Source organism: Candidatus Pantoea multigeneris, from assembly GCF_011752615.1.
In the GTDB taxonomy this organism is placed as follows: Bacteria; Pseudomonadota; Gammaproteobacteria; order Enterobacterales; family Enterobacteriaceae; genus Pantoea; species Pantoea multigeneris.
Window position 1 is genome coordinate 57,349 of record NZ_VWXF01000015.1, and the last position, 51,903, is coordinate 109,251.

Annotated in this window: 47 protein-coding genes (1 of these 47 only partly in view); 16 read left to right on the forward strand and 31 right to left on the reverse strand. The window is 52.3% G+C overall.

Annotated elements, in window-relative coordinates; translation table 11 throughout:
• From gyrB to dnaA, 4 genes are all read right to left on the reverse strand, one after another.
• Positions 1-1,937, reverse strand: partial view of a DNA topoisomerase (ATP-hydrolyzing) subunit B gene (gyrB, locus tag F3J40_RS23065; RefSeq protein WP_167018391.1) — the 5' portion only. 469 nt of this gene lie to the left of the window's left edge; 1,937 of the gene's 2,406 nt are visible here — the first part of the coding sequence; its start codon is at positions 1,935-1,937; its stop codon lies off the left edge, out of view.
• A gap of 17 nt (positions 1,938-1,954) precedes the next feature.
• Entirely contained in the window at positions 1,955-3,040 is a 1,086-nt protein-coding gene (gene recF, locus F3J40_RS23070) for a DNA replication/repair protein RecF (protein ID WP_017349342.1), read from the reverse strand.
• A 393-nt stretch (positions 3,041-3,433) separates the two neighbouring features.
• On the reverse strand, positions 3,434-4,534 hold the full coding sequence (dnaN, locus tag F3J40_RS23075; protein WP_017349344.1) for a DNA polymerase III subunit beta: 1,101 nt from the start codon (positions 4,532-4,534) through the stop codon (positions 3,434-3,436).
• 4 nt (positions 4,535-4,538) lie between these two features.
• The gene (gene dnaA / locus F3J40_RS23080) at positions 4,539-5,939 is read right to left on the reverse strand and encodes a chromosomal replication initiator protein DnaA (RefSeq protein WP_167018393.1); all 1,401 of its coding nucleotides are present in this window, start codon (positions 5,937-5,939) and stop codon (positions 4,539-4,541) included.
• Between the two features lie 581 nt (positions 5,940-6,520).
• Between dnaA and rpmH the strand changes: the two genes are divergently transcribed.
• The 5 genes from rpmH to mnmE all read left to right on the forward strand — a co-directional run bounded on the left by rpmH (position 6,521) and on the right by mnmE (position 10,339).
• Positions 6,521-6,661, forward strand: a complete 141-nt coding sequence (rpmH, locus tag F3J40_RS23085; protein ID WP_000831330.1) for a 50S ribosomal protein L34 — start codon at positions 6,521-6,523, stop codon at positions 6,659-6,661.
• Positions 6,662-6,676: 15 nt separating this feature from the next.
• Positions 6,677-7,036 (forward strand): ribonuclease P protein component, encoded by a 360-nt coding sequence (gene rnpA, locus F3J40_RS23090; RefSeq protein WP_036646554.1) that lies wholly within the window; start codon positions 6,677-6,679, stop codon positions 7,034-7,036.
• Positions 7,000-7,257, forward strand: a complete 258-nt coding sequence (gene yidD / locus F3J40_RS23095; protein ID WP_071524427.1) for a membrane protein insertion efficiency factor YidD — start codon at positions 7,000-7,002, stop codon at positions 7,255-7,257. Before rnpA ends, yidD begins: the two co-directional genes overlap by 37 nt.
• Positions 7,258-7,259: 2 nt before the next feature.
• Positions 7,260-8,906, forward strand: coding sequence for a membrane protein insertase YidC (yidC, locus tag F3J40_RS23100; RefSeq protein ID WP_167018395.1), 1,647 nt, complete (start codon positions 7,260-7,262; stop codon positions 8,904-8,906).
• A gap of 68 nt (positions 8,907-8,974) precedes the next feature.
• Entirely contained in the window at positions 8,975-10,339 is a 1,365-nt protein-coding gene (mnmE, locus tag F3J40_RS23105; protein ID WP_017349349.1) for a tRNA uridine-5-carboxymethylaminomethyl(34) synthesis GTPase MnmE, read from the forward strand.
• A 42-nt stretch (positions 10,340-10,381) separates the two neighbouring features.
• Here mnmE and F3J40_RS23110 read toward each other — a convergent pair whose 3' ends face one another.
• A complete protein-coding gene (locus F3J40_RS23110) occupies positions 10,382-11,716 on the reverse strand; it encodes a type II toxin-antitoxin system HipA family toxin (RefSeq protein ID WP_369410965.1) in 1,335 nt (444 codons plus the stop codon).
• Positions 11,713-11,970, reverse strand: a complete 258-nt coding sequence (gene hipB, locus F3J40_RS23115) for a type II toxin-antitoxin system antitoxin HipB (RefSeq protein ID WP_167018397.1) — start codon at positions 11,968-11,970, stop codon at positions 11,713-11,715. The genes F3J40_RS23110 and hipB overlap by 4 nt, the downstream gene beginning before the upstream one ends.
• A 308-nt stretch (positions 11,971-12,278) precedes the next feature.
• Here hipB and F3J40_RS23120 point away from each other — a divergent pair, with 308 nt between their 5' ends.
• Complete coding sequence (locus F3J40_RS23120) at positions 12,279-12,869, forward strand: malonic semialdehyde reductase (RefSeq protein ID WP_167018399.1); 591 nt, start codon at positions 12,279-12,281, stop codon at positions 12,867-12,869.
• A 79-nt stretch (positions 12,870-12,948) separates the two neighbouring features.
• Here the strand turns inward: F3J40_RS23120 and F3J40_RS23125 are convergent, their stop codons facing one another.
• Entirely contained in the window at positions 12,949-13,461 is a 513-nt protein-coding gene (locus F3J40_RS23125; RefSeq protein WP_167018401.1) for a flavin reductase family protein, read from the reverse strand.
• A 258-nt stretch (positions 13,462-13,719) separates the two neighbouring features.
• Between F3J40_RS23125 and F3J40_RS23130 the strand changes: the two genes are divergently transcribed.
• A complete protein-coding gene (locus F3J40_RS23130; RefSeq protein WP_167018403.1) occupies positions 13,720-14,451 on the forward strand; it encodes a 4'-phosphopantetheinyl transferase family protein in 732 nt (243 codons plus the stop codon).
• Between the two features lie 4 nt (positions 14,452-14,455).
• Here F3J40_RS23130 and F3J40_RS23135 read toward each other — a convergent pair whose 3' ends face one another.
• A complete protein-coding gene (locus F3J40_RS23135; protein ID WP_167018405.1) occupies positions 14,456-15,772 on the reverse strand; it encodes an NCS2 family permease in 1,317 nt (438 codons plus the stop codon).
• Between the two features lie 151 nt (positions 15,773-15,923).
• Here F3J40_RS23135 and yieH point away from each other — a divergent pair, with 151 nt between their 5' ends.
• Positions 15,924-16,583, forward strand: coding sequence for a 6-phosphogluconate phosphatase (yieH, locus tag F3J40_RS23140; protein ID WP_167018407.1), 660 nt, complete (start codon positions 15,924-15,926; stop codon positions 16,581-16,583).
• A gap of 35 nt (positions 16,584-16,618) precedes the next feature.
• On the opposite strand, the gene phoU is transcribed toward yieH, so the two are convergent.
• From phoU to pstS, 5 genes are all read right to left on the reverse strand, one after another.
• Positions 16,619-17,353, reverse strand: coding sequence for a phosphate signaling complex protein PhoU (gene phoU, locus F3J40_RS23145; RefSeq protein ID WP_017349357.1), 735 nt, complete (start codon positions 17,351-17,353; stop codon positions 16,619-16,621).
• Positions 17,354-17,370: 17 nt separating this feature from the next.
• Entirely contained in the window at positions 17,371-18,138 is a 768-nt protein-coding gene (pstB, locus tag F3J40_RS23150; protein WP_017349358.1) for a phosphate ABC transporter ATP-binding protein PstB, read from the reverse strand.
• 52 nt (positions 18,139-18,190) lie between these two features.
• On the reverse strand, positions 18,191-19,078 hold the full coding sequence (pstA, locus tag F3J40_RS23155; RefSeq protein WP_017349359.1) for a phosphate ABC transporter permease PstA: 888 nt from the start codon (positions 19,076-19,078) through the stop codon (positions 18,191-18,193).
• Positions 19,075-20,037: a phosphate ABC transporter permease PstC gene (gene pstC / locus F3J40_RS23160; RefSeq protein WP_167018409.1), complete on the reverse strand. Its 963-nt coding sequence runs from the start codon at positions 20,035-20,037 to the stop codon at positions 19,075-19,077. The genes pstA and pstC overlap by 4 nt, the downstream gene beginning before the upstream one ends.
• Before the next feature lie 83 nt (positions 20,038-20,120).
• Positions 20,121-21,164 (reverse strand): phosphate ABC transporter substrate-binding protein PstS, encoded by a 1,044-nt coding sequence (pstS, locus tag F3J40_RS23165; RefSeq protein WP_167018411.1) that lies wholly within the window; start codon positions 21,162-21,164, stop codon positions 20,121-20,123.
• Between the two features lie 1,018 nt (positions 21,165-22,182).
• Here pstS and F3J40_RS23170 point away from each other — a divergent pair.
• Positions 22,183-23,661: a PhoPQ-activated protein PqaA family protein gene (locus F3J40_RS23170; RefSeq protein ID WP_167018415.1), complete on the forward strand. Its 1,479-nt coding sequence runs from the start codon at positions 22,183-22,185 to the stop codon at positions 23,659-23,661.
• Positions 23,662-23,707: 46 nt separating this feature from the next.
• Here F3J40_RS23170 and glmS read toward each other — a convergent pair whose 3' ends face one another.
• From glmS to ravA, 17 genes are all read right to left on the reverse strand, one after another.
• Entirely contained in the window at positions 23,708-25,537 is a 1,830-nt protein-coding gene (gene glmS / locus F3J40_RS23175) for a glutamine--fructose-6-phosphate transaminase (isomerizing) (RefSeq protein WP_167018417.1), read from the reverse strand.
• A 127-nt stretch (positions 25,538-25,664) separates the two neighbouring features.
• Entirely contained in the window at positions 25,665-27,035 is a 1,371-nt protein-coding gene (gene glmU / locus F3J40_RS23180) for a bifunctional UDP-N-acetylglucosamine diphosphorylase/glucosamine-1-phosphate N-acetyltransferase GlmU (RefSeq protein WP_167018419.1), read from the reverse strand.
• 162 nt (positions 27,036-27,197) lie between these two features.
• The gene (locus tag F3J40_RS23185) at positions 27,198-27,617 is read right to left on the reverse strand and encodes a F0F1 ATP synthase subunit epsilon (protein ID WP_017349366.1); all 420 of its coding nucleotides are present in this window, start codon (positions 27,615-27,617) and stop codon (positions 27,198-27,200) included.
• A 24-nt stretch (positions 27,618-27,641) separates the two neighbouring features.
• A complete protein-coding gene (gene atpD / locus F3J40_RS23190; protein ID WP_167018421.1) occupies positions 27,642-29,039 on the reverse strand; it encodes a F0F1 ATP synthase subunit beta in 1,398 nt (465 codons plus the stop codon).
• Positions 29,040-29,069: 30 nt separating this feature from the next.
• A complete protein-coding gene (atpG, locus tag F3J40_RS23195; RefSeq protein ID WP_017349368.1) occupies positions 29,070-29,936 on the reverse strand; it encodes a F0F1 ATP synthase subunit gamma in 867 nt (288 codons plus the stop codon).
• A gap of 52 nt (positions 29,937-29,988) precedes the next feature.
• Positions 29,989-31,530 (reverse strand): F0F1 ATP synthase subunit alpha, encoded by a 1,542-nt coding sequence (atpA, locus tag F3J40_RS23200; protein ID WP_017349369.1) that lies wholly within the window; start codon positions 31,528-31,530, stop codon positions 29,989-29,991.
• A 14-nt stretch (positions 31,531-31,544) separates the two neighbouring features.
• Positions 31,545-32,078, reverse strand: coding sequence for a F0F1 ATP synthase subunit delta (gene atpH, locus F3J40_RS23205; RefSeq protein WP_017349370.1), 534 nt, complete (start codon positions 32,076-32,078; stop codon positions 31,545-31,547).
• A gap of 14 nt (positions 32,079-32,092) precedes the next feature.
• On the reverse strand, positions 32,093-32,563 hold the full coding sequence (gene atpF / locus F3J40_RS23210; protein WP_017349371.1) for a F0F1 ATP synthase subunit B: 471 nt from the start codon (positions 32,561-32,563) through the stop codon (positions 32,093-32,095).
• Positions 32,564-32,679: 116 nt separating this feature from the next.
• On the reverse strand, positions 32,680-32,919 hold the full coding sequence (gene atpE, locus F3J40_RS23215) for a F0F1 ATP synthase subunit C (RefSeq protein ID WP_003849523.1): 240 nt from the start codon (positions 32,917-32,919) through the stop codon (positions 32,680-32,682).
• Between the two features lie 49 nt (positions 32,920-32,968).
• Positions 32,969-33,787, reverse strand: coding sequence for a F0F1 ATP synthase subunit A (atpB, locus tag F3J40_RS23220; protein ID WP_036646557.1), 819 nt, complete (start codon positions 33,785-33,787; stop codon positions 32,969-32,971).
• A gap of 8 nt (positions 33,788-33,795) precedes the next feature.
• The gene (gene atpI / locus F3J40_RS23225; protein ID WP_017349373.1) at positions 33,796-34,176 is read right to left on the reverse strand and encodes a F0F1 ATP synthase subunit I; all 381 of its coding nucleotides are present in this window, start codon (positions 34,174-34,176) and stop codon (positions 33,796-33,798) included.
• Between the two features lie 634 nt (positions 34,177-34,810).
• Complete coding sequence (rsmG, locus tag F3J40_RS23230) at positions 34,811-35,428, reverse strand: 16S rRNA (guanine(527)-N(7))-methyltransferase RsmG (RefSeq protein ID WP_167018445.1); 618 nt, start codon at positions 35,426-35,428, stop codon at positions 34,811-34,813.
• Between the two features lie 47 nt (positions 35,429-35,475).
• Positions 35,476-37,365 carry a tRNA uridine-5-carboxymethylaminomethyl(34) synthesis enzyme MnmG gene (gene mnmG, locus F3J40_RS23235; RefSeq protein ID WP_017349375.1) on the reverse strand — a complete coding sequence of 630 codons (1,890 nt, stop codon included), beginning with the start codon at positions 37,363-37,365 and terminating at the stop codon, positions 35,476-35,478.
• 445 nt (positions 37,366-37,810) lie between these two features.
• On the reverse strand, positions 37,811-38,251 hold the full coding sequence (mioC, locus tag F3J40_RS23240; RefSeq protein WP_017349377.1) for an FMN-binding protein MioC: 441 nt from the start codon (positions 38,249-38,251) through the stop codon (positions 37,811-37,813).
• Between the two features lie 152 nt (positions 38,252-38,403).
• Positions 38,404-38,865, reverse strand: a complete 462-nt coding sequence (gene asnC, locus F3J40_RS23245; protein WP_017349378.1) for a transcriptional regulator AsnC — start codon at positions 38,863-38,865, stop codon at positions 38,404-38,406.
• Positions 38,866-38,947: 82 nt separating this feature from the next.
• Entirely contained in the window at positions 38,948-40,408 is a 1,461-nt protein-coding gene (gene viaA, locus F3J40_RS23250; RefSeq protein ID WP_167018423.1) for an ATPase RavA stimulator ViaA, read from the reverse strand.
• Complete coding sequence (gene ravA / locus F3J40_RS23255; protein ID WP_167018447.1) at positions 40,405-41,901, reverse strand: ATPase RavA; 1,497 nt, start codon at positions 41,899-41,901, stop codon at positions 40,405-40,407. Before ravA ends, viaA begins: the two co-directional genes overlap by 4 nt.
• A gap of 290 nt (positions 41,902-42,191) precedes the next feature.
• Here ravA and kup point away from each other — a divergent pair, with 290 nt between their 5' ends.
• The 7 genes from kup to rbsR all read left to right on the forward strand — a co-directional run bounded on the left by kup (position 42,192) and on the right by rbsR (position 50,070).
• Complete coding sequence (gene kup, locus F3J40_RS23260; RefSeq protein WP_167018425.1) at positions 42,192-44,060, forward strand: low affinity potassium transporter Kup; 1,869 nt, start codon at positions 42,192-42,194, stop codon at positions 44,058-44,060.
• Between the two features lie 214 nt (positions 44,061-44,274).
• Positions 44,275-44,694, forward strand: coding sequence for a D-ribose pyranase (gene rbsD / locus F3J40_RS23265; RefSeq protein WP_017349385.1), 420 nt, complete (start codon positions 44,275-44,277; stop codon positions 44,692-44,694).
• An 8-nt stretch (positions 44,695-44,702) separates the two neighbouring features.
• Entirely contained in the window at positions 44,703-46,211 is a 1,509-nt protein-coding gene (gene rbsA / locus F3J40_RS23270) for a ribose ABC transporter ATP-binding protein RbsA (RefSeq protein WP_167018427.1), read from the forward strand.
• Positions 46,208-47,179 carry a ribose ABC transporter permease gene (gene rbsC / locus F3J40_RS23275; RefSeq protein WP_167018429.1) on the forward strand — a complete coding sequence of 324 codons (972 nt, stop codon included), beginning with the start codon at positions 46,208-46,210 and terminating at the stop codon, positions 47,177-47,179. Before rbsA ends, rbsC begins: the two co-directional genes overlap by 4 nt.
• Before the next feature lie 26 nt (positions 47,180-47,205).
• Positions 47,206-48,081, forward strand: a complete 876-nt coding sequence (rbsB, locus tag F3J40_RS23280; RefSeq protein ID WP_017349388.1) for a ribose ABC transporter substrate-binding protein RbsB — start codon at positions 47,206-47,208, stop codon at positions 48,079-48,081.
• 58 nt (positions 48,082-48,139) lie between these two features.
• The gene (rbsK, locus tag F3J40_RS23285; RefSeq protein ID WP_167018431.1) at positions 48,140-49,069 is read left to right on the forward strand and encodes a ribokinase; all 930 of its coding nucleotides are present in this window, start codon (positions 48,140-48,142) and stop codon (positions 49,067-49,069) included.
• Positions 49,070-49,074: 5 nt separating this feature from the next.
• Positions 49,075-50,070 (forward strand): ribose operon transcriptional repressor RbsR, encoded by a 996-nt coding sequence (rbsR, locus tag F3J40_RS23290; RefSeq protein ID WP_369410968.1) that lies wholly within the window; start codon positions 49,075-49,077, stop codon positions 50,068-50,070.
• Here the strand turns inward: rbsR and mdtD are convergent.
• Entirely contained in the window at positions 50,067-51,467 is a 1,401-nt protein-coding gene (gene mdtD, locus F3J40_RS23295) for a multidrug transporter subunit MdtD (RefSeq protein ID WP_167018433.1), read from the reverse strand. The two genes, rbsR and mdtD, sit on opposite strands and share 4 nt — an antisense overlap.
• Positions 51,468-51,903: the final 436 nt, after the last annotated feature.

Consider the following 51,903-nt stretch of genomic DNA (forward strand, 5'->3'; position numbering starts at 1 on the left):
GAGTAGGTGCTGCCGTGGACTTCGCGCTCGTTCAGATAAGCAACCAGGCCATCAATCCACGTCTGTACTGCGCTGTTATCGGTAAGATCGACCAGCGTTGGGTGGTAGATCAAGGCACGCAGTAGCGCAGAAGGATAGCGACGCTCCATGCGTTTGATCATCCGCTGGGTGCTGTTGAAGTTCGACACCAGATTTTCCAGCGGCTCGCCTGCAATTGCAGGTGCGCCCGCTGTGGTATGCAGCGTTGCGCCATCCAGTGCGATGGCGATCTGATACTGGTCCATCGCTTCATCATCTTTGATGTACTGCTCTTGTTTGCCTTTTTTCACTTTGTACAGCGGCGGCTGAGCAATATACACATGACCACGTTCGATAATTTCTGGCATCTGACGATAGAAGAAGGTCAGTAGCAGTGTGCGGATGTGTGAACCATCCACATCGGCATCGGTCATGATGATGATGCTGTGATAGCGCAGTTTGTCCGGGTTGTATTCGTCACGGCCAATGCCGCAGCCCAACGCAGTGATCAGCGTAGCGACTTCCTGTGAACCCAGCATTTTGTCAAAACGCGCTTTCTCAACGTTGAGGATTTTACCCTTCAGCGGCAGAATCGCCTGGTTTTTACGGTTACGCCCCTGCTTAGCGGAGCCGCCCGCAGAGTCCCCTTCCACCAGGTAAATTTCAGACAGCGCCGGGTCACGTTCCTGACAGTCAGCCAGCTTGCCCGGCAGGCCGCCAAGATCCAGCGCGCCTTTACGACGGGTCATTTCACGGGCGCGACGTGCTGCTTCACGCGCACGTGCGGCATCAATAATTTTGCCAACAACGGTTTTAGCATCACCTGGGTTTTCCAGCAGGTATTCGCTCAGCAGCTCGTTCATCTGCTGTTCAACCGCTGATTTCACCTCAGAAGAGACCAGTTTATCTTTGGTCTGTGAAGAGAATTTCGGATCCGGCACTTTAACCGACACAACAGCCACCAGGCCTTCACGGGCATCATCACCGGTCGCGCTGACTTTGGCTTTCTTGCTGTAACCCTCTTTATCCATGTAGGCATTCAGGGTGCGCGTCATTGCTGCACGGAAGCCAGCAAGGTGGGTACCACCATCGCGCTGAGGGATGTTGTTGGTGAAGCAGTAGATGTTTTCCTGGAAACCATCGTTCCACTGCAGCGCCACTTCCACACCAATGCCATCTTTTTCATTCGAGAAATAGAACACGGTTGGGTGAATAGGCGTTTTGTTCTTGTTGAGGTACTCAACAAACGCTTTGATACCACCTTCGTAGTGGTAGTGATCGCTTTTGCCATCGCGCTTGTCTTCCAGGCGGATGGAAACACCCGAGTTCAGGAATGACAGCTCACGCAGGCGCTTCGCCAGAATTTCGTATTCGAATTCGATAACGTTGGTGAAGGTTGCGGTGCTTGGCCAGAAGCGGACACGGGTACCGGTTGCATCGGTATCTCCGGTCACGTTCAGCGGAGCCTGCGGCACACCGTGCTCATAGGTCTGCTGGTGCACTTTGCCTTCGCGACGAATGGTCAGTTCCAGCTTAGATGACAGGGCGTTAACCACAGAAACACCTACGCCGTGCAGGCCGCCAGAGACTTTATAGGAGTTATCATCGAATTTACCCCCGGCGTGCAGCACGGTCATGATGACTTCTGCTGCTGAAACACCCTCTTCCGGGTGAATACCGGTCGGGATACCGCGCCCGTCATCCACTACGGAAACCGAGTTGTCGGCATGGATTGTCACTAAAATATCACTACAGTGACCTGCGAGCGCTTCGTCGATTGCGTTATCCACGACCTCGAATACCATGTGATGCAGACCGGTGCCGTCATCCGTATCGCCGATATACATACCAGGGCGTTTGCGTACTGCATCAAGCCCTTTCAGAACTTTGATACTTGAGGAGTCATAAGAATTCGACATCAACGTTTCTCGCTCATTTAATCTTCAGGTTGAACCGCTATTTTACCTTGTTCCACGCGGAACATCTTGCCCTTTTCGTCAGCCATGTCGATTACATGATCGGCGCTTATCGCACTGACAAAAACCTGCGCCTGGGTGGCTTTAAGCCTTTCAGCTAACAGGCGGCGGCGACTTTCATCCAGCTCGGAAGCAAAGTCATCAATAAGGTAAAGACAGCGGCGTCCGGTGTGGCGAGTCAGGAACTCGCCTTGCGCCAGGCGCAGTGCACACATCAGGAGTTTTAACTGCCCACGTGACAGCAGATCTTCTACTGGCGTGCCTTCAGCGCGAATACGGAAATCGGCTTTGTGCGGGCCGCTGGCGGTATACGTCAGGGCGCGATCGCGTTCAAAGTTACGTTCGAGCAGCTCCGCGTAGTCACTCTCTTTATCCCAGCCGCGCTGGAAAGAGAATTGCAGCGCGAACTCCGGCAAAAACTGGGCGCAGGTGGCGGTGATATCATCACTAATGGCGGCGCTGTACTCCGCTCGCCACTGGCTAATTTGCTCAGCCAGCGGGATCAGTTCCTGATCCCACGGCCTGATCTGGCTGTAGCGCGAGACCTGACGTAGCGCGGCGTTGCGCTGTTTCATCAGGCGGCGTAAGTTGCTCCAGGCAAGGAAAAAGCCCGGTGTATTGTGGAAGCATCCCCAGTCTACGTAGGCTCTACGGTATTTGGGGCCACCATTGAGTAAAGTAAAGCCCTCCGGCGTAATGAGCTGCATCGGTAGCAACTGCGCCAGCTCAGCGACCTTATGCCCGTCACTGCCATCAATACGAACTTTACTTTCACCCGCACGATTTTTTGTCAGCCCAACCGCCTGCTCACGTTCGCTGCCTTCAATCCGACCATGCAGCACAAACGCCGCCTGATCGTGGCGAATCACACGGCCCGCCTGCAAGCTGCGAAACGCGCGCCCGTGGCCAAGCGTATACACCGCTTCCAGCACGCTGGTCTTCCCGCTGCCATTTGCCCCCACCAGGAAGTTGAATCCCGGCGCAAGGTTCAAATCAGCGTTTTCAATGTTACGGAAGTCTTTAATTAACAGGCGGGTTAAAGCCATATCAGCAGGCAATCCTGGAGGTTAACTTCATGATATTTCTCATTTACCACCGCTTCCGCCTTCGGCTCACGGCTTAACGCTATCTTGCCCAACGAGGGTGGCTGCCCAGGTTTTGCCCCAGACCTTCCCCACAGTCCCTGTCCAACGAGAATTATGCCCGAGTTTTTCCCTAAACCTTTCTCACAGCCCCTGCCCAACGAGAATTATGCCACGGTTTTTCCCTGGACCTTTCTCACAGACCCTGCCCAACGAGGGCGTCGGCGGCGCAGGCAGTTCGGTGCCAATGTGGTCGCGGGGCCTGGGAGCATACTCAAGTATGTGACCAGGGCCTGCGACCACATTGGTGCCGAAATGGCAAGTAAGCCAGGCCGCTCAGTCGTCATGCCATGCGCTTTACAAGCGCATGGGCATTACGACATAAGATGCGGATTGGCTGGCTGCGTCTTCTATTTGCACACTTGATACTGAGTCCGTTAGTAACAGCCTTACGTTCTCGCACTTCAGCGCATTCAGCACATCCAGCACATAACTCACGTTAAAGCCGATCTCCAGTTCGCTGCCATCATAGGCCACGTCCAGCATCTCTTCGGCTTCTTCCTGTTCTGGGTTGTTTGCCGTAATTTTCAGCTGATTTTCAGTGATATAGATACGAACACCACGGAATTTCTCATTCGAGAGAATAGCTGCACGGGCAAAAGCCTGTTTCAGCAGATCGCAACCGGCTTCCAGTGTTTTATCAGGATTTTTCGGTAATACGCGGCGATAATCCGGGAAACGGCCATCAACCAGCTTGGAAGTGAAGATAAAATCACCCACGTGCGCACGAATGTTGCTGCTACCAATCTGCACTTGCAGGGGTGTTTCACCGCCATCCAACAGGCGTACCAACTCAATCACGCCTTTACGCGGCACGATCACCGAATGGCTCGGTAATGACTGACCAATAGGCAACGAGCACACTGCCAGACGGTGTCCGTCAGTAGCTACCGTACGCAGCTCTTCACCCTCGGTTTCGAACAACATACCGTTAAGGTAATAACGCACATCCTGATGCGCCATCGAGAACTGGGTGGCTTCGATCAGGCGTTTTAACGTCGCCTGCGGCAAAGTAAATTCGACCTCGCTCTGCCAGTCATCCAGATTTGGGAAGTCACTGGCAGGCAGCGTGGAAAGTGAAAAACGACTGCGGCCTGAACGCACCAGCATCCGTTCGCCTTCCAGCGTTACACTGATCTCTGCCCCATCCGGCAAGCCCCGGCAAATATCCAGAAACTTGCGCGCCGGTACAGTAGTCGCACCAGGCTCATGTGCCTGCGTCAATGCGACCCGTGCCACCATCTCCATTTCGAGATCGGTTCCGGTTAGCGACAGGCTGCCTTCGTTAACCTGCAACAGCAGGTTACCGAGAATCGGAAGGGTTGGGCGACCACCCAACGGGCCGCTCACCTGTTGCAGCGGCTTTAGCAACTGCTCACGTTCTACAATAAATTTCATAGCGTCAGGAAGATAATGTCCGAATGAGATTAGAGAAATCTTCTTTGATATCATGGCTCTCTTCACGCAGTTGCTCGATTTTACGGCAAGCGTGAAGCACCGTGGTATGGTCGCGACCACCAAATGCATCGCCAATTTCTGGCAGGCTATGGTTGGTCAACTCTTTAGCCATCGCCATCGCCATCTGACGGGGTCTTGCAACCGAGCGTGAACGGCGTTTAGACAGCAAATCCGCCACTTTGATTTTGTAATACTCAGCGACGGTTTTTTGAATATTGTCGATAGTGACCAGCTTCTCCTGTAACGCCAGCAGATCGCGCAGCGCTTCGCGCACGAAATCAATAGTGATGGCGCGGCCAGTAAAGTTGGCATTCGCGATGACACGGTTCAGTGCGCCTTCAAGCTCACGGACGTTTGAACGCAGGCGCTTAGCAATAAAGAAGGCCACTTCTCCCGGCAGACGAATGTCATTTTCATCGGCTTTTTTCATCAGGATCGCGACGCGGGTTTCCAGCTCCGGCGGCTCAATAGCAACCGTCAGTCCCCAACCGAAACGCGATTTAAGGCGATCTTCTACGCCGTTGATCTCTTTCGGATAGCGATCCGATGTCAGGATGATCTGTTGATTGCCTTCCAACAGCGCGTTGAAGGTGTGGAAAAACTCTTCCTGAGAACGCTCTTTGTTGGCAAAGAACTGAATATCATCGATCAATAAGGCATCCACCGAGCGGTAGTAGCGCTTAAACTCTTCAATGGCGTTATTTTGCAGCGCTTTAACCATGTCCTGCACAAATCGCTCAGAGTGCATATAAACGATTTTGGCATTCGGCTTACGGGCAATAATGCCATTGCCTACTGCGTGCAGCAGGTGCGTTTTGCCCAGACCGGTGCCGCCATACAGGAACAGCGGGTTGTAAGCACCACCAGGGTTATCAGCCACCTGACGCGCCGCAGCACGGGCGAGCTGGTTTGATTTACCCTCAACGAAGTTGTCGAAATTATGGCGGCCATTCACATTCGAACGGTAGGTCACATCTGCTGGCGCGGGCACGTTATCCCAACTCGGGCGCAGGTTTTGCGCAGGAGCTGGGCGAACTTCTGCTACCGCAGGTGCAGCCACACTCGCCAGCACCGGGGTCGCGGCAGCCACCTGGCTTACCGGACGCGTGCCTACTTCAAAACGCAACAGCGGCACATCTGGCCCGCAGAATTCATTAAGCAGGCCATTGATACTATTCAGGTATTTATCACGAACCCAGTCCAGTACAAACCGATTTGGTGCATACAACGCCAGCGTGTTGTCGTTTAACTCAGCCTGCAGTGGACGAATCCACATACTGAATTCGGTGGCAGGTAGCTCATCCTGCAAACGGGCAAGACACTGTTGCCAAAGCGTAAGTGACACGGCGGACTCCACTCGTACGAAATCGATAAGAAACGGGCGCAAAATTAGAAGCGTTCATTTTTGATACAGACGCAAGAGCACGCCTGCGACCGCCGTTATGGTTATCCTGTGCCTGTGAACAAAGGCAGGATCATCAGCGGAATGGCGGATCATAACGCAAAGCGCGCCAGAGATCTTCACTTTCTACACAGTTTTGATCCATTTTATCCACAGGCCTATTCCGCGCTGTTTAGTTTACGCACAGCCAGAAAAAAACCCTCGTGATTCCGTAAAATTAGTCTGATTTTCCGGCGCGGCTCGCATGCTGTGCAAAATGATCACAATAAGATCCCGCGCGATCCTTGCGCTTTACCCCCAAGCCCGTATAATTCTCCCCCCGGCGTTGTCGCATCTGCCCAATGCCCGGATGTAACGGGCTGTGGACGGTTTTGCGTCAGCGTAAGCTGCGAAGTAAATTGACTCTGGACTGTACAATTATTACAATCCCGCCTCTTTATTTATGACTCATTGAGGCGTTGGTCGGTTTACTGGCTCAAAAACGCGTCACCCAGTGAAATTTTCAAGTTTAGGTAGAAATCGCCATGAAACGCACTTTTCAACCGTCCGTACTGAAGCGCAACCGTTCACACGGTTTCCGTGCTCGTATGGCAACTAAAAATGGTCGCCAGGTTCTGGCACGTCGTCGCGCTAAAGGCCGCGCACGTCTGACCGTTTCTAAGTAATAAAAGCTAACCCTAGTGGTTAAGCTCGCATTTCCCAGGGAGTTACGTTTGTTAACTCCCACTCATTTCACTTTCGTCTTCCAGCAGCCACAACGGGCTGGCACGCCGCAAATTACCATCCTCGGCCGCCTTAATTCGCTGGGGCATCCCCGCATCGGTCTTACCGTCGCAAAAAAACATGTGAAACGTGCTCATGAGCGTAATCGGATCAAGCGATTGACCCGAGAAAGCTTTCGTCTGCGTCAACATGAATTGCCAGCGATGGATTTTGTCGTGCTGGTGAAGAAAGGGGTTGCCGATCTCGATAACCGTACGTTGACGGAAGCGTTGGAGAAATTATGGCGTCGTCACTGTCGCCTGGCGCGCGGCTCCTGATCGTCCTGATTCGCGTCTATCAACGCGCCATCAGCCCCTTACTGGGACCTCATTGTCGGTTTCAGCCTACCTGTTCTCATTATGGTATTGAGGCATTACGCAGGTTTGGGGTGATAAAAGGCAGTTGGTTGACGGTGAAACGCGTATTAAAATGCCACCCTTTGAACCCGGGTGGCGACGATCCTGTACCGCCAAAAACATTTGATACCAGAGAACATTAACGATGGATTCGCAACGTAATCTCTTTCTCATCGCTTTTCTGTTCGTGTCTTTCATGATCTGGCAAGCCTGGCAGACGGACCACAATCCGCAGCCACAGCAAACACAGACCACGCAAAACGCGAACGGTGCAGCAGGTGATGCCGCCAGTCAGGGTGTTCCGGCCAGCGGTCAGGGCCAAACGATCACCGTTAAGACCGATGTCCTGTCTTTAAATATTAACACCCGTGGTGGTGACGTTGAGCAGGCACAACTGCTGACTTACCCGAACAAACTGGGTTCAAGCGAGCCTTTCCAGCTGCTGGAAACCTCTCCATCGTTTGTCTATCAGGCACAGAGCGGCCTGACTGGTCGTAACGGCCCAGACAACCCAAACAATGGCTCACGCCCACTCTATACCGCTACGCAGACCAACTTCGAATTGGCTAACGGCCAGACCGAACTGCGCGTTCCACTGACCTGGACCGGCGAGAATGGCGTTGTTTACACCAAAACTTTCATCTTCAAGCGTGGCGAATACGCGGTTAACGTTGATTACACCATCAACAACACCAGCGCACAGCCGTTGGAAGTGTCGCTGTTTGGTCAGTTAAAACAGACCATCGACCTGCCTAAAGAGCGCGATACTGGTAGCAAGAGCTTCGCGATGCACACCTTCCGTGGTGCCGCGTACTCCACTTCCGATGAGAAGTATGAGAAGTACAAATTCGATACCATCTCAGACAACGAAAACCTGAACAAAACCACCAGCAATGGTTGGGTAGCGATGCTGCAGCAATATTTTGCTACTGCATGGGTTCCGCGTACTGAAGGTGCAAATACCCTTTACACCACTAACCTGGGTAACGGTATTGCAGCGATTGGCTACAAATCTGCTCCAGTAACGATTGCTGCTGGCGCGCAGAAAGATCTGGCCGCGACCCTGTGGGTTGGCCCTGAAATTCAGGACCAGATGGCTACCGTCGCTCCGCATCTGGATCTGACTGTAGACTACGGCTGGTTGTGGTTCATCTCTCAGCCGCTGTTCAAACTGCTGAAATTCTTGCACAGCTTCATCGGTAACTGGGGCTTCTCCATTATCGTTATCACCTTCATCGTGCGTGGCATCATGTACCCGCTGACCAAAGCGCAGTACACCTCGATGGCAAAAATGCGCATGCTGCAGCCAAAAATTCAGGCGATGCGTGAGCGTTTGGGTGATGACAAGCAGAAGCAGAGCCAGGAAATGATGGCGCTCTACAAGTCGGAGAAAGTGAATCCACTGGGTGGCTGTCTGCCGCTGGTGATTCAGATGCCGATCTTCCTGGCACTGTATTACATGCTGTCAGGATCTGTTGAGCTGCGTCACGCACCGTTTGTGTTGTGGATCCATGACCTGTCAGCGCAGGACCCGTACTACATCCTGCCGATTCTGATGGGCTGCACCATGTTCTTCATCCAGAAGATGTCACCGACCACCGTGACTGACCCGATGCAGCAGAAACTGATGACCTACATGCCGGTGATCTTCACCGTGTTCTTCCTGTGGTTCCCATCAGGCCTGGTTCTGTACTACATCGTGAGTAACCTGGTGACCATCCTCCAGCAGCAGCTGATCTATCGCGGCCTGGAAAAACGTGGTCTGCACAGCCGGGATAAGAAGAAAGCATAATTGCTTATCCAGCGTTAAAGTAGAGGCGGTCATTTGACCGCCTTCTTTTTTTTATAAGAGAGTTCAGCATGAGCCATCACGACACCATCGTCGCGCAGGCTACGCCACCGGGGCGCGGCGGCGTTGGTATACTGCGTATTTCTGGCCAACAGGCGGCAGAAGTTGCTCGCATCCTGTTAGGTAAGTTGCCAAAACCGCGCTACGCCGACTATCTGCCGTTTATGGATGCCGATGGCAGTATTCTCGATCAGGGCATCGCTCTGTGGTTCCCAGGCCCTAATTCGTTTACTGGCGAAGACGTGCTGGAACTGCAAGGTCATGGCGGTCCGGTGATCCTCGATCTGCTGCTGAAGCGCATCTGTGCCCTGCCCGGCTTGCGTATCGCCAATCCAGGCGAGTTCTCCGAGCGCGCCTTCCTCAATGACAAGCTGGATTTAGCCCAGGCTGAGGCAATCGCCGATCTGATCGATGCCAGCTCTGAGCAGGCAGCCCGTTCAGCGGTTAACTCCTTACAGGGAAAATTCTCTGCTCGCGTTAATCATCTGGTGGAAGCGTTGACCCATCTGCGTATCTACGTGGAGGCCGCGATTGATTTCCCGGATGAGGAGATCGATTTCCTGTCAGATGGCAAAATCGAAGCGCAGCTGAATACGGTGATCGACGACCTGAACGCAGTGCGCAATGAAGCACGCCAGGGCAGCCTGCTGCGCGAAGGGATGAAAGTGGTGATTGCGGGTCGCCCTAATGCGGGCAAATCGAGCCTGCTGAATGCGCTGGCTGGGCGTGAAGCTGCGATTGTGACGGATATTGCCGGAACCACGCGTGATGTACTGCGTGAGCACATTCATATCGATGGAATGCCACTGCATATCATCGATACCGCGGGTCTGCGTGATGCCAGCGATGAAGTTGAACGCATCGGGATTGAGCGCGCCTGGCAAGAGATTGAGCAGGCCGATCATGTGCTGTTTATGGTCGATGGCACCACCACCGACGCCACAGAAGCTGCGGCTATCTGGCCAGACTTCGTTGCCCGTCTGCCGGCTTCTCTGCCGGTTACCGTGGTACGCAATAAGGCGGATGTGACAGGAGAAGCGCTGGGTATTTCTGCGCTGAATGGCCACTCGCTGATTCGTCTCTCTGCACGTACCGGTGACGGTATTGATGCACTCCGCGACCACCTGAAACAGACAATGGGGTTCGCAGGCAATGTCGAAGGCGGTTTCCTCGCGCGCCGTCGCCACCTGCAGGCTTTAGAACTGGCCGCAACGCATCTTGATCAAGGCAAACAGCAGCTGCTGGGCGCCTGGGCTGGGGAATTACTGGCAGAAGAGCTGCGTGTGGCACAGCAGGCCTTAAGTGAGATCACGGGCGAATTTAGCTCCGACGACCTACTGGGACGTATCTTCTCCAGCTTCTGTATCGGTAAGTAACGCCATCCTCCACGCCGTGCGGGCCTCAAGCCTGCTCGGCGATCACCTTCCATCCCCTTCAACTGACCATGATTTCAGTCGTTGCATCATTTTTTCAGCGTTCGCCACAATAGGTTCGACAATCTTCACGGGAAAATCATGAGGTAAAGTCGACTTCACTCTGATTACGGCATCGTCAAATTCTTGTACAAAAAACATGAGTATCTGATTCATGCGTTCAACTGAAAACTGCACAGATTTTGCCGTTGCGAGAAAATGACGGGGCTGGATATCATAAATAGCCTCTTTTTTTCCCTTGGTCGCTTTCAACCCCATCGACAGCTTTAGCTTTCGAATATTAAGGCCAGCACCATTTATCAGTGGATATGCTGAAAGAATGTCATAGAAGGGTGTGAGCCGATAACTCCCCCCACGTTCAATAAAAAGTGAGAAGTTTTTGGCGTGCCCATCAGTGGCACCCATTACCCACTGAAAAACCTGAAACTTCATGAAGTTATATTGATCTTCAATGGCATTACTCGACCCCATAAGAATCTGCATAATGTCTTTAATTCCTGGGCCACCATCTGATTCATACTTAACAGACGAAGGGAGCCCTAAAGCCTGGCACATATCCTCTTGCGGTAGCCGTAATAAAGCGCGTCCACCATCAACCCATCGTCTATCAAACCTTTCTACGGCTAAGGCTCTGATACTTCCGGCCTCCACAATAGTCGCGGTGGGTACTTCAAATCCCAGCTCACGTGCGATAAGCAGACAAAAGTATTCATTCTCTACGCTTTGGCTCATATCCAACGTTGCTGCGGGTTGTTTGATCTCACCGATGGGTAATTTCAAGATATGCGTCGTAGGTGTAGGCCCCTGTGGGATAGCCCACCCGCTACTGGTTTTTAACAGCGCCGTTTTCTCCTGCGCGCCTGCAACAGAAATACGAAAATCCTCTTCCTCGCGGATCATTCCTAAAGGAATATCAATTTTGTACGCCGATAAAACGTGCTCAAGTCTGGCAGCAGAGAGCAATTCATAGTTCACCGTAAGATCAGGGGAATTATGCTCAACATCAAGCAGCATGATTGCACCCACACTATCTCTGCCAATTTCTTTCAGCAGATCAAATGGCTGAGCTGTTTTTGCCCGATAACGCGCCACTATGCGATCCCGGACTTTAGGATTATCCGGCAAGAGATTATCGAAGAAATTATAGACAGCAGGGGTAGTGAGAGTAGAAAGCTGGAGTGGTAACGACAAGGATACTGGCCTGGCTAGCGGATTGCTCAACCACCCGGAAAAATATTCGAAAGTGTGGGCACCATTTTTATGCTTAGTCAGCACACCCACCTTTTGCCCGTTCATCCAGGCAACTAATTCCTGTTTCACCAATCCATATCCTCATCACGTTTGCCGTCAGAATCTTTACCGATCGCTATTTGCTCCTTGATTGCCATATCCATTTCTAACGACTGCAATATACGGAAAAGAGTGGAAAGCGTTGTTTTATCAGGATTATTTTCAAAGTGCGAAATAGTAGCTTGCTTTAGACCCACTCTCTGCGCCAGCTCACTCTGTGTCCAGCCATGTTTTTGCCGTTCCAGCCGAATGTAATTCGCAAGTTGTCTTGGGCTATAAATCATCGTGGCTATTCCTGATTGAGCCATCAGCAATCGGATGCTTAAATGACCGCGTGGTGTAGATAAAAACAACAATAGCGCATTTTATCCCTTTGTGGGGATATTTTCTATTTTATCCCCTTGTAGGGATAAGCCCCTCTTTATCCCTTTGTGGGGATAAACTGCAGCACTCTCTTCTCTGTCATCACTGCTTTTGCCCTTATGTTATTTGGCGTGCAGCGACGGTTGCAGTATAACGGTCAAGGTCATGTTTTAAACTCAAGACTGGTTAATTTCAGGCTCACACTGATGCCTGCTCAAAGGAGAGAAAGATGAGTACACCGCTCGATAACGTCGCCCTTGATGCCCTGTTTAACAACGCCCGTACCCATAGCTACTGGCAGAACAAACCGATCGATAAAGCGCTGCTGGAACAGCTTTATCAGTTGACGATTCTCGGCCCAACTTCTGCCAACTGCTTACCGGCACGTTTTGTGTTTGTCACTTCGCAGGAAGGGAAACAGAAGCTGGCACCGGCGCTGTCAGCGGGCAATCTTGAAAAGACCCTTGCCGCTCCTGCTACCGTGATCGTCGCCTGGGATGAAGAGTTCTATGAGCAACTGCCAACGCTGTTCCCACATGCAGATGCGCGTAGCTGGTTCACCGGCAGCCCAGCCTTTGCGGAAACGACCGCGCTGCGCAACAGCAGCTTGCAGGCGGGCTACCTGATTTTGGCCGCACGTTCACTGGGCCTGGATGCAGGTCCGATGTCCGGCTTCGATCCGGCAAAAGTAAATGAAGCATTTTTCGCAGGCACGAAATACAAAGTAAACCTGCTGATTAACCTGGGCTACGGCGAGAGCAGCAAACTACACGACCGTTTACCACGCCTGAGCTTCGACGAAGCAGCAAAATTCGCCTGATAAGTAGCCTAAACCCGTTAGCGACTGCCTGACGGGGGAGAGGACCAACCCTATACCTGTGATAGGGTTGGTTGACCGGTTATGGCTTAAGCGTATGGAAACCGCTGTTGAAGTAAACCATTGGGTCCAGCTCACCGTCCAACAGATGAATGCCCACAATATGCGCCAGCAGAATGCTGTGGGTGCTCCACTCAACAATCTTTTCCAACTGGCAGTCAAACGTGACCAGCGCATCTTTTAGCGCAGGTACGCCGGTTTTCAGGGCGTGCCATTCACCACTCTGAAAACGATCTGCACGGCGAGCAGACTGGCTGAACTGAGCACAAATATCATCATGATGGCTTGCCAGCACGTTAACGGCAAACACACCCGAGCCCGTAATAGGGTCATGGCTGGAGGAGCTCCGATTTACACACACCAGTAAGCTTGGTGGCTCAGCGGTCAGTGAGCTAACCGACGTTGCGATCAGGCCGTGTTTCTCGCCCCGGTGCTCCGTCGTGACCAGAGACACACCTGCGGTCAGGCGACGCATACCGTGACGAAACTCATCCAGAGAGATTGGTGGTAATTTTGAACCAGTTAAAACAGACATAGCAACTCCGCAAAATGCCACCCGTGCGTGACACTATTATCAATAAATTTCCCGTGAACGAGAATCATACACGACATCGAGCGCTACGGGGGAGACGATGAAAAAAACGCTAAGCTTTCCCGTATCGCGCAAATATTGGTACGGTTTTGCTCATTGATTCTGAAAGTGAAGCGGATACAAGCGAGGGGGAGTGCAATCGCGCCAGAAAATTCTTACAATGCCTGTGATGATTTTCTGACCATTTTCACGGAGCGACAGATGGCTGGTCATTTTGTACGTTGGATGGGTAGCAACGACCTGCCTGGCGAGGCACTGAACGTCCCGCAAACCGTAATCGACAGCGCCAACCGCCTACCCGACAAGCGGCGCAGCCGTTTTCTTGCGGCCAGAATGTTGCTGGCACAGCTCATGCTGCGCATCTATGGCATTGATCAACTTCCGCCGTTAATCGTCACACACTGTGGCAAACCCGCCTTTGCTGACACGATGCTTCCGGATTTCAGTATTGCCTATGCGGGTAATGTTGTTGGCGTCTTGCTGGCAGATGAAGGGGGAAAGGCGGGCCTGGATATGGAGATCGTACGGGCGCACAGCCGTCAGTCTCAGGCCCAACTGATGCAGAGCCTCACCTCGGGTGAAATTGCCTGGATCAACGCGCAACAGGATTTTATGGAAGCCGTGACGCAAATCTGGACCTTACGCCAGAGCATCCTGAAAATCGGCGGCGATCAGCAAAATGCCATGAATCTGCTGCGCCTGCATCCGGCTGCCGGTCGCCTGCGTTCAACCCTCAATCCCGATATTCAAGCCATTTGCGATGCTGAACCCATGCTGGTGTGGTCTTGTGCGCTGTCACCTGCGACGCAGTGGCTGCATTTATGGGAGTGGAGTCAGGAACGAGGATGGCAGGATCTGCGGGACGTGGAGATGACGCGGCCCAATATTGGACCGCGTGCCCTGCGGCTAACCAGCCTGCCACAGGAACTGTGAAGCTTTAGTGGGCGTCAATAAACACGATTTTCAGCACAAACAACAGCGCCACTAGCGCCACGCACGGGCTGGTTTCACGCCAGCGGCCTGTCCCCAGCTTCATCACACACCATGCAATAAAGCCCAACGCAATGCCTTCAGTAATCGAGAAACTGAACGGCATCATCACGGCAGTGACAAAGGCCGGCACCGCTTCAGTCAGGTCATCCCAGCGCACGCGCGCCAGGCTGGCACTCATCAGTACGCCAACATAGATCAATGCGCCAGCCGCCGCATAGCCCGGCACCATGGCCGCCAGCGGTGACAGGAACATCACCAGCAGGAACAGCAGGCCGGTTACCACCGCCATCAGGCCAGTACGTCCACCGATCGCCACGCCAGAAGAACTTTCAATGTAAGCGGTGACAGAAGATGTGCCGACAAACGCGCCACCCACTGAACTCACGCTATCCACAAACAGTGCCTGTTTCATGCGTGGGAAGGTGCCTTTCTCATCGGTCAGACCGGCTTTATCGGTAACGCCAATCAGCGTGCCTGATGAGTCAAACAGATTGACCAACATAAAGGAGAAAATGATCCCCGCCATGCTCACGTTCAGAGCGCCTTTCAGATCGGCCTGGCCCACAATGGAACCCACTGCCGGTGGCAGAGAAAACAGCCCGGTAAACTTCACATCGCCGATCATCCAACCAATCGCAGTGGTCACCACCATCGAAATCAACACCGCCGCATGAATTTGTCGGGAGGCGAGGATCGCAATAATAAAGAAGCCCAGAGCGCCCAGCAGGACACTGTGCGAAGTCAGATGGCCCACCGCAACGATAGTGTCAGGGTTTGGCACAATGATACCGGCATTTTTCAGCCCCATCATGGCGATAAACAGGCCAATACCGGCGGTGATACCCACGCGCAGGCTAAGCGGGATATTGGCAATCATCCAGTAGCGCACACGCAGCAGTGTCAGGATCAGCAGTCCGAGCGCACCCCAGAAAATCGCGCCCATGCCGATTTGCCATGAGTAGCCCATCGCCCCCACCACCACGAAAGCGAAGAAGGCATTCAGCCCCATGGCAGGTGCCAGCGCAACCGGCAGATTCGCCACAACGCCCATTAAAATACTGCCAGCCGCCGCGATCAAACAGGTTGTGACAAACACCGCCTGAGTATCCATCCCGGCGACGCCAAGGATTTGTGGATTGACGAAGACGATATACACCATCGTCAGGAAAGTCGTAAAACCGGCAATCACCTCAGTGCGCACGGTGGTGCCATGTTCCTGCAGCTTAAACAGGCGCTGCAACAGGCCAGGGGAGTGACTCATACCTTGTTTCCGGTCGAAAAAATTAACGGCGCGTATCCTGACGACTTTACCCCCGCAATACAACGATTTTTCGCAACCGTTTACGCCGGTTCGCATTCGGTGCATAAAGAGTTAAGGTTAAGTGTCCATAAATTGAAGAGGATAGCGTTGAATGTCTGTAGCCTGCGTATTTTTCGACTGTGACGGCACCCTGGTAGACAGTGAGCGTCTCTGCACTGAAGCCTATGTCACCACTTTTGCTGCCTATGGTATTACCCTTTCGCTGGAGGCGATGTTTGAAAAATACAAAGGGGTAAAGCTGTACGATATTATTCGTGATGTGGCGGCAGAGCATCAGCGCACCCTCCCCGTAGAGGAAGTTGAAACCACTTATCGTGCAGAAGTCGCACGGCTGTTTGATCTCAGCCTGGCTGAGATCCCCGGCGCAAAACAGCTGATTGCACAGATAAAAATCCCGATGTGCGTGGTTTCAAACGGTACGGTCAAGAAGATGCAACACTCACTGGGGTTAACCGGCCTGCTGCCGTGGTTTGAAGGTCGGTTGTTTAGCGGCTACGACATCAACCACTGGAAACCCGATCCCGAACTGATGTATCACGCGGCAGAAAAGATGGACGTTGCGATTGAGCAGTGCATTCTGGTGGATGACTCTGAGGCGGGCGCGCGTGCCGGGATCGCGGCCGGTATTCCGGTCTATTACTACTGCGCTGATGCGCATAATCCGGCGCTGGATCATCCGCTGGTGACGCGCTTTACCGACTTGGCTCAGCTACCAGCACTGTGGCGACAACACGGTTGGGATATTCTTTAATGCGCTGCCCGTTTCGCAACGGGCAGCCAGAGCACTCAGGCAGGTTTGCTGTGGCCGTCTTCACCGGCTAACAGCTGGTCCAGTTTGTCTCCGCCCACGTGACGGAAATCCTGGCCCTTAACGAAGTAGAAGATGATTTCGCAGATGTTCTGGCAGCGGTCACCGATACGCTCAATGGCGCGGGCGCAGAACAACGCGGTCAGGACACTCGGGATCGTGCGTGGATCTTCCATCATGTAGGTCATGAGCTGACGCACAATGCCTTCGTACTCCGCATCCACTTTTTTATCTTCGCGATAGATTTCGATAGCCGCATTCAGATCCATACGGGCAAACGCATCCAGCACATCGTGAAGCATCTGTACGGTGTGACGGCCCAGGAACTCCAGGCTGACTAACAGCGGCTGATGCTGCTGGCTGAATTTCTCCAGCGCGGTGCGGCTGATTTTCTCAGCCACGTCACCGATACGTTCCAGTTCAGAGATGGTTTTGATGATCGCCATCACCAGACGCAAGTCGACCGCCGTTGGCTGACGCTTAGCGATGATGCGGACGCAGGCTTCATCAATTTCCACCTCCATCATGTTGACCTTCTGGTCACCTTCGATCACGCGCTTCGCCAGCTCAGCATCCATGTTGTGCATTGCGGTGATGGCATCCGTCAGTTGCTGCTCCACCATTCCGCCCATGATCATCACCTGGGTGCGGATATGTTCCAGCTCGGCATTGAACTGGCCGGAGATGTGTTTATTCAGATTTAAATTATCCATGATTCTCTCCTGCCCAATCAGCCGTAACGGCCAGTGATGTAGTCTTCGGTCTGTTTTTGTGCCGGTTTGGTGAACAGGGTATCGGTATCGCTGAATTCAATCAGCTCACCAAGATACATAAACGCCGTGTGGTCGGAACAACGAGCAGCCTGCTGCATGTTGTGCGTCACAATAACCACGGTGTAGTCCTGTTTCAACTCGGTAATCAGTTCTTCAATACGTCCGGTGGAGATCGGGTCAAGTGCTGAGCAAGGTTCGTCCAGTAGCAGCACTTCAGGACGAATAGCGATGCCGCGCGCGATACACAGACGCTGTTGCTGACCGCCAGAGAGACTGTAGCCACTCTGATGAAGCTTGTCTTTGGTTTCATTCCACAAAGCCGCTTTGGTCAGCGCCCACTGCACACGCTCATCCATATCGGCACGTGAGAGTTTCTCAAACAGGCGGACGCCAAAGGCAATGTTGTCATAAATCGACATTGGAAACGGTGTCGGCTTCTGGAAAACCATGCCAACACGGGCGCGCAACAGGGCGATATCCTGGCTGGAGGCGAGAATGTTTTCACCATCCAGCAGAATTTCACCTTCTGCACGCTGCTCCGGGTAGAGCGAGTACATTTTGTTAAAGGTGCGCAGCAGGGTGGATTTACCACAGCCAGATGGGCCGATAAACGCCGTGACCTGATTTTTCGCGATATCCAGATTAATACTTTTCAGCGCATGGAATTTCCCGTAATGGAAGTTCAGATTGCGTACCTGAATTTTACCGGAAGATGTCGTTGCCATACTCTTTGCTCATCTCTGTTGGGCAGCGCCGCCAGGGGCCGCGCCGCAAAAATTAGTGTTTGCCTTTGGAGAACACAACGCGTGCCAAAATGTTCAGCAGTAACACGCACAGGGTGATAATCAGCACCCCCGCCCACGCCAGACTTTGCCACTCGGCAAACGGGCTCATCGCGAACTTGAAGATGGTGACCGGCAGGTTGGCAATTGGCTGCATCATGTCGGTGCTCCAGAACTGGTTCGACAGCGCAGTAAACAGCAGCGGTGCGGTTTCACCGGCAATACGCGCAACTGCCAGCAGAACACCGGTAATAATTCCGGAGACCGAGGCTTTCAGCGTAATCGCAGAGATCATCTTCCATTTCGGTGTGCCTAAGGCATACGCAGCTTCACGCATACTGTCGGGCACCAGGCGCAACATATTCTCGGTGGTACGAATCACGATCGGGATCTGTAACAGCGCCAGCGCTACCACGCCCGCCCAGCCGGAGAAGTGCTGCATCTGCGCTACCACCAGGGTGTAGACGAACAGACCAACCACAATCGAAGGCGCTGAGAGCAAGATGTCATTGATGAAACGGATCACCTCAGCCAGCGCCGATTTGCGACCATACTCCGCCAGATACACACCCGCCATAATCCCCAACGGCGTACCAAAGAAGGTTGACCAGAAGATCAGCAAGCCGCTACCAGCCAGGGCATTCGCCAGGCCACCACCCGCCGTATTGGGCGGCGGGGTCGATTCGGTAAACAGTGACAGGCTCAGACCATCAATACCTTTGGTGACGGTGGTAAAGAGGATCCACACCAGCCAGAACAGGCCAAAAGCCATGGTCAGCAGAGACAGCGTTAGCGCAATTTTGTTTTTGGTACTGCGCCAGGACTGCATTTTACGGCGTGAAGCTTCCAGTTCCGCCCGCGCCTGTATCTCAATTGTTGTCATGAGCGCGCTCCTTCACTTTTCGCCAGGCGTAAAATCATCAGCTTCGAAATCGCCAGAACGATAAAGGTAATCACAAACAGGATCAGACCCAGCTCCATCAGCGCAGCCACGTGCACGCCAGATTCTGCTTCAGCAAACTCATTCGCCAGCGCAGAGGTAATACTGTTGCCTGGCATGTAGAGCGAAGCGTTATCGAGCTGGTAGGTGTTACCGATGATAAAGGTCACGGCCATGGTTTCACCCAACGCGCGGCCTAATCCCAGCATCACACCACCAATCACGCCATTCTTGGTGAACGGCAACACGATGCGCCACATGACTTCCCAGGTGGTACAGCCGATGCCGTAAGCAGACTCCTTCATCATTACCGGGGTCTGCTCAAACACGTCACGCATGACCGAGGCGATGTACGGAATGATCATGATGGCCAGGATTACACCCGCCGCCAGAATGCCGATACCAAACGCTGGGCCAGAAAACAGCGCGCCGATAAACGGGATATTGGACAGAAGATCCCCTACCGGCGTCTGAAAATATTGAGCAAACAGAGGTGCAAAAATAAACAGCCCCCACATGCCATAAACGATACTTGGAATCGCAGCCAGCAGCTCAATCGCCGTTCCCAACGGGCGACGCAGCCAGTTAGGGGCCAGCTCGGTCAGAAACAGCGCAATGCCAAAACTCACCGGCACAGCGATGATCAGCGCGATAACAGAGGTCACAATGGTGCCGTAAATCGGTACCAGCGCACCAAACTGCTCGTTAGGTGCATCCCAGGTTTTGTTCCACAGGAAAGAGAAGCCAAATTTGTGGATGCTCGGCCAGGAGGAGAAGATCAGGGAGACGATGATGCCACCCAGCAGCAACAACACAATCAGCGCAGAGAGTTTAACCAGTGCACCGAAGATAATGTCACCTTGCTTACCAGGCGCTTTGAACGTCGGCTTAGTCTCAGCCATAGGAGTCTCGGTATTCAAAAGGTATCAGGGCGGCTTCGCAGCCGCCCGTAACAAGGCCAGCAGACGCTGGCCGGGTATGGCACTTACTGGAACAGTGCTTTACCTGAACTGTCTTTGATGTTTGCTTTCCAGGCTTCACGGATTTGCTTAGTCACTGAGTCTGGCAGTGCTGCGTAATCCAGGCTGGTCGCTGTTTTCGCGCCATCTTTGTAGGCCCAGTCAAAGAACTTCAGGACTTCAGCGCCTTTGGCGGCATCAGCCTGCTCTTTGTACACCAGGATGAAGGTGGTGGAAGAGATTGGCCATGCATCGTTGCCTTTCTGGTAAGTCAGGTCCTGGGCGAAAGACTCGCTCCAGTTAGCGCCTTTAGCCGCGTTGGCGAAGCTGGTTTCGCTTGGTGCTACGGCTTTACCGTCAGCATCAACCAGTTTGGTGTAAGTCAGGTTGTTTTGTTTCGCGTAGGCATACTCTACGTAGCCAATTGAACCCGGCAGACGCTGTACGAATGCGGCCACGCCATCGTTACCTTTGCCGCCCAAACCGGTTGGCCAGTTAACGGTGTTGCCTTTACCAATTTTGCTGTTCCAGTCTGCGTTGACTTTAGACAGGTAGCTGGTGAAGACGAAAGAAGTACCAGAACCGTCAGCACGACGCACCACGTTGATGTTGGTGTCTGGCAGTTTCACGCCAGGGTTCAGTTTGGTGATAGCAGGGTCATTCCACTTTTTGATGTTACCGAGGTAGATATCACCTACGGTTTTACCGTCCAGCGTCAGTTCACCTGATTTCACGCCAGGAATATTGACTGCCAGTACCACACCACCGATTACGGTTGGGAACTGGAACAGGCCATTTTTCTGCAGATCTTCATCTTTCAGTGGTGCATCAGAAGCACCGAAATCGACAGTTTTAGCGATGATCTGTTTTACGCCGCCAGAAGAACCAATGCCCTGATAGTTTACTTTGCTACCGGTCTTCTGCTGATAATCTGCTGCCCACTTGGCATAAACCGGCGCCGGGAAGGTGCCACCTGCGCCAGTCAGGTCGGTCGCGGCAAATGCAGAAACCGCGCTGAGAGACAGGGTGGCGGCAAGAATTTGGGCTACGGTGCTACGCATCAGTGTCATATTCCCTCCACGGGAGTTAATGTCAGGCTTCTGGCCTGTATAGTAGGAGTTAGTTCATTGCTGCTGGAGGGAAAATAGGACAGTTTGGTGACAGTAAAATGTCTGAAATATGACAGTTATATGACAGTCATTTTAGCGACTGCAATAATGCGTGTTGTCTGATGATGAGAACAGAGGATGTTTGCCAGGAACGTTATACTGCCTCTTTTTCCTTTATTGATCTACTGCCTTAATCGTGACGCAGCGATCGCTAAAACCCGTCACGATCAAACGCCCTTTTTGGTGTTCGTTTCTAACAGGACACTCGCTATTATTTGCGGTGGCGCAAATTTTTAAACATTTTTTTTGGCGCTATTCATTAACTTTTCACCCTACTGAATGCTGTGATTTTTTGAATGCTACAGAATGTTTAATGATCGTTCATCATCAACCACATTATTCAAAATAAATATTACCTCATGATTTATGGGCCATCCGTTATCGCATAAAAAGTAAAATTAAGATAATGCCGAAATGTATTTTCATACACAGTGAACGGCAAGATGTGGGAAGTAACACCCCTGGGAATAGTTTCCTGTGCAACACTTCAAAACGGTTAAAATGTCGCCACTTGAACTTTATTTATCAGATTGCTTTTGGGGTTAAATTCCACCACCATTTGGTAAGCGTTTAAACAAAGCCGTTAGATTTAGCCCAGACAGCCTATGCTGTGGCGGTGCCCCAAAAAGACAGAGCAATGTTTTTTATTGAATTTACAACGCCAACACCAGGAACTTTCCAGAATTATAATAAATTGACTTTAAAAAACTCGATAAATCCTATTTTGCCGAAAATTAATACATGACGATTTGTGTTAAAACGTAAGGAAAAGAAATTCATCTTATTAATATTGAAGGAGGTAGACATCGAGCCTGTTTCTTTAATAACATCCAACACCTTGAATAAGCATTAAAAATTATCACCACCTACTAACAAAAAAGTCATAGAATATTTATTGTTTCTGCCGGGGGAAGTATATATGAAAGCCCTGTTGTTAATTATTACCAGTCTGGCTGCGGCTGGCCTGTACGCACAACCCGCCATGTCGTCAGAATGTAACGCGCCTTCCGACGTCATCAGCTGCTATCGCCAGTCGCTGGCGGAGCGGCCACTTGACTATGTCATGATCAGCAAAGAGACATTGCGCGATCAGCCGCCACAAAAACAGGGCGCACAACCCGCCAGCGCGAAAGAGCTGGAAGCACAGCCGCACGTTGACGTCACGCGCTACCGGCTGATGTCACAATCCTGGTCGCCAGATGGGCTGGTAACGCCAATGGCATGGCAGCATGACGTCAATATTTATATTCCTCCAGATGCACGTGGCGATCTGGCCTTAATCGCGGTGGATCTGGATGAGCGTACCAACGCTGAAACCGCCTATTACAGCCATACCATTGTGGTTTCGCTCAACAATGTTCCCAGCGTTGATTTGACCTATCAGGGCGATAAAGCGCCGCGCGAAGAAGATGACAGCATTGCCCGCAGCTGGCAGCTGTACATGGATAAACCGGCATTAAGAGCCCGGCTGCCGCTGCATGTGCCAATGGCTGCGGCAATTTCACAAACGATCCGGTTGGCAAAAGCGGAGTTAAAGCAGCAGCATATCGATAAGTTTGTCGTGACGGGCGCTTCTAAACGCGGTTGGGCAACCTGGCTGGCGGGGATTTCCGATCCTGCAGTGGTCGCGATAGTGCCGTTTGTTGCCGATGTGCTGAATACCCAGAAAATGGTCCAGCACATGTATCAGACCTATGGGGGGAACTGGCCGATTGCCTTTGCCCCTTATTACCAAAACCATACGGATATGGAATACCAAACCGCACACTTTGCCGAATTGATGAAGATTGAAGACCCGATGCAGTACATGGGCACCGATCATCAGCAGCGGCTTGCGATTCCGAAATACATCGTGAATGCCAGCGGAGATGATTTCTTCCCGCCGGATAACACAAAGTTTTACTACAACGCGTTGCCTGGGGTGAAATCCCTGCGCATGGCACCAAACAGTGACCACATTGGTATCAACCGCTTCTTCCGCTCTTCGCTGGTGACTTTCCTCGATCGCCTACAGGAAAAACGGCCATTGCCGGTGATTAATGAAAGCCTGGAACAGCAATCGACCTCGAAGATGCTGCAGCTGTCGTTTTCTGAAAAACCGGTGAGAATTGAAGTGTGGCGTGCGGTGAACCCGACAGCGCGTGATTTCCGCCTGGCTTGCGGCATCCGCTACGGCTCTTCCGCGCTGGTGGTACCTGCGGATAACAAAGTGGATGTTTCGCTGGCCTATTACGGTTCCGGCTGGCAGGCCATGTTTGTCGAAGCCACCTTTAGCGATGGTTATGTTGCCACCTCACAGGTGTATATCACACCGGACGATCGCTACCCCACCGTTGCCCCCATGTCTCAGGGCGGTGCCTGTACGACATTGCCAGGGCGAAGTAATGCAGCGAGTTAAGGCATAAAAAAAGGGCCATCAGGCCCTTTTTTACGCACAGGTGTAATTACTCTACGGTGACGGACTTCGCCAGGTTACGTGGCTGGTCAACGTCAGTGCCCTTGATCAAGGCGACGTGGTAAGAGAGCAACTGCAATGGCACGGTGTAGAAGATTGGCGCAATCACCTCTTCTACATGCGGCAGAGAAATAATCTTCATGCCTTCGCTGTCACTGAAGCCCGCATCCTGATCGGCAAACACATACAGCAGACCGCCGCGCGCGCGTACCTCTTCGATATTGGATTTCAGCTTCTCCAGCAGTTCATTGTTTGGCGCTACCACAATCACTGGCATATCGGCATCAATCAGCGCCAGCGGGCCATGTTTCAGCTCACCGGCCGCATAGGCCTCGGCGTGAATGTAGGAGATCTCTTTCAGCTTCAGCGCACCTTCCATCGCGATCGGATACTGATCGCCACGGCCAAGGAACAGGGCGTGATGCTTGTCAGAGAAGCCTTCGGCAAGCGTTTCAATCACGCTGTCCTGCGCCAGCATCTGTTCGATACGGCTAGGCAATGCCTGCAGGGCATGCACAATCTCATGCTCTTTCTCTGCTGGCATTCCGTGTAAACGACCTAACTTCGCCACCAGCATCAGCAATACCGCCAACTGGGTGGTAAAGGCTTTGGTGGAGGCAACACCGATTTCGGTACCGGCCTTGGTCATTAACGCCAGGTCAGATTCACGCACCAGCGAAGAGCCAGCAACGTTACAGATAGCCAAAGAACCGAGGTAGCCCAACTCTTTAGACAGACGCAGTGCTGCCAGGGTGTCCGCCGTTTCACCAGACTGGGACAGGGTGATCAGCAGGCTGTTTTTACGTACTGCAGATTTGCGATAGCGGAATTCCGAGGCAATTTCGACATCACACGGAATGTTAGCAAGCGATTCAAACCAGTAGCGCGACACCATGCCGGAGTTATAAGAGGTACCGCAGGCGATGATCTGGATGTGCTCAACCTGGCTGAGCAGCTGTTCCGCTTTTTCACCCAGCTCGCTGAGATCAATCACACCATGATTAAAACGCCCGGTGATGGTGTTTTTAATCGCATTTGGCTGCTCGTAGATCTCTTTCTGCATGTAATGGCGATAAGCGCCCTTATCACCCGCATCGTACTGCGCGGTTGATTCGATTTCAGCGCGTTTTGCTGGCTTGCCATCACGGTCGATAATGGTGACTTCACGGCGAGTAATCTCCGCGATATCACCCTCTTCCAGATAGATAAAGCGACGAGTAACCGGCAATAAAGCCAGCTGATCAGAGGCAATGAAGTTTTCACCCACGCCACGACCAATCACTAATGGGCTGCCGGAACGCGCTGCAACCAGTACAGAAGGATCGCGACTGTCCATGATCACCATGCCATAGGCACCGCGTAGCTGTGGGATCACACGCAGTACCACTTCACGCAGCGTACCGCCCTGTTTTTGCTCCCAGTGCACCAGATGTGCAACGACTTCGGTGTCTGTTTCGGAGGCAAAGTGGTAACCACGTTCGAGCATTAACTCACGCAGCGGCTCATGGTTTTCAATGATGCCGTTGTGCACGATGATAATGTGCTCTGAGACATGCGGGTGCGCATTGGCCTCAGAAGGTTCGCCATGGGTCGCCCAACGGGTATGCGCAATACCGGTGCCGCCAATCAGTGGCTGCCCCTCTGCGGCTTCCGCCAGGTTCTGAACTTTGCCCACACGTCGCAGGCGCGTCATATGCCCCTGCCGATCGACTACCGCTAAACCTGCGGAGTCATAACCACGATATTCGAGACGACGTAATCCCTCTAACAGGATTTCAGCGATATCGCGCTGTGCTACTGCACCAACAATTCCACACATAATGTTTTCCTGACTTCATGGCTGATCGCCATTTTCATTGTCATCTGACCTGATCGTTCCCCGAGCCTTGTAGAGAGTGGGGATTATTATCGTTACTGCTCGGCCAGTCTTTGCCAGCCGTTAAAAATTAGTTTTTCTTCACAGGCCGCTGCCAGCCAGATTTTTGGTTCTGCTCTTTACGGTTATAAACCAGATCCGCCGCAGTGACGTCTTTCATGATCGTCGTGCCTGCGGCAATGGTTGCGCCGCTTGCAACAGAAACCGGGGCCACCAGTTGCGTATCAGAACCGACAAACACATCGTCACCAATAATGGTTTTCGATTTGTTCACTCCATCATAGTTGCAGGTGATGGTTCCTGCGCCGATATTCACGTTCGCACCAATCTCAGCATCACCCAGATAGGAGAGGTGACCGGCTTTGGAACCTTTGCCCAGCGTCGCTTTTTTCATCTCAACGAAATTGCCAACATGCGCCTGTTCAGCCAACGAGGTGCCAGGACGCAGGCGTGCAAAGGGCCCTACGGTACACTCGGCTGCCAGATTCGCATCCTCGATCACCGAATAGGGGCTGATGATGCAGTCATCGGCAATGACACTGTTTTTAATGATACAGCCCGCGCCAATCATCACCCGATTACCGAGTTGAACATCGCCTTCAATAATGACATTAACGTCAATCTCAACGTCGCGACCGTGCTGCAGGGTGCCGCGCAGATCGAAACGAGCGGGATCACGCAGCATTACGCCAGCTAACAGCAGCTTTTCTGCCTGCTCAGCCTGATACGTGCGCTCTAGTGTGGCGAGCTGCAAACGGTTGTTCACGCCATCGGTCTCACTGGCGCGCTCAGGGTGCACGGCGTTAATCACCCGGCCTTCATGGTGGGCGAGGGCAATGATATCCGTGATGTAATACTCGCCCTGCGCGTTGTTATTGGTGAGTTGCGCCAGCCAGCGTTTAAGATCGCCGCCGTTGGCAATCAGAATGCCGGTGTTGATTTCGGTGATAGCCAGTTGCTCGGCAGAAGCATCTTTCTGCTCGATAATCCCGGTAATGGTGCCGTTTTCACGCAAGATACGGCCATAGCCGCTGGGATTATCCAGGACGACAGTGAGCAGGCCAATACCGCCTTCAGGCTTGGCTGCACGCAATTGACGCAGCGTATGCTGCCCAATCAACGGCACATCGCCATACAGCATCAGAATGTCTTCATCATCAGCAAAGAAAGGGGCAGCCTGCTGCATGGCATGGCCGGTACCTAGCTGTTCGGCCTGCAATACCCAGTTGAGTTCCGGGTTACTCAGTGCAGCTTTGAGCTGCTCGCCACCGTGACCATAAACCAGATGGACCTGTTGTGCTCCCACCCCAAGGGCGGCGTCGATCACATGCTGAACCAGCGGTTTTCCTGCCAAAGTATGCAAAACTTTTGGCAGATCGGAATACATACGGGTGCCTTTGCCGGCGGCCAGGATCACCACACTCATCGCGCTGTTGGACATAACCTTCCTGTCTGATTTTATAACTGTCGCAAGTTAAACGGTTTACCCCTGAGATTACTACATTTTTCTCAGTTCGAAATTAGCCATTTTCTGGCATCGCGCGCAGCAGGCAAAAAAAAATGCCAGCCCGAGGGCTGGCATTTCATGACGCATAAAGCCTGATTACATCGCTTTTTTGGTCAGTTCGATCACGCGCAGTTTCGCAATGGCTTTCGCCAGCTCAGCAGAGGCCTGTGCGTAGTCCACGTCGCCGTGGCTTCCGCTCATGTGCTCTTCTGCTTTGCGTTTTGCTTCCAGAGCACGTGCTTCATCCAGGTCTTCACCGCGAATCGCGGTGTCGGCCAGAACGGTCACGTTACCCGGCTGCACTTCCAGCACGCCGCCAGAGAGGTAGATATACTCCTCTTCGCCGTGCTGTTTAACGATGCGAACCATCCCAGGCTTAATGGCAGTCAGCAGCGGAGCGTGGCCAGGGAAAACACCCAGCTCACCTTCGCTACCTGACACCTGGATTTTCTGTACCAGGCCGGAGAACATTTGCTGTTCTGCGCTGACAACATCCAGATGATAAGTCATAGCCATAACTATCCTCCCGGGAAACTGTTATTACAGTTTCTTCGCTCTCTCGACCGCTTCTTCGACGGCACCAACCATGTAGAACGCCTGCTCTGGCAGATGGTCGAATTCACCTTCCATAATGCCTTTGAAGCCACGGATAGTGTCTTTCAGCGATACGTATTTGCCCGGAGCACCGGTAAATACTTCTGCTACGAAGAACGGCTGAGACAGGAAGCGCTGAATCTTACGCGCACGTGCCACCAACAGTTTGTCGTCTTCAGACAGCTCGTCCATACCAAGGATGGCGATGATGTCTTTCAGTTCCTGGTAACGCTGCAGCAGAGACTGTACGCCACGCGCGGTGTCGTAGTGCTCTTGACCAACAACCAGTGGATCCAGCTGACGGCTGGTTGAGTCCAGTGGATCAACGGCTGGGTAGATACCCAGTGACGCGATCTGACGGCTCAGTGTCACGGTTGAGTCTAAGTGAGCAAAGGTGGTTGCTGGTGATGGGTCAGTCAAGTCATCCGCAGGAACGTAAACGGCCTGTACGGAGGTGATTGAACCCGTCTTAGTGGAGGTAATACGCTCCTGCAACACACCCATCTCTTCTGCCAGGGTCGGCTGGTAACCTACTGCTGAAGGCATACGGCCCAACAGTGCGGATACTTCAGTACCGGCCAGGGTATAACGATAGATGTTATCAACGAACAGCAGAACGTCACGGCCTTCATCACGGAATTTTTCCGCCATGGTCAGACCGGTCAGCGCAACGCGCAGACGGTTTCCTGGTGGCTCGTTCATCTGACCGTAGACCAATGCTACTTTGTCGATAACGTTAGAGTCGGTCATCTCGTGGTAGAAGTCGTTACCTTCACGGGTACGCTCACCAACACCGGCAAATACGGAGAAACCTGAGTGCTCGATCGCGATGTTACGGATCAGCTCCATCATGTTTACGGTTTTACCAACACCCGCACCACCGAACAGACCTACTTTACCGCCTTTCGCAAACGGACAGATCAGGTCGATAACTTTGATACCGGTTTCCAGCAGTTCCTGAGAGCTAGCCAGCTCTTCGTAAGAAGGTGCCGCGCGGTGAATAGAGTTGATCTCTACTGCGCTGCCATCTTCATTCTGCAGGTCGCCTTTCATATCGATTGGCTCACCCAGCACGTTCATGATACGGCCGAGAGTCGCTTGACCGACTGGTACCTGAATTGGTTTCTGCAGGTCGGTAACTTCCAGACCGCGCTTCAGGCCGTCAGAAGTACCCATGGCGATGGTACGAACCACGCCACCACCCAGCTGCTGCTGAACTTCCAGCACCAGGCGAGCATCACCGTTTTTAACCTCAAGGGCGTTGTACACTTGCGGTACCGCGTCCTGAGGGAACTCGACGTCAACTACGGCGCCGATAATCTGGACAATCTTTCCAGCTGCCATCTTGAATCCTCTACCTAATTCTTAACCTGGTTAAACCGCGGAGGCCCCCGAGACGATCTCGGTAAGTTCCTGGGTGATGCTGGCCTGACGAGCTTTGTTGTAAACCAACTGCAGCTCTTTGACCAGGTTTCCGCCGTTATCGGTTGCGGCTTTCATCGCGACCATACGTGCGGCCTGTTCACTGGCCAGGTTTTCCACCACACCCTGATAAACCTGCGATTCGACATAACGACGCAGCAGGGTATCCAGCAGCGCTTTCGGATCGGGTTCGTACAGGTAATCCCAGGTCTTCGCCTTCATCTCTTGTTCACCTTCCGCAGCCGGTAATGGCAGCAGTTGGGTAACGGTCGGAGTCTGAGACATGGTGTTGATAAACTTGTTGCTGACAATAAACAGCTTGTCGATGCGGCCTTCATCATAAGCCTGCAACATCACTTTTACTGGACCAATCAGGTCAGACAGCGCAGGCTTATCGCCCATTCCGCTTACCTGTGCCACGATGTTGCCACCCACAGAGCCGAAGAATGACAGACCTTTGGAACCGACAATCGCCAGATCGCTCTGTACGCCTTTATCGGACCAGGCTTTCATTTCTGCCAGCAATTTTTTGAACAGGTTAGTGTTCAAACCACCACAAAGCCCGCGGTCAGTTGAAACGACCAGGTAGCCGACGCGCTTGACGTCACGCTCTTCCAGGTAAGGGTGCTTGTATTCCAGATTCCCTAACGCAAGGTGACCAATCACTTTACGCATGGTGTCTGCATACGGACGGCTGGCTGCCATACGTTCCTGCGTTTTACGCATTTTGGACGCGGCGACCATTTCCATCGCTTTGGTGATCTTCTGCGTATTCTTAACGCTTCCAATCTTGCTACGTATTTCTTTTGCGCCGGCCATTAGCTGCTCCTCAAAGCCTTGCGGCTTGTCTCTTCAGACAAGCCGCCAGACATTACCAGGACTGGGTTGCTTTAAACGTTTCGAGGATGCCTTTCAGCTTCGCTTCGATATCGTTGTTGTAGTTACCAGTTTGGTTGATTTCCTGCATCAGCTCAGCGTGTTCGCGGTCTGCGAACGCCAGCAGTGCGGCTTCGAAGCTGCCAATTTTGGCCAGTTCAACGTCGTTCAGGAAGCCACGCTCGGCAGCGAACAGTACCAGACCCTGTTGTGCAACAGACATCGGTGCATACTGTTTCTGCTTCAGCAGCTCGGTCACTTTCTGACCGTGGCTCAGCTGTTTGCGGGTTGCTTCATCCAGATCGGAAGCGAACTGCGAGAACGCAGCCAGTTCACGATACTGTGCCAGAGCGGTACGGATACCACCGGACAGTTTCTTAACGATCTTGGTCTGAGCAGCACCACCAACACGGGATACAGAGATACCCGGGTTAACCGCAGGACGGATGCCTGAGTTAAACAGGTTAGATTCCAGGAAGATCTGACCATCGGTGATTGAGATCACGTTGGTCGGAACGAACGCAGAAACGTCACCCGCCTGAGTTTCAATGATCGGCAGAGCGGTCAGTGAACCAGTTTGGCCTTTAACGGCACCGTTAGTGAAACGCTCAACATAGTCAGCGCTTACACGTGATGCACGTTCCAGCAGACGAGAGTGGAGATAGAACACGTCGCCTGGGAATGCTTCACGGCCCGGTGGACGGCGCAGCAGCAAGGAGATTTGACGGTAAGCGATTGCCTGCTTAGACAGGTCATCGTATACGATCAGGGCATCTTCACCACGGTCACGGAAGTATTCACCCATTGCGCAGCCAGCGTACGGAGCCAGGTACTGCAGAGCAGCAGACTCAGAAGCAGAAGCAACAACAACGATGGTGTTAGACAGTGCACCGTGCTCTTCCAGCTTACGTACAACGTTAGCGATGGTAGAAGCTTTCTGACCGATAGCAACGTAAACACATTTGATGCCAGAGTCGCGCTGGTTGATGATGGCGTCGATAGCCATTGCAGTCTTACCAGTCTGACGGTCACCGATGATCAGCTCACGCTGGCCACGGCCGATTGGAATCATCGCATCGACAGATTTGTAACCGGTCTGAACAGGCTGGTCAACGGACTGACGGTCGATAACACCTGGTGCGATAACTTCGATTGGTGAGAAACCGTCGTTGTCGACAGCGCCTTTACCATCAATCGGGTTACCCAGGGTGTTGAGTACACGACCCAGCAGGCCACGGCCAACCGGTACTTCAAGGATACGGCCAGTACACTTAACCTTCATGCCTTCGGCGAGGTCAGCGTATGGGCCCATCACTACTGCACCAACCGAGTCGCGCTCGAGGTTCAGTGCGATAGCGTAACGGTTACCCGGCAGGGCAATCATCTCACCCTGCATGACATCGGCCAGGCCGTGTACGCGGATGATACCGTCACTTACAGAAACAATAGTACCTTCGTTGTGAGCTTCGCTCACTACATTGAACTGAGCAATGCGCTGCTTGATCAGTTCGCTGATTTCGGTGGAATTCAGTTGCATATGCTCCAGTCCCCTTAAGACTGCAAGACGTCTGCCAGACGCTCAAGACGGCCGCGCACGCTGCCATCAATTACCATGTCACCCGAACGGATGATCACGCCTGCGACTACAGACTTATCGATTTTGCAATTCAGCTTAACTTTGCGTGACAGACGTTTTTCCATCGCAGTGCTGATTTTGGTCAGCTGCTCGTCACTCAGCGCACCGGCAGAGATCACATCAACTTCAGCAGTCGCGTTGTACGCGTCACGCAGTTGAATGAACTGGTCCAGTACCGCTGGAAGCGCGGTCAAACGTTTGTTTTCCGCCATCACCTTAATCAGGTTTTGGGCGTGCTCATCCAGTTGATCACCACAGACTGCATTAAAAGATGCAGACAATGCATCCGGTGCTACAGCACCAGAAAGGAGATCAGCTATCTGTTCATTACGAGACACTTCAGCTGCAAACGCCAGCATCTGCTGCCAACGTTCAATGCCCTGGTGCTCAACAGCAAAGTCAAAAGCTGCTTTGGCGTAGGGGCGAGCTACGGTAGTTAAATCAGACATCAGCCCCTCCCTCCTTACAGTTCAGCGACAAGTTTATCAACGATGTCGCTGTTAGCAGCTTCATCCACGGAACGTTCGATGATCTTCTCGGCGCCAGCGATAGCCAGCAACGCGACCTGCTTACGCAGCTCTTCACGTGCACGAGAACGCTCTGCTTCGATTTCAGCCTGAGCCTGTGCAAGGATGCGGTTACGTTCGTTTTCAGCTTCGGCTTTCACTTCATCCAAAATCTGAGTACGGCGCTTATTAGCCTGCTCGATGATAACCTGAGCTTCTTCTTTGGCTTTTTTCAGCTGGTCGGTCGCATTAGCCTGCGCGAGATCCAAATCTTTCTTCGCACGTTCAGCAGAAGCAAGGCCTTCAGCAATTTCTTTCTGGCGCTTTTCGATGGCAGCCATGATCGGTGGCCATACGTACTTCATGCAGAACGCAACAAACAGGATGAACGCGATGGCCTGGCCGAGGATTGTTGCATTAATGTTCACAGCACAATGCCTCTTCTTAAGTATTTATCGTATCTGCCGCTACCAAGAGTGATACGCGGCAGACTCTGTTCTCCACGAACACCTTACAGGTGCCGTGGATGAACTTACGGCAGGCTTTAGGCGACAGCGAACATCACGTAGAGGCCCAGACCAACTGCGATCATTGGGATTGCATCCACCAGACCCATTACAACAAAGAACTGCGTACGCAGCAGAGGAATCAGATCCGGCTGACGCGCTGCGCCTTCCAGGAATTTGCCCCCGAGGATGCCGATACCGATCGCAGCACCGATTGCCGCCAGACCCATCATCACAGCGGCAGCCATGTACAGCAGATCCATATTCAGGTTTTCCATGACAGTCTCCAGTTTGTTTCAGTTAAAAGCTTAGTGTTGAGATAAAAAATCAGTGTTCTTCTGATGCCATCGACAGATAGACGATCGTAAGAACCATGAAAATGAAAGCCTGCAGCGAAATGATCAGGATGTGGAAAATGGCCCATGGCACACTCAGAACCCACTGCGACCACCACGGTAACAGACCTGCAATCAGGATAAAGATCAGCTCACCCGCATACATGTTGCCGAACAGTCGCAGACCGAGAGATACCGGTTTAGACAGCAGGCTCACACCTTCAAGAATCAGGTTGATAGGGATGAAGATCGGGTGATTGAAAGGCTGCAGTGTCAGCTCTTTAGCAAAGCCCCCTACCCCTTTCATTTTGATGCTGTAGAACAGAATCAAAATAAATACGCCCAACGCCATGGACAGCGTTACGTTCACATCGGCAGAAGGCACGATGCGCAGTGCTGGCAGACCTAACCAGTGCTCACCGATATACGGCAGCAGATCGATAGGCAGCAGATCCATGAAGTTCATCAGGAAGACCCAGACAAAAACTGTCAGAGCCAACGGGGCGATAAGTTTGCTTTTACCGTGGTACATGTCGCGGACGTTGCCATCAACGAAGCCGACAACCAGCTCGATAGCCGCCTGCAATTTCCCTGGTACACCGCTGGTGACGCTTTTAGCCACTTTGCGGAAGATTACAAGGAACACCAGTCCCAGTAACACAGAGAAAAACATGGAGTCCAGGTTAATTGTCCAGAACGTCGCTGGCGCGTCGTGTGCATTCACCAGCTCGAAGGTACGCAGGTCCATCTGAAGATGTGTCAGGTGGTGTCCTATGTACTCCTGCGGCGTTGAGATCTCTCCTGCGGCCATGATGCCTCTTACCCTTTGTTGTTAATTACAGCCGGTGCCAACATTTGCACCACCAGCACCGATAACCAGGTTATCCCGAGAGGCCAAAAAGCCGCCCTGAATACACCCAACGCCACAACGAGAAAAATAATGGTGGCAAACACCTTTAGAACTTCACCAAGCGCGAAGCCCCAGGCTACACGCCCTTTTGCAGGTGCTTGCGCCTGCAGGCGCCAGGCTAAAAACATAAACAACACATTTGGCAGCCAGGCTGCCATGCCACCCGCAATTGCAGAGGCGCCGAGTTTCATGTCTTTCACTGCAAACACACACCCGATGATGACAAGCGCTACCAGTTGAACCAGCAACACGGCACGAGCGAGTTTTACATCGTAAAGAGACACTGACATGACGCTGATACTCTCCTGCTTTGCTTGAGGTAGGACGCGTTGCCTTACCAGACTGCCTCACTCAAATGAGTCAAGCAGTAAAAGCCGTGCAAATTATACGGGCCACACCTGCGATTTCAATCGTTAACTCATGAAAAAGTGAACAATTATTTAAATTTCTTTCCAGGAGGTTATTTTCTCAAACTTTGTTTGATGAAATTCAGCAGCCAGACTGATGAAATTCAGTTAAAAACCGACAGTTAAAGCGTGCGGCAGATCACACATTACACAGACAAATATGCTCAGGGGGGTGGTTTGAGAGAATTTTCTTGTGAACACCATGATATTTAACAGAGCTAAAACAATGGTTTAAAAATAGACACTCCCCTGCCCTGCTCTATTTTCGATAAAAACTCGCTATTGACAGTAGCGCTCTGAGCTAAAAGGGGAAAATGATATTACGCACCTGCATTTATTACTCCCACATATTTTCCAGCGTGACTATTTATTATGGTGAGCAGTGGTTTAAAAGTGATCTCTTTGATAATCAAATGTGAAATAAAGGTTAAATGTAACCGAGAATTTCGGAACATTTCCGACCAGGGAAAAAGGCGATGTCAGGACAAATTCACCGGCCTGACACCATTTACTCAATTTAGTCGCGACGAATAACGACCAGATGACGCTCGCCTTCCAACTGTGGGACCACCAGCGATTCGATGCGTTCTACGCTAAATCCTGCCGGTAAGGCATCAATTTCATCCTGCGGATGCTGGCCTTTCAACGCAAAAAAGCGGCCATCTGCTGCGGGCAGATGATGACACCAGCTCACCATATCATTGAGTGAAGCAAACGCCCGGCTAATTACGCCATCAAACGGCGGCTCCGACGGGAACTCTTCTACGCGGCTTTGCACAGGATCGATATTCGTTAATCCCAGTTCATGCTGTACCTGGCGCAGAAAACGCACGCGTTTACCCAGGCTGTCCAGCAACGTGAAATGCGCATCTGGCATGACGATCGCTAAAGGAACGCCCGGCAGCCCAGGACCTGTTCCCACATCAATAAAACGACTTCCGCGTAAATGCGGAGCCACCACGATACTGTCCATAATATGGCGGACCAACATTTGCTGTGGATCGCGTACGGAAGTCAGGTTGTACGCTTTGTTCCACTTGTCCAGCAAGCCAACGTAGCCCAGCAACTGTTGTTTTTGTTGATCGGAGAGGGAAATTTTGGCTGCGGCAAGCAGCGAAGTCAGTTTGTTGATCACGGCGTGGGTCCAGTCAGTTGGGGCGATGTGACTCGCCCCGGTTTGCATCAGGCGCTTTTACGCAGCAGCCCTTGTTTTTTCAGGTAAATAAGCAGAATTGAGATCGCCGCTGGCGTGACACCCGAAATGCGTGATGCCTGACCAATTGACGCAGGTTTATGGTCATTCAGTTTAGCGATCACTTCATTCGACAGACCAGAAACCTGGCTGTAATTCAAATCGGCTGGTAGCACCGTATTTTCGTTACGCAGTTGGCGTTCAATTTCATCCTGTTGGCGAGCAATATAACCGGCATACTTCACCTGGATTTCAACCTGTTCAGCAGCTTGTTCATCTGCCAGAGCAGGAGCGAAGACACTCAGGCTGGTCAGTTGCTGATAAGTCATTTCCGGGCGACGCAGCAGATCTTCACCGCTGGCTTCTTTGGTCAGCTCTGCGCTCAGTACGCCGTTAATTTCTTCCACGCTGTCTGATTTTGGATGTACCCAGATATCACGCAGACGCTGGCGCTCCAGTTCGATAGCTTCCAGCTTTTCGTTGAAGCGCGCCCAACGGGCATCGTCCACCAGGCCCAGCTCACGACCGGTCTCGGTCAGACGCAGGTCGGCATTGTCTTCACGCAGCATCAAGCGATATTCAGCGCGTGAAGTAAACATACGGTAGGGTTCTTTGGTCCCCAGGGTGCAGAGATCGTCAACCAACACGCCCATGTAAGCCTGATCGCGACGCGGAGCCCATCCCTCTTTGTCTGCAGCCTGGCGTGCGGCATTTAGACCCGCCAACAGGCCTTGTGCTGCGGCTTCTTCGTAACCCGTCGTGCCGTTGATCTGTCCAGCAAAGAACAGGCCCTGAATATATTTGCTTTCCAGGGTCATTTTCAGATCGCGAGGATCGAAGAAGTCATACTCAATGGCGTAGCCTGGACGTACGATCTTCGCATTCTCCATCCCCTTCATGGAACGGACGATCTGCATCTGCACGTCAAACGGTAAGCTGGTAGAGATACCATTTGGATAAACTTCGTTGCTGGTCAACCCTTCGGGTTCAAGGAAGATCTGATGCGCATTACGATCGGCAAAGCGCATCACTTTGTCTTCGATCGATGGGCAGTAACGTGGGCCGATCCCTTCGATGATCCCGGCATACATTGGGCTACGATCGAGGTTATTGCGGATCACGTCATGGGTTTTCTCATTGGTGTAAGTGATCCAGCATGGCACCTGTTGTGGGTGCTGCTCTGCACTGCCCATGAACGAGAAAACAGGCATTGGGTTATCACCATGCTGTGGAGACAGCACGCTGAAGTCGATGGTGCGTGCATCAATACGCGGTGGTGTACCGGTTTTAAGGCGGCTAACACGCAGTGGCAGTGCACGCAGGCGTTTTGCTAATGGGATGGAAGGCGGATCACCCGCACGGCCACCGCTGTAGTTATCCAACCCGATGTGAATTTTGCCATCGAGGAAGGTACCGACGGTAAGAACCACGGTTTTCGCGCGGAATTTCAGTCCCATTTGGGTTACTGCACCCACAACGCGATCGTTTTCCACGATGAGATCGTCAACAGCCTGCTGGAAGATCATCAGGTTGGGTTGATTTTCCAGTGCAGTACGTACAGCCTGGCGATACAGCACACGGTCAGCCTGAGCACGGGTCGCACGTACCGCAGGGCCTTTGCTGCTGTTTAGTATCCTAAACTGAATTCCGCCTTTGTCGATCGCGGTTGCCATCAGGCCACCGAGAGCATCCACTTCTTTTACCAGGTGTCCTTTCCCGATCCCGCCAATGGCTGGGTTGCACGACATCTGCCCCAGCGTATCGATGTTGTGGGTGAGCAACAGAGTTTGTTGACCCATTCGGGCTGCAGCCATTGCGGCTTCGGTGCCCGCATGACCACCACCGATTACGATGACGTCAAAAGGATCTGGATAAAACATGAAGTGGTACCTCGTTAAGAAAGTCGGACAGGGATCTTTGCCCTGGGCGGTGGATTCTACTCAAATTCTGCCCGGGGTAAAAGTGGCGGGATCTAGTGGTTTAAAAGAAAGGATCATTATTCTGTATATGATCTTCCTGTTAGATCTCTTATTAGGATCCACGATATCTGTGGATAAGCGTAGAAACAGGCGATTTATCAAAAGCCTGCTTTGGATCACATGCTGTGAATGATCGGTGATCCAGATCCGTATAACCTGAGATCAAAATGGCTACTTATACACAGCCTGAAAAAGCAGCAAGGGTTATTCTTGGGATAACTACCGGTTATACGCAGTAATACAGGGTACTTATCCACAATTGATCGCGCAGTTCTTGAGCGAAAACAGCAAAAAAAACTGAGGATCGAGACAAAAACCCGATCCCCTGTGGTGTTGGATCGAAGGATTAGATCAGGTTTTTCCAGGTTTCAACCCACTCGCCCGCCGGATCTTCCGGAATTTCGTGTTCAAGAACGTCGATCTCAAGGCGTGATCCTATAAGTGTCGCGCCACGTGCCAGCAACAATGTTTCCAACTGACGGATGGCACCACAAAACAGGTCATATTCATGGTTGCCAATGCCCACAGCACCAAAACGGACGGCAGAAAGATCCGGCTGCTGTTCTTCAATAGCATTATAGAAAGATTGCAAATTCTCTGGGATCTCGCCGGCACCATGCGTTGAGCTGACTAACAGCCAAATGCCTTCAGGCGCGACTTCCTCAAGCTCAGGGCCATGCAGCATTTCCGTAGAGAAGCCTGCTTCCTGCAGTTTTTCTTCGAGATGTTCAGCGACATACTCTGCGCTGCCCAGGGTACTGCCACTGATTAAGGTGATATCGGCCATGCTGCTCTCCTGCAATAAAGGCGAGCATTGTACGCTGTGATCAAGCAGTGATCCACCTGTGGAAAACAGGGTTAATAAAAGAAAGCACTGGGCGGCAAATCGCGTTATGTATGCGATCCGCCCGGGATAAGGTTATACACAGGAAGGGGCGATCATGGCTTGATGGTACGCATGATCGGGTTTTGCAGTGAGATCAGGGTTTCGGTGGATTGTATTTCATCGATGGTCTGGATCTTGTTGATCAACACCTGTTGCAACGCGTCAATTGAGCGACACATGACTTTGATGAAGATACTGTAGTGGCCGGTGGTGTACCAGGCTTCAACCACCTCATCCAGCGCCTCTAGCTTGCTGAGTGCTGCCGGGTAATCACGGGCGCTTTTCAAAATAATGCCGATAAAACAGCAGACATCAAAGCCTAACTGGCGTGGATCAATGTCCACTCGGGTACCGAGAATGATCCCCGCTTGTTTCATTTTTTCTACCCGGACATGAATCGTGCCGGGGCTTACGTTGAACTGCTTAGCCAGCTCCGCATAGGCGGTGCGAGCGTTTTCCAGCAGTGCATTGAGTATGCCGCGATCAAGATTATCCAGTTGCAGTTGTTCGGCCATGTCCGTCCTCGGGTCAGCACTGTTTTCTAATTTAAGGTGAATGTGCAGTAAAACAGCGCATCAGGCAAGGGAGCTTCGGGGATCAACGCTGCCAGCGGCGCAGTAAGCGGCTTTTCAGACCGGTATCAAAGCGCCAGATATGGTCAAAGATACGCAAAATGCCGGGCTTGCCGTGGGAGGACATCGCCACGGCGTGAAAACGTTGCTGCTGCTGCAACTGGCGGGCTTTAATGGCCGCGGTCACGTTATCAGGCAGGCGCTGGGCAATAAAGTCAGACACCACTACCGCATCTGCATCCTGCCATTGCGGCCCTTCCATTCGCTGTACTACGGCATCAAGGCAACCAGCCAAATCGGTGCCGCCACGAAAACGCTGGCTGAGAAAGCGGATCGCCTGCTCCAGACCGTTGTCTGCGGTGAGCTCGTAGCCTACGACGTCATGAGCAAACAGCATAATGTAGCAGCGCCGCCGGTCGGCCAAAGCGACTTTCAGCAGTGCGAGGCAGAATGCTTTGGCGCAGCGCTCATTGAACCCGCCCATTGATCCGGAAGTATCCACGCAGACGATAAAAGGCCCGCGCGGCTGCTCTTCATGCTGCTGGTGACTGACCGGACGCTGCGTGACTTTCTCATGCCAGGCATCCCCCTGAAGCCGGTAGGTCAGCAGACGTTTTTCTACCAGGCGACGATAAAACTCCAGCTCCAGTTCACTGATGCTGAGCGCGGCCAGTTCCGGAGGCAGTAAACGCAGCACATCATCCCCTTGATGAATGCCATTGACCTCTTCTGGCACGTTATCGGGTTCACGGACTAACTGACGAAACGTCTCCAGCGGTGCATCTTGCGTAGGCACCGATTTAGCCTCACGGCTACGCCCGAGCTGCTGCGCCAGCTTCATTAATTCGGGCTGCTGCGCCAGATAATCGCCGTATTTAACAATCAGCTCATAGTCGCCGTGCTGTAATGAGGACTTGCTCATATCCCACAAGCGGCCGGCTGAGGTTTCATCTTCTTCACTCAGCACTGGCGCGAGCTGCCCACTCAACGCCATACGCTGCTGCAACTCTGCTAACAGTTCCTCGCGTTGCTGCGCCAGCAACGCTTCGTTTAACGTCAGGGTTTGCAGCGTCAGACTTAGCCGCCAGCGTTGCAGGAACAGCGTATGTTGGGCGGTACTGAGCTGCTGGGGATCGGTGTGATTGAGCTGATTTTCCGCTTCCTCAAGAAACGGCGAGTTGAGCTGCGTCAGCGTCAGCATTAGCGCGGGCAATTCACGGATAAAATGACTTAACGACAGCAATTGCAAACGCTGAAATAGCTGGAACTCTTCATCGAGGGCCGCAGGAACCGGTGTATTGCGCATTCCCTCGCTGATTTCCGCTTTCCAGCGCGGCATATCCCGCAGCATGGCTTGCTTCAGGCTGGGAAATTTTTCAAAAAAGGCCGCCAGCTGCGGAGAAGCCAGTACTGCAAGGATCATATCCTCGATCAGTTCGGCCTCTCCGACAGAAAGCAAAGCGCTGAGTGTCTCCAGCGAGATCATTTACGTGCCTGTTTAAGCTGTTCGGCCACATCCTGTAGCGACGTTTCGATCCGCGCTAGCCAGTCATCGCTAATAAACAGGCAGCGTTGATGCTGGCCAAACTGATAGCGCTGCGTGCGTAGCTGCTCTTCCAGTGTGGCGTACTCGGCTACGATCTCTTCCGGCAACTCTTGATTGTTGTTAGTGCCCGGCAGGTTGAGACGCGTTGATTGCAGGCTCACATCACGCAGTGCCAGGCAGTTCTGATTATCAATGTGCAAATCCAGCGTCTGCGCGAAGCCAATCCCGTTCAGCTTGCCGCGAATATCGCCGCCCTTCTGTAACCAGTTTTCCAACGCTTCGCGTTCAATCAGAAGATGAGAGACTTGCATATCATGCAGCATCAACGGCTGTTGTAGCAGCAAGGTCAGGTGCGCTTCGTTCAGACTGGCAGGCAGATCGTAATGGGGTTTGCGGCTAAACATCGCACTGTGTTTTTCTAACGTAAGCGCCTGCGCGATGCTCTGCTGCTGCTGTAGCACCAGGCGGCGAGCTTTGATCTGCTGTAAGCGCAATAACATGCTTTGCTGCTGCCAGGCGTGTTGCAACATCAGCTGTTCGATCTCTCTATCCAGCAGCTTCATTGAGTTTACATCGTGCCACAGGCAATCTTTCAGCAGGATCAGATCGATAGGCGCTATTGCGCTGCGGCCACTGTAAAATGCGCTGGCCTGCAAGAGATGGATAGCTTTTTTCCAGCGACGATCGGAAATGTACGGGGCATCCGGCTGATTCTCCAACTGCTGGCGCAGCTGGTAGATGAGCTCAAATACATTCTCTGGCAGGGCAACCTGCGTGATGCTCTGCTGCCACTGAAGATACTCTTCATCGCTAATGCGCAGTGATTCGGCGACCGGATTGGCGGACTCATCTTGCTGATGGGTCAGCATATTGCGGAAGTTTTGCTTCTCATGCACGTTGTCCAGCCACAGGCGAATGAGCATGCGGTCATACAGGGCTTCCAGGCCGCTATCGGCCTCCGGGAGCTCGTTTGAGGCGGTCACCAGCAGCCTCATCGGAATTTTTTCTTCAATATCACCGTTACGAAAACGCCGTTCGTTAATCGCGGTAAGCAGGGTATTCAGAATGGCCGGGCCTGCTTTCCATATCTCATCAAGAAAGACGATTTCGGCATCAGGCAGATACCCCTTAGTCAGGCGCTGGTAGCGGCCTTCATCTTTCAGTGCCTGAATGGAGAGGGGGCCAAAGACCTCTTCTGGCGTTGAGAAACGGGTCATCAGGTATTCAAATGCGCGGGCATGCTGGAAAGCATACTTGAGGCGGCGGGCAATCAAGCTTTTCGCGATCCCTGGCGGGCCAAGCAGGAAGACACTTTCACCACTTAATGCTGCCAGCAGGCAAAGACGGATGGCGTGATGCCGTTCATACAGGCCTTTTTCCAGGGCATTGCTGAGGCGAGAAATCCTCTCTGCCAAAAGATGGGGTTGAGCCATAATCACTGCTTTGTCCTTCCGGTTTTTAGTGTTGCCGCTTTTTGGCAATGGCTTAAGATAACGATAATCATGCGTAATTGCGTTGATTGCTGTCAGCTTTTTTGTTTCAGATGTTACAAGCCGCGCCAGTTGTGGCATCAGCACCCATTTTACCCTGAAAATACCCCCCTAATTCGGCGGGCTGTAACGCTTTTAAGGTGGGTTTTTTTGTCGATATGTGCATACTGTCGGCTTTTTGATGGCCGTCTTCAGAGGACTCCTCCTCATGGTCTACAACAAAAGATAACTCTATGAGCTCGGATAAAAAGCAATCCCTTGGTGCGCTTACCATTGCTGCTATCGGTGTCGTTTATGGCGATATCGGAACCAGTCCTCTATATACACTGCGTGAATGTCTGTCAGGTCAGTTTGGTTTTGGTGTTGAACCGGAAGCGGTATTTGGCTTTCTGTCGCTGATTTTCTGGCTGTTGGTGCTGGTTGTTTCATTCAAATACATCAGCTACGTCATGCGTGCAGATAATGCTGGCGAAGGGGGGATCTTAACCCTGATGTCCCTCGCCGGAAGAAATACCTCAGCGAGATCGACCGCCATACTGGTGATCATGGGCCTGGTGGGCGGCAGCTTCTTCTATGGCGAAGTCGTCATTACCCCGGCGGTTTCGGTCTTGTCAGCCATTGAGGGGCTGGAGATTGCGGCACCGTCACTGGATACCTATATCGTTCCTATCGCTATTACCGTCCTTACCGCGCTGTTTGTGATTCAGAAACACGGTACGGGCATTGTCGGTAAGATGTTTGCGCCTGTAATGTTGCTGTGGTTCCTGGTGCTCGCGGTGCTGGGTATCGGTGGCATCATGAAAAATCCCGAGGTGTTGCAAGCACTGAATCCGGTGCATGCGGTGCGCTTCTTCCTGACGTATAAATCGGTTTCCTTCTTTGCACTGGGCGCGGTGGTGTTAGCGATTACCGGCGTTGAGGCACTGTATGCTGATATGGGGCATTTCGGTAAGTTGCCGATCCGCATTGCGTGGTTTAGCGTCGTGCTGCCTGCGCTGGTACTGAACTATTTCGGCCAAGGGGCATTGCTGCTCAGCGATCCAAAAGCGATCAAAAACCCGTTCTTCCTGTTGGCACCTGATTGGGCGTTGATTCCGATGTTAGTGCTTGCGACGTTGGCGACGGTTATTGCCTCTCAGGCAGTGATATCTGGGGTATTTTCACTCACTCGCCAGGCCGTACGTCTTGGTTACTTGCCCGGCATGCGTATTATTCACACGTCTGAGGAAGAGTCCGGGCAAATTTATGTCCCTGTGGTGAACTGGGTGCTCTATTTTGCTGTGGTGCTGGTCATTATTAGCTTTGAGCACTCCAGCAATCTGGCGGCAGCTTATGGCATCGCGGTGACTGGCACCATGATCCTGACGTCGATCCTCTCCTGTACCGTTGCCGTTAAAAACTGGCACTGGCATAAGTTAGTCGTGTCGCTGATTCTGGTGGTATTGCTCTGTATTGATGTGCCACTGTTTAGCGCAAACCTGATTAAAATTTTCTCCGGCGGCTGGCTGCCACTCTGCCTGGCGCTGGTGATGTTTACCATTATGACCACCTGGAAAAGCGAGCGTTTCCGCCTGCTACGCCGTATGCACGAACACGGTAATTCCCTTGAGGCGATGATTGCTTCGCTGGAGAAGTCGCCTCCGGTGCGGGTTTCAGGAACGGCGGTTTACATGTCGCGAGCGTTGAATGTCATCCCGTTTGCGCTGTTGCATAACCTTAAGCATAACAAAGTGTTGCATGAGCGAGTGGTACTGTTAACGCTGCGTACTGAAGATGCACCTTATGTGCACAACGTTCGTCGCGTCACTATTGAGCAACTGTCGCCTACCTTCTGGCGTGTGGTGGCCAGCTATGGCTGGCGCGAAACGCCGAATGTTGAAGAGGTGTTCCACCGCTGCGGGCTGGAAGGGCTTAACTGCCGTATGATGGAGACGTCGTTCTTTATGTCCCATGAGTCGCTGATCATTGGCAAACGGCCCTGGTATCTGCGACTGCGCGGTAAGTTGTTCCTGGCGCTGCAGCGTAATGCACTGAGAGCGCCCGATCAGTTTGAAATCCCGCCTAACAGGGTTATCGAACTGGGGACACAGGTCGAGATTTAATCCTGCGCGCGTCACCCGTTTGTGGTGGCGCGTGTCTTCACTCTCCTGACCTTCCAGGCCAGGCCATTGTCCCCTTTTCCTCACTTATCTCAAATTCCTTCACGCTTTAGCGAAACGTTTCGATAGCGATCACACTTCTGTCATTACCCCGTTGTATTACTGTCTGCATTTCATACACTGCCGTTAGCGAAACGTTTCGCTGTGGAGTAGAAAAATGAAAAAAGGTCGCTTACTAAACGCTGAAGTTTCTCATGTGATTGCCCGCCTGGGGCATACGGATACGCTGACGATTGCAGATGCAGGCTTGCCTGTTCCTGCGGGTCCGCAACGTATCGATCTGGCACTCACGCCAGGTATCCCCGATTTTTTGCAGGTGGTCAATGTGGTCACGCAGGAGATGCAGGTAGAAAGCGCGCTGATTGCGGAAGAAATCCAGCAGCACAACCCGCAACTGCACAGCGAGCTGCTCGCGCTGCTCGATGCTTTGCAACAACACCAGGGAAATACCATAGACGTTCTTTACACCAGTCATGAAGCATTCAAACAACAAACACAACGCAGTCAGGCCGTCATTCGCAGCGGAGAGTGTTCTCCGTATGCGAATGTCATCCTGCGTGCTGGTGTGACTTTCTGAGGCTTCTCATGCAACCGTTATTGCAACTCAAGGGCATTGAAAAATCGTTTCCCGGTGTGAAAGCCCTGAATGGCGCTTCACTGGCTGTTTATCCTGGCCGAGTAATGGCATTGGTAGGGGAAAACGGCGCCGGAAAATCCACCATGATGAAGGTGTTGACGGGCATTTATACCATGGATGCCGGTTCATTCCAGTGGCTGGGAAAAGAGATCCGCTTCAATGGGCCGAAGGCGTCGCAGGAAGCGGGCATTGGCATTATTCATCAGGAACTCAACCTTATTCCGCAATTGACCGTCGCCGAAAATATCTTTTTGGGGCGGGAGTTTGTTAACCGTATTGGGCGTATTGACTGGAAAAGGATGTACGCCGAAGCAGATGCTCTGTTACAGCGTCTGAATCTGCGCTTTAACAGCCATAAGCTGGTGGGTGATTTGTCGATTGGTGACCAACAGATGGTCGAGATTGCCAAAGTGCTCAGCTTCGAGTCTCAAGTCATCATTATGGATGAACCGACCGATGCGCTGACCGATACCGAAACGTTGTCATTGTTCCGCGTTATCAACGAGCTGAAAGCGCAGGGCTGCGGCATTGTCTATATCTCACATCGTATGAAAGAGATTTTCGAGATCTGCGATGACGTCACGGTGTTCCGCGATGGCCAGTTTATTGCCGAGCGCGACGTTTCTTCCCTGAGCGAAGAGAGCCTGATCGAGATGATGGTGGGACGCAAGCTGGAAGAGCAGTATCCCCATCTGAACCAACAACCGGGTGATATTCGCCTGAAAGTGGAAAATCTCAGCGGGCCTGGCGTAGACCTGGTGAGCTTCAACCTGCGCGCAGGTGAGATCCTCGGTGTCTCCGGTCTGATGGGCGCTGGGCGTACTGAATTAATGAAGGTTCTGTACGGCGCATTGCCACGCACCGCAGGGCAGATTTGGCTGGATGGCAAACCTGTAGCGCCACGCGCACCGCAGGATGGGCTGGAAAGTGGCATCGTCTATATCTCTGAAGATCGTAAACGTGATGGGCTGGTGCTTGGCATGTCGGTAAAAGAGAACATGTCATTGACGGCGCTGCGCTACTTCAGTCGTAACGGCGGTGGCCTGAAACATGCGGATGAGCAGTTGGCCGTCGGTGATTTCATTCGTCTGTTTAATATCAAAACCCCTTCGATGAATCAGCCAATCGGTCTGCTTTCTGGCGGAAATCAGCAGAAAGTGGCCATTGCACGTGGTTTGATGACGCGGCCAAAAGTCTTGATCCTCGATGAACCCACTCGTGGTGTAGATGTCGGGGCAAAAAAAGAGATTTATCAGTTAATAAACGAATTTAAAGCCGACGGTCTCAGCATCATCCTGGTGTCATCGGAAATGCCTGAAGTGATTGGCATGAGCGATCGCATCCTGGTGATGCATGAAGGTCATTTAAGCGGCGAATTTACCCGTGAGCAGGCGACGCAGGAAAACCTGATGGCGGCAGCGGTCGGTAAGCAACACAGTGAGGATTTAGTTATATGAGTACCCAAACCCTGGCGAACGAACGTCGCTGGTTCAGTAAAGCCTGGCTGTTGGAACAGAAATCGCTGATTGCACTCATTGTGTTGATCGTGGTTGTTGCCAGCCAAAGCCCGAACTTCTTCACTGTGGCGAACCTGTTCAATATTCTGCAGCAGACTTCCGTCAATGCCATCATGGCGGTGGGCATGACGTTAGTGATTCTGACCTCCGGGATTGATTTATCGGTGGGTTCACTGCTGGCGCTAACCGGGGCGGTAGCGGCTTCGATTGTCGGTCATGAGGTGAATGCGCTGGTGGCCGTGGTGGCTTCGTTGGCACTTGGTGCTGCAATTGGCGGTGTTACCGGAGTTATTGTGGCTCGTGGCAAGGTACAGGCGTTTATCGCCACCTTAGTTATGATGCTACTGCTGCGCGGTGCCACGATGGTATATACCGACGGCAGCCCGATCAGTACCGGCTTTAGCGACAATGCCGATCTGTTTGGCTGGTTTGGTATTGGCCGTCCTTTGGGAATTCCAACCCCAGTCTGGTTGATGGTGATTGTCTTTGCCCTCGCCTGGTACATGCTGCATCACACCCGCCTGGGCCGCTACATTTATGCTTTGGGTGGCAACGAAGCGGCTACCCGTCTTTCTGGCATTAACGTCAATCGCGTTAAGATCGTCGTTTATTCACTGTGTGGCCTGCTGGCTGCGTTGGCCAGCACCATTGAAGTCGCTCGTCTCTCTTCCGCTCAGCCTACGGCGGGCACCGGTTATGAACTGGATGCCATCGCGGCGGTGGTATTAGGCGGAACCAGCCTGGCGGGGGGTAAAGGACGCATCATGGGCACGTTGATTGGCGCGCTTATCCTTGGCTTCCTGAACAACGGACTGAATTTGCTGGGTGTATCCTCTTATTACCAGATGATCGTCAAAGCAGTGGTTATCCTGCTTGCGGTACTGGTAGATAACAAAAGCAGTAAATAACTCTGAACCTACACAGGATATAAGCAATGAAAAAGTTAACTGCACTGGCCCTGATTCTTGGTACCACGCTGAGCGCCAGCGCTATGGCGAAAGACACCATCGCATTAGTCGTTTCTACGCTGAACAACCCATTCTTTGTTTCACTGAAAGAGGGTGCGCAGAAAGAAGCCGATAAACTGGGATACAACCTGGTTGTGCTGGACTCGCAAAATAACCCAGCTAAAGAACTGGCTAACGTGCAGGACTTAACGGTACGTGGCACTAAGCTGCTGTTGATCAACCCAACGGACTCTGATGCTGTAGGTAACGCAGTGAAGTTGGCAAATCAGGCCAATATTCCGGTAATCACTCTGGACCGCGTTGCGGCGCAGGGCAAAGTGGTTAGCCACGTTGCTTCTGATAACCGCTTTGGTGGCAAGATGGCGGGTGACTTCATTGCCAAGAAACTGGGTGATGGTGCCAAAATTATCGAATTGCAGGGGATTGCTGGCACTTCTGCTGCGCGTGAGCGTGGTGAAGGTTTCAAGCAGGCTGCCGATGCACACAAGTTTAATATCCTGGCCAGCCAGCCCGCAGATTTTGACCGCACTAAAGGCCTGAACGTAATGCAAAACCTGCTGCAGGCACACCCTGATGTGCAGGCGGTATTTGCTCAGAATGACGAAATGGCATTGGGTGCACTGCGTGCCCTGCAAACCGCAGGAAAAACTGACGTGATTGTCGTAGGTTTCGACGGCACAGCAGATGGCGTGAAGGCGGTACAAGGCGGTAAACTCACCGCTACAGTCGCTCAGATGCCTGATAAAATCGGCGTCATTGGTGTTGATACCGCGGATAAAGTCCTGAAGGGTGAGAAAGTTCAGGCTGTGAATCCAGTTGACCTGAAGCTGGTCGATAAATAACAAAGAAAAGCAGAGCAACGCGCCACCGTAAAGGTGGCGCATTTTTTGGATGATACCTATGAGTAAAAGCGCAAAGCTGGCGGTGCTCGGCAGCATCAACGTTGATCAGATCCTCAATCTCGCCCATTTTCCGCGTCCCGGTGAAACGGTGATTGGCAAGCAGTACCAGATTGCGTTTGGCGGTAAAGGGGCTAATCAAGCGGTTGCTGCGGGCCGTGCTGGAGCAAATCTGGTTTTTGTTGCCTGTGTTGGCGCAGATGATGTGGGTCAGCGTATTCGTGAGCAGCTTGCCACAGACAACATTGATACCTCTTCAGTTGAAGCGATTGACGGGGAGTCCACGGGTGTAGCGATGATCTTTGTTAATGGTGAGGGTGAAAATACCATTGGCATTTATGCTGGCGCGAATGCCAGCGTTACGCCGGAGTATGTTGCCCGGCATCGTGAAGCCATTGTAACGGCCGATGCGCTCCTCATGCAGCTCGAGTCTCCGCTGGAAAGCGTACTGGCTGCGGCAAAACTGGCGCGTGAAAACCAGACGCAGGTAATTCTAAACCCGGCTCCTGCTGTACCTTTGGCGGATGAGCTGTTAGCACTGATTGATATCATCACCCCGAACGAGACGGAAGCGGAAATCCTTACCGGAATCACCGTCAACAGTGAGGAAGATGCCGCACGCGCTGCTGCGGTACTCCACCACAAAGGCATCAAGACCGTATTGATTACCCTGGGAAGCCGTGGCGTCTGGCTTAGCGAGCAGGGTGCAGGGCAGCGTATCCCCGGTTTTAAAGTGAATGCTATTGATACTATCGCAGCAGGCGACACGTTTAATGGGGCATTCATTACCGCGCGTTTAGAAGGGGTTGCTATGAATGAAGCCGTACGTTTTGCTCATGCCGCTGCCGCTATCGCCGTGACACGATCTGGAGCACAGCCTTCAGTGCCGTGGCGTCGTGAAATTGATGATTTTCTGCAACAGCAGGGTTAATGCCATTGGCTACCATGAAGGATGTTGCTCGCCTGGCGGGCGTTTCAACCTCAACCGTTTCTCACGTTATCAATAACAATCGCTTTGTTAGCGACAGCGTAAGAGAAAAGGTTGAACAGGCGATTAAGGCTCTCAACTATGCGCCGTCAGCTTTAGCACGCAGCCTGAAGCTAAAGCAGACGCGTACCATTGGTATGCTGGTTACGACCAGTAGCAACCCCTTTTATGCTGAAGTTGTGCGTGGTGTAGAAGACAGTTGTTATGAACGTGGTTATAGCCTGATTTTATGTAATACCGCCGGTGATGAAGAACGTATGAACCGCAGCCTCGAAACGCTGATGCAAAAGCGGGTCGATGGTTTGCTGATGATGTGTACCGAAACGCACTTACCCTCGGCGGATATTCTCAGCCGCTACCCCTCAGTGCCGATGGTGATGATGGACTGGGCACCTTTTGAAGGGCGTGGTGACATCATTCAGGAAAATGCGCAGTTGGGCGGTGAATTAGCCACACGACACTTAATTGAGCGTGGCTACAAGCACATTGCCTGTATTACCGGACCTTTGGATAAAAGCCCGGCACAAATGCGTTTAGAGGGGTTTCATAAGGCGATGGCCGATGCCGGACTGCCGGTACCCGCAAACTATGTGGTGAATGGTGACTTTGAATTTGAAGGTGGATTTAACGCGATGAATGCGTTGCTGGCGCTGGCGACCCCACCGGAAGCCGTATTTGCCAGTAATGATGCTATGGCGGTGGGGGTTTACCATGCCTTGTATCAGGCTGGCCTCCGCATCCCACAGGATGTTGCGGTGATGGGATATGATGATATCGAGCTGGCGCGTTATTTGACTCCGCCATTGAGCACGGTACATCAGCCTAAAGATGCACTTGGCCAGCTCGCTATCGATACTCTCATCTATCGTCTAAACGAAGACCCCGATGCCAGTCAGGTTACTCTGGTTTTAACACCAGAGCTTATGCCGCGGGGTTCCAGTTAAGCTTTCTTCTTTTTATCGCTGTTGTTTATCAGGTTACGTCCATCCCCATTACGCAACAGCATAAAAGTAAACGCAGAAATCGCGGTGACCACGCCCATCGTCAGGAACGTGTCCTGGAACTGCTGCACAGTTCCAGACTCTATCTCCTGATAGAAGCGCAGTACGGCAGCGCTTACGGCTACCCCAAAGCTGATCGAAAGTTGCTGTGTTACCGCCAATACGCTATTTCCGCCACTGGCATTCTCATCTGTCAGGTCGGCGAGGGTGATGGTGTTCATGGCGGTAAATTGTGTCGACATCGCCATACCCAGAATAAACAGTGGGATGAGCAGTAAGATAATGCTCTCCTGAGCGGAGTGCAGTGAGAATGATGCGATCAGGCAGCCGATAATCAACGTGATGCCTACCAGTGTCTTACGGTATCCCAACCAACGCAGCACATTGGTCACCATCGATTTTGCGAGAATAGAGCCAAAGGCGGTGGGAGCCATCATGCAGCCGGCAATAATAGCGGAATAACCAAAGCCGACCTGGAGTAAGAGCGGGATAAGAAAAGGAATACAGCCTGTACCAAGACGGGATGCGATGTTACCGATGATGCCGACGGAGAAGGTCCGGGTCTTAAACATCTGCAAGTTAATTAAAGGCGCAGCGCTGCGACGTGCATGTACTATATAGAGGAGTAACATTGCTACACCCGCCAGCAGCGTAACGATGCCCACCCAACCCGCAACAATGCGTTCGCCAAAAAACTCAAGCCCAATGGACATCAGGACCAACCCTAAACCAAACAACAGAAAGCCTGGGAAGTCGAAGCGCCGTTTGGGGGTGGTGAAGTCAGGCATGTATTTCCTCGCATAGACAATGCCAAGGATGCCAATTGGAATATTAATCAGGAAGATCCAGTGCCAGGTGGTATAGGTGACCAGGATACCGCCGAGCAATGGGCCGAGTATTGGGCCTACCAGTCCGGGCATGGTGACAAAATTCAGTACCGGAAGAAGTTCACTCCGGGGATAGGCGCGCAATAATGCTAACCGTGCAACGGGCATCATCATTGCCCCTCCAATCCCCTGTACAACACGTGAGGCTACCAGAACAGCCAGTGAGCCAGAAAGGGCACAGGCCAGTGAGCCGAGGGTAAACAGTGAGACAGCAATAATAAAGATCTTACGGGTGCCAAACCGGTCTGCCAGCCAGCCGCTCACAGGAATGAGCATTGCCACCGTGAGCGTGTAGCTAATAATCGCTGATTGCATGGCTAAAGGAGAACGTTCGAGGCTGGTGGCGATGGCAGGTAAAGCGGTATTAAGGATGGTGGCGTCCAGGGATTGCATAAAAAAGGCCATAGCAGCTATCCATGGCAAGCCGGCCATACTGCGCGCGGAGCGTATCATTTACATTCCTTCTTATCATTTTCCCTCATCAGGCCTCACAGAATAGCACTGGCTGATGTTTGTGATATGCCGATTATGGCCTTTTGATGGGTCGTTCTGTTGGTTTTCTGGGCGATTAAGGATGGTTTTTGCCCCTTTTGTATAAAAAAAAGGCGAACGGAAAATTATTTAAAATAACCCCTTGTCAGCCTGAATAAACTCCCTATAATGCGCCACCACTGAGACGGCAAAGCGGAAACGCAAACGACTCAGCAGGGAGTGAAGTGATTCATCCCGCCAGAGAAAAATACTGAAAAAAGTGTTTGACTATGAAGGAGGAAAGCGTAATATACGCCACCTCGCAACAGCAAGCTAACGCGCTGATTGCACTGCTCTTTAACAATTTATCAGACAATCTGTGTGGGCACTCGCAGGATTGATATCAACGTCTCCGGAC

Bases quoted from the DNA above. Each gene is read 5' to 3' on its own strand.
- pstB (WP_017349358.1), bottom strand. From the start codon at position 18,138: ATGGCAACGACATCTTCCGGTAAAATTCAGGTACGCAATCTGAACTTC.
- yidD (WP_071524427.1), top strand. From the start codon at position 7,000: ATGGCGTCGTCACTGTCGCCTGGCGCGCGGCTCCTGATCGTCCTGATT.
- ravA (WP_167018447.1), bottom strand. From the start codon at position 41,901: ATGGCTCAACCCCATCTTTTGGCAGAGAGGATTTCTCGCCTCAGCAAT.
- asnC (WP_017349378.1), bottom strand. From the start codon at position 38,865: ATGGCCGAACAACTGCAACTGGATAATCTTGATCGCGGCATACTCAAT.
- atpI (WP_017349373.1), bottom strand. From the start codon at position 34,176: ATGTCAGTGTCTCTTTACGATGTAAAACTCGCTCGTGCCGTGTTGCTG.
- atpD (WP_167018421.1), bottom strand. From the start codon at position 29,039: ATGGCAGCTGGAAAGATTGTCCAGATTATCGGCGCCGTAGTTGACGTC.
- pstS (WP_167018411.1), bottom strand. From the start codon at position 21,164: ATGACACTGATGCGTAGCACCGTAGCCCAAATTCTTGCCGCCACCCTG.
- mnmE (WP_017349349.1), top strand. From the start codon at position 8,975: ATGAGCCATCACGACACCATCGTCGCGCAGGCTACGCCACCGGGGCGC.
- rbsD (WP_017349385.1), top strand. From the start codon at position 44,275: ATGAAAAAAGGTCGCTTACTAAACGCTGAAGTTTCTCATGTGATTGCC.
- hipB (WP_167018397.1), bottom strand. From the start codon at position 11,970: ATGATTTATAGCCCAAGACAACTTGCGAATTACATTCGGCTGGAACGG.
- F3J40_RS23125 (WP_167018401.1), bottom strand. From the start codon at position 13,461: ATGTCTGTTTTAACTGGTTCAAAATTACCACCAATCTCTCTGGATGAG.
- atpH (WP_017349370.1), bottom strand. From the start codon at position 32,078: ATGTCTGATTTAACTACCGTAGCTCGCCCCTACGCCAAAGCAGCTTTT.
- mnmG (WP_017349375.1), bottom strand. From the start codon at position 37,365: ATGTTTTATCCAGATCCTTTTGACGTCATCGTAATCGGTGGTGGTCAT.
- atpE (WP_003849523.1), bottom strand. From the start codon at position 32,919: ATGGAAAACCTGAATATGGATCTGCTGTACATGGCTGCCGCTGTGATG.
- mdtD (WP_167018433.1), bottom strand. From the start codon at position 51,467: ATGATACGCTCCGCGCGCAGTATGGCCGGCTTGCCATGGATAGCTGCT.
- dnaN (WP_017349344.1), bottom strand. From the start codon at position 4,534: ATGAAATTTATTGTAGAACGTGAGCAGTTGCTAAAGCCGCTGCAACAG.
- F3J40_RS23120 (WP_167018399.1), top strand. From the start codon at position 12,279: ATGAGTACACCGCTCGATAACGTCGCCCTTGATGCCCTGTTTAACAAC.
- atpA (WP_017349369.1), bottom strand. From the start codon at position 31,530: ATGCAACTGAATTCCACCGAAATCAGCGAACTGATCAAGCAGCGCATT.
- glmU (WP_167018419.1), bottom strand. From the start codon at position 27,035: ATGTCCAACAGCGCGATGAGTGTGGTGATCCTGGCCGCCGGCAAAGGC.
- pstC (WP_167018409.1), bottom strand. From the start codon at position 20,037: ATGGCTGAGACTAAGCCGACGTTCAAAGCGCCTGGTAAGCAAGGTGAC.
- atpB (WP_036646557.1), bottom strand. From the start codon at position 33,787: ATGGCCGCAGGAGAGATCTCAACGCCGCAGGAGTACATAGGACACCAC.
- mioC (WP_017349377.1), bottom strand. From the start codon at position 38,251: ATGGCCGATATCACCTTAATCAGTGGCAGTACCCTGGGCAGCGCAGAG.
- yieH (WP_167018407.1), top strand. From the start codon at position 15,924: ATGTCTGTAGCCTGCGTATTTTTCGACTGTGACGGCACCCTGGTAGAC.
- rpmH (WP_000831330.1), top strand. From the start codon at position 6,521: ATGAAACGCACTTTTCAACCGTCCGTACTGAAGCGCAACCGTTCACAC.
- glmS (WP_167018417.1), bottom strand. From the start codon at position 25,537: ATGTGTGGAATTGTTGGTGCAGTAGCACAGCGCGATATCGCTGAAATC.
- F3J40_RS23135 (WP_167018405.1), bottom strand. From the start codon at position 15,772: ATGAGTCACTCCCCTGGCCTGTTGCAGCGCCTGTTTAAGCTGCAGGAA.
- atpG (WP_017349368.1), bottom strand. From the start codon at position 29,936: ATGGCCGGCGCAAAAGAAATACGTAGCAAGATTGGAAGCGTTAAGAAT.
- rbsA (WP_167018427.1), top strand. From the start codon at position 44,703: ATGCAACCGTTATTGCAACTCAAGGGCATTGAAAAATCGTTTCCCGGT.
- recF (WP_017349342.1), bottom strand. From the start codon at position 3,040: ATGGCTTTAACCCGCCTGTTAATTAAAGACTTCCGTAACATTGAAAAC.
- pstA (WP_017349359.1), bottom strand. From the start codon at position 19,078: ATGACAACAATTGAGATACAGGCGCGGGCGGAACTGGAAGCTTCACGC.
- F3J40_RS23185 (WP_017349366.1), bottom strand. From the start codon at position 27,617: ATGGCTATGACTTATCATCTGGATGTTGTCAGCGCAGAACAGCAAATG.
- F3J40_RS23130 (WP_167018403.1), top strand. From the start codon at position 13,720: ATGGCTGGTCATTTTGTACGTTGGATGGGTAGCAACGACCTGCCTGGC.
- viaA (WP_167018423.1), bottom strand. From the start codon at position 40,408: ATGATCTCGCTGGAGACACTCAGCGCTTTGCTTTCTGTCGGAGAGGCC.
- yidC (WP_167018395.1), top strand. From the start codon at position 7,260: ATGGATTCGCAACGTAATCTCTTTCTCATCGCTTTTCTGTTCGTGTCT.
- F3J40_RS23170 (WP_167018415.1), top strand. From the start codon at position 22,183: ATGAAAGCCCTGTTGTTAATTATTACCAGTCTGGCTGCGGCTGGCCTG.
- rbsK (WP_167018431.1), top strand. From the start codon at position 48,140: ATGAGTAAAAGCGCAAAGCTGGCGGTGCTCGGCAGCATCAACGTTGAT.
- kup (WP_167018425.1), top strand. From the start codon at position 42,192: ATGAGCTCGGATAAAAAGCAATCCCTTGGTGCGCTTACCATTGCTGCT.
- phoU (WP_017349357.1), bottom strand. From the start codon at position 17,353: ATGGATAATTTAAATCTGAATAAACACATCTCCGGCCAGTTCAATGCC.
- rbsC (WP_167018429.1), top strand. From the start codon at position 46,208: ATGAGTACCCAAACCCTGGCGAACGAACGTCGCTGGTTCAGTAAAGCC.
- rbsB (WP_017349388.1), top strand. From the start codon at position 47,206: ATGAAAAAGTTAACTGCACTGGCCCTGATTCTTGGTACCACGCTGAGC.